This window comes from Corynebacterium sp. 239_CJEI, assembly GCF_001055995.1.
GTDB classification, from domain to species: Bacteria; Actinomycetota; Actinomycetes; order Mycobacteriales; family Mycobacteriaceae; genus Corynebacterium; species Corynebacterium jeikeium_D.
Window position 1 is genome coordinate 1 of sequence record NZ_JVOW01000006.1, and the last position, 57,671, is coordinate 57,671.

A 57,671-nucleotide genomic window follows, 5' to 3' on the forward strand; every position below is an offset into this window, starting at 1 on the left:
AAGCCATACCGGACCAGCGACTATCCCCATTATCGGGGACACTCACAAGGTAACGGGCAGAGGCGATTGTCGACACCTTCATCGGACGTGAATCGGAATCGACAAATCGCCTAGCCCCAAGGGGTCGGATTCTTAGAACAGGCCAGTCGGGTTCTCGTCGTAAGAGACGAGCATGCACTTGGTCTCCTGGTAGTGCTCGAGCATCATCAAGTGATTCTCGCGGCCGATACCGGACTGCTTGTAGCCGCCGAAGGCTGCGTGAGCAGGGTAGCTGTGGTAATTATTCACCCACACGCGGCCAGCCTGGATGCCGCGGGCAGCGCGGTAGGCGTTATTCTGGTTGCGGCTCCACACGCCGGCGCCAAGACCGTAGATAGTGTCGTTGGCAATCTCGAGAGCCTCATCCAGAGTCTTGAAGGTTGTCACGGCCAGGACCGGGCCGAAAATCTCCTCGCGGAAGAAACGCATCGAGTTGTTGCCCCTAAAGATTGTCGGCTCGACGTAGTAGCCTCCCTCCAGCCCTTCGAGCTTGGCGACGTTGCCGCCGGTGAGAACCTCCGCGCCCTCCTTCGGCCCGGACTCCAAGTAGCCGGAGATTTTGTCCAGCTGCTCCTGGGAGGCCTGGGCGCCCATCTGTACCGACGTATCCAGCGGGTTGCCGGTCTTAATCTGCTTAACGCGCTCGACCGCGAGCTTCAGGAACTCATCAGCGATGTCTTCGTGGACCAGGGCTCGCGACGGGCAGGTGCAGACCTCGCCCTGGTTCAACGCGAACATGGCCAGGCCCTCAATGCACTTCTCGCGGAACGCATCGTCGGCGTCCATGACGTCGGGGAAGAAGATGGACGGGGACTTGCCGCCGAGCTCCAGCGTGATCGGAATAATCTTGTCGGACACTGCCTTGTTGATTAGCTGGCCCACGGCAGTCGATCCGGTGAACGCAATTTTGGAGATCCGGTCGCTTGCGGTCAGCGCAGCACCGGCCTCGGTGCCGAGGCCATTGACGATGTTGAGAACGCCGTCCGGAAGCAAATCGGCGATAATCTCGGTGAGCATGAGAATCGACGCGGGGGTCTGCTCTGCTGGCTTGAGCACGATGCAGTTGCCGGCGGCGAGGGCCGGGGCGATCTTCCATGCGGCCATCAGGAGGGGGAAGTTCCACGGGATAATCTGGCCGACGACGCCGAGTGGCTCGTGGAAGTGGTAGGCGACCGTGTTGTCGTCAATCTGTGAGATGCGCCCCTCCTGCGTGCGGGTGGCCCCGGCGAAGTAGCGGAAGTGGTCGATTGCGAGCGGGATGTCAGCGGCGAGGGTCTCGCGAATGGCCTTGCCGTTCTCCCAGGTCTCGGCGACGGCAATCTTCTCAAGGTTTTCCTCCAGACGGTCCGCGATGCGGTGGAGGATCAGCGCCCGCTCGGCCGCAGGAACCGAGGCCCAGGAGTCCTTCGCCTTGTGCGCGGCGTCGAGAGCGAGCTCAATGTCTTTCTCGTTAGACCGCGGAACCCGGCAGAAAACCTCGCCCGTAACCGGGGTGGAGTTGTCCATGTATTGCCCGTCTACTGGAGGTGTCCACTTACCATCGATGAAATTTTCGTACTGCTCCTTGTACGTGAAGATTGCATCGGGGGTGCCGGGGTTGGCGTAAACAGTCATGTAGACACGTCCTTTCTATAGGGAAACAACAAACGTATGAGCCAACTTTAAATTGTGACTCGTGTCATAATCAACACTTATTTTTTCATCGCTTTTGCGAGAGATGCGATTGCTGCCGACCCTAAATCTGCCCCGACGTCGCCGTGAGAAATTCCAAAATTGCCCGCACACGGCGGTTTTCCTCGCCGGGCTCCAGATGCAGCTTCATAAAGATGTTGGACACGTGTTTCGCCACCGCCGCCCCGGAAAGCACGAGGTCATCGGCAATCTGCTTATTGGACTTGCCGCGTGCCATCAGCTCGAGCACTTCGCGTTCGCGCGCCGTTAAACTGGCTAGCCCCGATTTGCCGGACTGCATCAATGCCGTCGCCACATCAGGGTCAATCACCACGCCACCACCTGCGACGACCTCGAGCGAACCCAAGAAGTCCAGCACCTGGCCAACGCGGTCTTTGAGCAGATACCCGGTCCCGCCACTCGAGCTGCTGCCACTTGAGCCGGCCCCAGTACCAACCCCAGCACCTCCCGGCGAGAACAACTCACGCGCATACGCCGGCGCCACATACTGCGACAGCACCATGACATTCAGCTGCGGATAACGCTCGCGCAGTTCCACTGCGGCCCGCAGGCCGTCGTCACTCATCTTCGGAGGCATGCGCACATCGGTAATCACCAGGTCTGGCAGCTCGCCCGAGTCGTCAAACCGGTCATCGATGTCCGCCACCAGACCGTGCGCAGTGTCGACCATCGCAATCACTTCATGTCCGCGCTTTTCGACGAGCCCCGCGACTCCTTCCCGCAGGAGTGCCGAGTCATCCGCAATGACAATTTTCATTATTTCGCCGCACCTTTCTTCTCCACGCTTTCCATATCCATGCCTTCTATTTCTCCAATGCCCGATTCCCAGCGATTTAGCATCAAGGGAATTCTGGCTATTACCTGCGTTGGCCCGCCTTCGGGAGAGTGCATGGTCATCGCACCGTCAAAAGTGGCCAGGCGCTCTTTCATGCCCCGCAATCCGCGCCCCAACTTCGCACCACCGGGGCCTTGGTCGGTAATTGAAATATTCAGTGTTTGATCTGAGGTGAGCAACACAGAAACAGGGGCATTCGGTGCATATTTCGCCGCATTAGTCAGTACTTCTGCACAGAAAAAATATGCCGCGGCGAGCACGCTTTCCTCCAATTCCGGCAGGGGATAGGGAGTGTGCACAACAACGTGAGGGCCATACCCTTCAGCAATTTCCTCAACAGCCGCTTGCAGACCGCGATCGCGCAACACCTGCGGGTGAATTCCGTGGACCGTTCGTCGCAAAGCACGTAATCCATCCTCCAAATGGCCGTGCGTTTCCGCCAAGAGCTGCATTAGTTCCTCATTGCCAGTATTGGATGCCTCTAATTCCGCAAGTCCTAATTTCATTGAAGCCGCAACAATGTATTGCTGAGCTCCGTCGTGGAGGTCATTTTCAATGCGGCGACGTTCAATCTCAAAGGCTTCGGCAATTGTTCGTCGTGAAGCGGTAAGTTCGGCGATGCGGGCGGCGGCGGATTCCTCGTAGCTGCGTTTATGCGCTTTTTCGCGGCGGTTCGCGCCGATATATTTGCGGAAATAATCCTTCAGCTCCATAGTTTCCTATGGTACGAAAGCTCTGTGTGCGGAGGAATTAATTTCCGGCATGGTAGACCTAGCACTACCGCAAAAGGAAAGTGGGCACGGTGTTGAAATCGCCTCCGTGCGAGTGAAATGAGTGTCATGACAGAGAACAACAGCCCAAGAAACGCACGACTTTGTATTCGTGACATCACTAAGTCCTACAATTCCGCTCCCGTTCTCACCGGCATTTCGCTGACCATTGAGCCCGGCGAAACCGTTGCAGTCATGGGACCGTCCGGTTCTGGTAAGTCCACGTTGCTGCACTGCATGTCCGGCGTGTTGCTGCCGGACGACGGCGACGTCATCTTCGGTGACACCAAGATCAATTCGCTTTCCGACGCCGACCGCTCCGCCCTCCGCCTGCACGACTTCGGCTTCGTCTTCCAAGACGGCCAGCTCCTGCCCGAGCTGACTGCCAGGGAAAACGTCGCTTTGCCAATGATTCTGCAGGGCAGGAAGCGCTCAACGTCACTCGCGCTTGCCGACGATGTACTCAGCCGCCTGGGCCTAAAAGACCTCACGCGCCGTCGCCCAGGACAAATGTCCGGCGGTCAAGCGCAACGTGTGGCCATTGCCCGCGCGATGGCCGGTGAGCCAGGTGTCATCTTCGCCGATGAACCGACTGGCGCGCTGGACCAGTCCACAGGCCATGAGGTTATGCAGCAGCTCACCGCGTTGGTGGAGCAGACTGGCACAACGTTGGTGATGGTCACTCACGATGTGAAGGTGGCCAGCTGGTGTCGTCGACGTGTGGAAATCCGTGACGGCCTGATTCACGATGACCGCATGCTGGCAGGAGCGGAGGTTTCGAAGTGAGCACCGTAGCTGAAGCAACGAAACCCCAGAGAATCCCCACCGGTGCACTGGCGGACTTGAGTACGCGGCTGCAGCGCGCCGGGCGCGAGTCTCATTCGGGAAACGGTTGGCTATCTGCACTGTCTGTGGTGGCCATGACTGTGAGTACCTGGTTGGCACTGGTTGTGGTCGGTGGCACGGGGATGTTTTACCGCCGTTGGCAGGCTGAGCCAAAGTTGCCACCGAACCCAACGCCCGAGGATTACATGAATCAAGGTCAGGGCGAGATGTACCTGCAGCTGGCACTCGTGGCCTGTGTTTTTGTGATTCCGGCAATGGTTTCGCTCGTGGCACAGTCGGCGGTGCTTGGCGCTGCAGGACGTGAGCAGCGATTGGCAACTCTGCGCTTGATTGGTCTGTCTAACGGGGCAGTTACGCGCATGGTGATTATCGAAACCCTCGTATTGGCAGCTGTAGGGCTTGTCGTGGGCACGTTGTTGTCGGTGGCCACTGCGCCATTCTGGGCGATAATCAAGTTCGACAATGACTACCTGGATACCTGGGACATGTTGCTGCCCTGGTGGGGCTACCCGCTGGTCTGGGTTGCCGTGGTGCTCCTCGCACTCTTTGCCGCTGTGGTCGGTTTGCGAAGGGTGATGATTTCACCACTCGGCGTTAGCCGCAAGGAAGTGCCCAAGTCGATGAAGGCTTGGCGCATGATTGTGGCCGTTGTTATCGGTGCGATCGTCCTATACGTGATTGCCAACTCCAATATCGCGGGTGGAACCGTCACTGCCACGCTTGGTGTCGCAGCGATGATGTACCTGATGGTCTGGGCAATTGGCCTGGTGGCGCCTTTCTTTATCCAGCTTGTTGCCCGCATCTCCAGCTTCTTCGGTACTTCAAGTGATTTTGTGGCGACGCGACGAGTCGCGACTAACGCTAAGGAATCGTGGCGTCGAGTAAGTTCCATGGCCTTCCTGTCTCTGCTGCTTGGCTACACAATGATGGTGCCTGGCGAAGACAAGATTGAAGAGGTTGCAGATGTCACATTCGCGCACGATATTGCAACCGGTGTGACTATCACTTTCGTAATCGGTTTCATTCTGTTGCTGGTGTCAACGCTTTTGACTCAGGCCTCAGCCGTCTATGAAGAGGCATCGCTGACAAAGGCGCTGGACTTCATCGGGACGCCAATCAGCTTCCACCGCACGGTCACTTTCAAGCAGACATTCTTTCCCATGCTTGCGACCAGCATCTTCGGCTTTGTTATGGGTGCGCTGTTGGGAGCCACCATGTTCGGCCCGATTGCGAACGAAATCACGTTTGGTCAACGCTCACTTGTTGTTGCGCTGGCGTACCTCGTGGGAGTTGTATCAGTTGGCGCTGTGACCTTGGCGGTTGATCCGCTTCGCCACAAGTTGCTGGGTCGCCAAATCCGTCACAACGACTAGTCACCATTGCAACGACTAGTTGCCATTAAAAGGGCAGTGGAGTGGCCGGGCAGTGGTGCTCGGTGCTCGGCCACTTCCTTAGGGTTCAACTTGAGGATTAGAGCCTGTAACCAACTGTGGTTCATCTGATAACCAAGCATTCATCTCACAACCACGTAATTTCTACCTCTGACTTTTAGCCTGAGGGCATGCGTACCTACGTGCTTGATACCTCGGTCCTGCTGTCCGATCCCCACGCCACCAAGAAGTTCGATGAGCACCAAGTTGTGCTTCCGCTGGTCGTGGTGAGTGAGTTGGAGGCCAAGCGCCACCACCCAGAGCTGGGGTGGTTCGCCCGAGAAGCGCTCCGTTTCCTCGAAGAGCTGCGTTACCGCTACGGCCACCTGGACCGGCCTGTGCCCGCCAATGATCTTGGCGGGTTTATGCATATTGAGCTCAACCACTCCGATCCCTCCATCCTTCCCGCAGGCTTCCGCACCGCCGAAAACGATCACCGTATTCTCGCTTGCGCCCTCAATCTTCAGCACGATGGCCATGATGTCGTGCTGGTCACCAAGGACATTCCGCTTCGTGTCAAGGCTGGTGCGGTCGGCTTGCCTGCCGACGATTACCGCGCCCAGGACGTCGTTCTGACTGGGTACTCGGGAATGGTGGAAGTAGACGTCGACCCGGAGGAAATTGATCGTCTCTTCGCCAATGGCTTCCTTGAGCTCGAGCAGATCCAGGATCAGCCGCTGCACTGCGGCGTGCAGCTCAGCGCTGGTAGCCAGTCTGCGCTGGCACGGGTGAGCGCCCCGGGCGTCGTCAAGCTTGTGCGGGGCGATACGGAGGCGTTTGGCCTGAAGGGGCGGTCGGCGGAGCAGCGTGTGGCGCTTGACCTGCTGTTGGATGACTCGGTGGGGATAGTGTCCCTCGGCGGCCGGGCCGGTACGGGTAAGTCGGCGCTTGCGCTGTGCGCGGGTCTGGAGTCGGTGCTGGAGCGCGGACTGCATCGCCGAATCGTGGTGTTTCGTCCGCTCTACGCAGTGGGTGGACAGAACCTTGGCTACTTGCCAGGTAGCGAGGATGAGAAGATGAATCCCTGGGCACAGGCTGTTTACGACACCCTGGAGGGATTGGTTTCAGACAACGTGATGGATGAGATTGCCTCGCGCGACATGCTGGAGGTACTGCCGCTGACTCACATTCGCGGTCGTAGCCTGCATGACAGCTTCGTGATTGTCGATGAGGCACAGTCGCTGGAGCGCAACGTACTGCTGACGGTGTTGTCGCGTCTTGGTAGCAATTCCCGGGTCATCCTTACGCACGACGTGGCGCAGCGTGACAACCTGCGCGTCGGCCGCCATGACGGTGTGCAGGCGGTGATTGAAAAACTCAAGGGCAACGAGCTTTTTGCACACATCACGCTGAAGCGCTCGGAGCGCTCGAAGATTGCGGAGCTCGTGACGGGGCTGCTCGATTAAGAGTAAGCTTGTGAGGCAGATACGTAGGAGCTGTTCCTGCGGTTACTTTCACTCGGATCGTTCGGCACGTACCTGCCGATGAAAGGTTTGTATTCACATGGCTACTGTGACTTTTGCTGATGCCACTCGCATTTACCCCGGTGCGACGAAGCCTTCTGTGGACAAGTTCAACTTGGAAATTGCCGATGGCGAGTTCCTGGTTCTGGTAGGCCCCTCCGGTTGTGGTAAGTCCACAACACTGCGCATGCTTGCCGGTCTGGAAGAGGTCAATGAGGGCAAGATTTTCATTGGTGATCGTGATGTGACCAATGTCTCGCCCAAGGATCGCGATATTGCGATGGTCTTCCAGAACTACGCCCTGTACCCGCATATGACGGTGCGCGAGAACATGGGCTTCGCGCTCAAGATTGCTGGTGTGGACAAGGACGAGATTGACCGTCGTGTCGAAGAAGCTGCGAAGACCCTGGATCTAACTCAGTTCCTGGACCGTAAGCCTAAGGCTCTGTCCGGTGGTCAGCGTCAGCGTGTGGCAATGGGGCGTGCGATTGTGCGCAAGCCGCAGGTGTTCCTGATGGACGAGCCGTTGTCGAACCTGGACGCGAAGCTGCGTGTTCAAACCCGTACTCAGATTGCGGCCATGCAGCGTCGGATGGGTGTGACCACCATGTATGTCACCCACGACCAGACTGAGGCGCTGACCATGGGCGACCGCATCGCGGTCATTAACTTCGGTGTTCTGCAGCAGGTCGGTACCCCGCGCGAACTCTACGAAACCCCGGCAAACGAATTCGTCGCGGGCTTCATTGGCTCGCCTGCGATGAACCTGGGCACGTTCAACGTCTCTAATGGTTACGCCACGTTGGGCGAGGCCAAGATTAAGCTGCCGGAAGCCACACTTGCTGCAATCACGCCGGAGGATCAGAACCAGATTATCGTGGGCTTCCGTCCGGAGGCATTCGACCTGGTCGAGGGTCCGGGCGATGACGTCATTCCGGTGCAGGTTAACTTGGTCGAGGAGTTGGGCTCCGATGCATTCATGTATGGAGACCTCGTCGGTGGCGGAGCACTGAGCTCCGGATCTTCCTCTAACCCGGACGAAGAGGAACACGGTCAGGTGGTTATTCGTACCGCCCCGCGCACCGCGCCGAAGTTGGGCTCGGTAGTTTACGGCAAGATTCGTCCGGGCATGCTGCACCTGTTCTCGAAGTCGACTGGTATGCGCCTTCCGGCCTAAAATCTTTCGTTTAGATGAAATGAGTAGCTGGTAGGGCAGTGGGACAGTAAGACAGTTTTAGGAGCCACCGTGTCGGAAACTATGAAAATAGCCGCGACAACGGTGGCTTCAAAGCTTTTGCGCCTTCCTTGGCATATACCTCTGGAACAGTGGCCAGATGATTTGTTAGCCGCCTTGCCTCAGGGAATTTCGCGACACATTGTTCGATTCGTCAACTTAGATGACCGCGTCATTGCAGTGAAAGAAATTGGTGAGTTCACTGCTCATCATGAGTATCGAATGCTGCGTGACCTGGTCAGGCTCGGTGCTCCATCGGTTCGCCCGCTCGCGGTAATCACCGGCCGGAAGGATCCAGATGGCGAACCGTTAACTGCCGCACTCGTCACAGAACATCTCGAGTATTCGCTGCCGTATCGTGCAGTTTTTTCTCAACAGGTCACCCGCGAAACTGTGGTCCGCCTGATTGACTCGCTGGTAGTCCTGCTAGTTCGGTTACATCTCCTTGGTTTTTACTGGGGCGACGTGTCACTGTCGAACACATTGTTTCGTCGTGACGCAGACGCTTTCTCCGCCTACCTTGTCGACGCGGAAACGGGAGATTTGCAAGGCACACTCTCAGATTCCCGCAGGCTTTACGACGTTGACGTTGCCCATACCAACATCATCGGAGAGCTCATGGATCTGCAGGCCGGCGGATTCCTCGATCCTGAGTTGGACGTAATTGCGGTGGGTAGGCGCATTATTGAGCGTTATGAGGACTTGTGGCAAGAGCTGACGGGGGAAGAATCTATTGGTGTTGAGGAGCCTTGGCTTGTCGATGAGCGGATTCGCAGGCTCAACGACCTCGGTTTCGATGTTGGCGAGCTGAAAGTCACCAGTGATGGTGGCCGTGTTGTGTTCCGACCACGAGTGGTTGACGCAGGGCATCACCATCGGCAGTTAATGCGACTGACGGGGTTGGATGTTCAAGAACGGCAAGCGAGGCGGATGCTCAATAGTATGCAGACCTTTCGGTTGGCGGAAGGTCTTGAAGGGGTTCCGCTAGAGCAGGTTGCGCACCGATGGCTGCGTGAAGTTTTCGAGGCCACAATTCTGGCTGTGCCCGAGGGGCTGCGTGGAAGGCTGCAGGATGCGCAGGTTTTCCACGAGGTCTTGGAGCATCGCTGGTACATGGCAGAAAAACGCCGTGCGGATGTGCCGCTTCAAGAAGCGGTGCAGAGCTACGTGGATCGAGTGTTGCCCGGGCATCGCGACGAGTCCGTATATCTTCCCGCGAGCGATGAGGTCGAGTAGCTCTCTAGAAGCAGACTGTCGAGCGTACGATTATTTCAAAAGTGACAAGTAAACGACCCGCCAGAATATTATAAAAATATACATTCAGGCCAAACAGGGGTGCTTTTGGTGGTCGGGTGGTTGTCGGGTCTGCGTGTGATTGTCGCGGCCAGGTGCTTACTTTGGTGCCGGTAGGCGGCTCTGTTCAGCGAAAACAGCTCGAAAACAGCTCAAATTCTAGGTGTGCTTTCGAGAGCTTTTGCTATTTTTCTCCTTTGCATTTGTTCACAGCTGGCTGAAGGCCAACCTAAATTGGTTTTGGTCAAGTAAGATTTTGGTGAGACCGAATACCCGCGTGGGTGGCGTCGAAGTTCGCATGAAAGGCTACTTCTAGCCGCAGGGCGGGATAATCCAATTAGGCCACGGCTGCTGGCAAATATTCGTCCGAATTGCTCGGAGGATGCCATTGAAGTGGCCTTTCTTCTCAAGGGAGAAAACATAGTGAAGAACTTCAAGCGCCTTTCAGCTCTGTGTGCAGCAGGCCTGATGGCAACCGCTGGTTTGGTTGCGTGCTCGAGTGATGATGCGGTTGCAGATGGTGGTGTCTACTTCCTTAACTTCAAGCCGGAGCAGGATGCCGCATATCAGAAGATTGCGAAGGCATACACTGACAAGACTGGTGTCCAGGTCAAGGTCGTTACTGCAGCTTCGAATTCCTATGAGCAAACTCTGAAGGCCGAGATTGGTAAAAAGGACGCGCCAACACTGTTCCAAGTCAATGGTCCGGCGGGCCTGCGTACTTGGCAGGAATACATGGCAGACATGTCTGACACTGAGATCGCACAAAACCTCAACGAGGGCATCGAGCCGCTGAAGGGCGAGGACGGCAAGGTATACGGCGTCCCGTTTGCAGTCGAGGGGTTTGGCCTGATCTATAACGAAGAGATCATGGACAAGTACTTCGCGCTGCCCGATGCCAAGGCCAAGAGCATCGACGAGATTAAGGCCTTCGGAAAGCTGAAGGAAGTTGCTGAGGACATGCAGGCCAAGAAGGACAAGCTGGGGATTTCCGGCACCTTCGCTTCCACCTCGCTCGCATCCGGTGAGGATTGGCGCTGGCAGACACACTTGGCCAACGGACCGGTTCATTATGAATTCGAGGACCTTGGCACCAAGGAAACCGCTGATGTGAAGTTCAAGTACAACAAGGAGTTCAAGAACCTCTTTGATCTGTACCTGAATAACTCCACTGTCGAAAAGACTCTGGCCCCGTCGAAGGCTGTGTCCGACTCGATGGCGGAATTCGCCCAGGGCAAGGCCGCTATGGTTCAGAATGGCAACTGGGCATGGTCCCAGATCAACGATGTCTCCGGCAACGTGGTCAAGCAGGACAAGATTAAGTTCATGCCTATGTACATGGGCCTGAAGGACGAGGATAAGACCGGCATCTCGGTTGGTACTGAGAACTACCTGACGGTCAACTCCAAGGCTTCGGAGGCTTCCCAAAAGGCAACGAAGGACTTCGTCAATTGGCTGTTCAACACCGATGAGGGCAAGAAGTACGTCGTCGAGGATCTCGGATTCATCGCTCCGTTCCAGAACTTCACTGAAGCCGACACTCCGAATGACCCGCTAGCCAAGGAAGTGGCCGCAGCAATTGAGAACGAGGACCTGACCACCATCCCGTGGGACTTCCAGTACTTCCCGTCGCAGCAGTTCAAGGATGATTTTGGCGCAGCGCTGGCGCAGTACGCTTCCGGAAAGATGCCGTGGGACAAGGTTGTCGAGACTTTCGCCGACAGCTGGAATGCGGAATCTCCGAACAATTAAATACCAGCAAATCAATGGTGATCCATTCCATCGGTGAGTGTGAAGCGAAAGCTTCTCGCGCATGAACAACCGACGGAATGAGTTCATCCAATGGCAAGGCGGAGCTCGGGGCTCGGTGACCTGTTAAACCGGTCTCGAGGCACCAGGCTCCGCCTTTAGCTTTAGGAGCGGTGTTGTAGATGCAAGCAACATTGAAAAAGTATTTCCCAATTTTCGTGCTACCCACGCTGATTGCCTTTGCAATCGCGTTCTTGGTGCCGTTCGTTATCGGTTTCTTCCTATCATTTACTGACTTCACAACCATCACTAATGCGCAGTGGGTTGGTATCGAGAACTACCAGAAGGCCTTTAGTGAGCGCGAGGGCTTCGTCGCTTCCTTCGGATTTACTCTCATGGTGGTTGTTGTTTCCATCATTACTGTGAACTTGTTCGCGTTCTGGATCGCATGGATTCTGACGCGCAAGCTGAAGGGCACGAACTTCTTCCGCACAGTCTTCTTCATGCCGAACCTCATCGGTGGCATCGTGCTCGGTTACACCTGGCAGTCGATGATTAACGCAGTGCTGGCATCGTACGGTACGACAATCGTGTCCGACTGGAAGTTCGGTTACGCCGGTCTGATCATCCTCATCAACTGGCAGCTGGTCGGTTACATGATGATTATCTATATTGCCGGTTTGCAGAATGTCCCGCCGGAGCTCATCGAAGCTGCGGAGATTGATGGCGCTGGACGCTGGGAGATCCTGCGGCACGTTACTATCCCGATGGTCATGCCATCGATTACCATTTGCCTCTTCTTGACCCTGTCGAACACTTTCAAACTCTTCGACCAAAACTTGGCCCTGACCAATGGTGCGCCGGGTTCAGAGACAGAAATGGTTGCTCTGAACATCGTCAACACCATGTTTAACCGAATTGGTGTGGAGGGCGTTGGTCAAGCCAAGGCAGTAATTTTCGTCGTCGTGGTCGTAGCGATCGCGATGCTGCAGCTGCGTGCTACTCGCAGCAAGGAAGTGGAGGCATAAATGTCTGTCGACGCTGCAATGACCACTGAAACGGCCACCAAGCTCCCCAAGGCCAAGCCCGCTAAGCAGGACGAGGCCAAGGTGGGAGGCGTATCTAAGGTCATCATCTACGCGATTCTGGTGTTTTTGACCGTCGTGTTCTTGGGGCCAATCGCGTTCATTATCTTCAACTCGTTCAAGTCCAAGTTCGCAATTTCAGATAACCCCTTCCAGCTGCCACTAGGTGACATGTGGGTCGGGTTCGAAAACTACGCCGTCGGCCTGATGAAGGAGGGCTTCGGCTGGGCGATCGTGTGGTCCTTTGTCATCACGATCCTCTCGGTTATTGCGATTGTGTTCTTCTCTGCGATGACGGCTTACTACATCACGCGAGTGAAGACGTGGTGGACCTCGCTGCTGTATTACCTGTTTGTGTTCTCGATGGTCATCCCGTTCCAGATGGTGATGTTCCCGACCGTCAAGATCGCCGACATGCTGCATTTGAACAACCCAATCGGCATTGTGGTTCTCTACTTGGGCTTTGGCTCTGGCCTGTCGGTCTTCATGTTTGCCGGCTTCATCAAGTCCATCCCGATTGACATCGAGGAAGCCGCGATGATTGATGGCGCATCTCCGATGCAGAACTACTTCCGCATCGTTTTGCCCATGCTCAAGCCGACTGCAGTGACAGTCGCCATTCTGAACGCAATGTGGGTATGGAACGACTACCTGCTGCCGTACCTGGTCATCGGCTTGTCCACTAAGTACAAGACCATCCCGGTCGTCGTGCAGAGCTTCGTTGGTTCCAACGGTAACCGTGACCTTGGCGCGATGATGGCAATGCTGGTGCTCGCAATCATTCCGATTGTGATCTTCTACGTCGCCACCCAGAAGCACATTATCGAGGGTGTTGCTGCGGGTGCCGTTAAGGGATAGCTGCCTAAGCGTTAGCGCATAGGACGCCAAGCACCGCGTTTTACGAAAGCGAAAGCCTCAACCGCGTAGGTTGAGGCTTTCGTCTGTTAATCAGCCTTTATTAGGATATGAACCCGTGGATAGATTTTTCAGCACCGATACAAAGTTCTACGCAGCCTGGTCGCTGTTAGCAGACCTTGTAATCATCAACCTGCTGATGATCGTCGCATCCATCCCGATAGTCACTGCAGGCGCCGCAACTCGCGCTGGGGTAGTGGTCGCTCGCGATATGGTCCGTGACGAAGGCTCAAGGCCCGTACAGCGCTTCTTGCGCGCACTGCTGGACAATTGGCGCACACCAACCGTGTGGTGGCTATTCACCGTGGTTCTCGCCGGAGCCATTGGCTATGAGTTTTACGTTATTTCCCGCGCGGATCTCGGCACTGTCGGCCTAATCTTCGCCGCAGGAGTTACCTCCGGGGCGCTAATACTGCTGGGAATTACCGCCTGGGTCTACTCGCTGTGCTCGCTTTCCGACGGTCAGTCGTCGCTACGCCGAACCCTGGCAACGGCCACCAGCATGACCGTCAAAAACCTGCCGCGGACTGCGCTCGCAGTTTTGGCGCTTCTCATCGTGCCCGCGGCCATATTCTTTTTCCCGGCGAAGATCTACGCGATTGCTACCTATGTCTTCCTCATCGGGTACGCGTTGAGTTGGTATTTGGTGATGCTGGCGCTTGAGCCCGTTCTGCCAGACAATGCTGGGTAGGTTTTCCCACTGGCCCCACTGGCTCCACTGGCCCGACTGGCACTGACTTAATCGGCGCCAGCTCGCGCACCAAGTCGTTGACGACCCTTAGCCCTCGTACTCTTTCACAGAGGGAAAATCCTCCGCCTCGACCATCTCCAGCAGTTTTTCGCGACGTGCAAAAGCGGAGCATGCGCCGACCGCCTGTACAGCTGCTGCGCCTGCTGCGGTGGCCAGGGGGACGGCGTCGTAAAGCGAGGTGCCCTTAGCCAGTTCCGCGGTGAGCGTGCCGACGAACGCATCACCGGAGCCAGTGCCGTCGACAATCTTCTCCTCTGGCAGCTTGAGCGCGGGGTGCTCGTAGATTGTCGGCTCGTCGTCGAGACCGTCGGAGTGCTGTGCGAAGAGACAGCCGTGGTCGCCCCGGAGCATGACGACACTGGGGCAGTACTGCAGAAGCGCCTCGAGCTGTGCGCGGTAGTCGGTAGCGCGGATTCCTTCGGCGATGTCCAGGCGACGGATTGTTTCCCAGGCGCCCTTCATGTTGACGATCAGCGGATCTGCATGGTCAATCAGGGCAGGTGTAACGGTTACGACCGGATTGAGGTTCAGCACCAGTCGCGCGCTGTACATGGATGCGACGGACGCGATGGCCTCAGTTGCTTCCGGAAGGAGCTCGCCCTGCGCGAGCACGACATCCGCTGATGCGAACTCGTCGACGAAATCGGTGGGGTCGGTTAGCGCATCGGCACCGCGCTGGACAAAAATCACCGGGCGACCCTTGCGGTTCGTTGCGACGAAAGCGCTGCCGGTCGGCAAATCCCAGGAAGTCTGAATGGAGTGGACATCTACGCCGTGTGCGTTGAGTTCCTCGACCACGAAATCCGCTGCGCGGTCCTCGCCAACAGTTCCGGCCATGATTGCACGGACACCGTTATAAGCGATAGCAACGGCCTGGTTGGCGCCCTTGCCGCCCAGCATATTCGTGCCGTCATCAACGATGAGCGTGCCACCTTCTGCGGGGACACTATCGACCTGTACCAAGGTATCTAGGTGGATAGATCCACATACAACAACTGTTGGATTCTCATTCAGGTCAGGAATCGGCTGCATAAAAATAAAGGATAGTCGGGAATTCAAATCCGTGTTGGCGGCCCGAGTTTACAGCCGTCAGAGCCCGCGAATCGATGCCCTACAATCGATGGCTATGGCAAAACTGTACTTCCGCTACGGAACCATGAACAGCGGAAAATCCATCGAGGTCCTCCGCGTCGCCCACAACTACCGCGAGCGCGATATGCGGCCGTTGATCGCCAAGCCGGCCGTGGATACTTTGGCTGACGGCGACGTGCACTCCCGCATCGGAATCGCGGAACGCGCGCACCTCATCCACGATGGCGATGACCTCTCCTCGCTTGCCGACGGCTACGATTGTCTAATCATCGATGAGGCACAGTTTCTTACCCCTGACCAGGTCGATCAGTTGCTGGGAATTACCCTTCGCGGTACTCCGGTGCTCTGCTACGGTCTGCGTACCGACTTTCGCACGCATGCCTTCCCAGGCTCCCAGCGCTTGCTCGAAGTTGCCCACACCATTGAGGAAATCAAGACAATTTGCACCTGTGGGCAGAAGGCCATCTTTACTGCACGGTTGAATCCGGACGGCAGCATTATCCTCGACGGCGAAACCGTGGAAATTGAGGCACTCGAAGCGCCGAAGTACATCTCCCTATGCGCCAGCTGCTACAACCGGATGTCGGGTAAATGGGCGTGAGTAGAGCCCAGAGTTTTTAGTGCCCCCACCAGGGCTCGAACCTGGGACAAAAGGATTATGAGTCCTCTGCTCTAACCGACTGAGCTATAGGGGCAAGGATTGGGCATTGTGAAGTGACAATTAAGCACTATGAACCAGTGCCCAAAACCTCATAGCATCATAGCAATCTGCCACCGTGCGGTGATAAAAGCCCTATACCCAGCGGGTTCGGCTGCCATTGCGTGGGTTCAATGAAGCTAAGTGTTTCCGTGTCGACGAAGGTAATCCCCGTTCTCAACGAAGCTGATCTTTCCGCAAAGTTACGACTTTCGGTTGATGAATCAGCCCTAGGACACTTCTAGCATTAATCCTATGAGTACAAAACCTTCCTTGAGCAGCGCCGACGTCTCAGTCGACGCACAAACCGGTGCCACAGCGAAAGCGAAGGGCACCCCCGTCATGGCAATCGCCAACGAGGATCAGATTGCTGAGTTCGGGGCCTCGCCACAGCGGTGGTGGGGGTTGCTCGTGCTCGCGGTTGGCCTCGGCATGATTGTCCTGGACGGCACCATCGTTGGTGTTTCATTGCCGACCATCATTTCGGAGCTGGGCCTTGACATCGTGGGCGCGCAGTGGATTACCACGATCTACTCGGTCGTTTTCGCCGCACTACTCCTGACCTCTGGCCGCGCTGGCGACCGCTTCGGCCGTCGAACGCTTTTTCTCGTCGGTCTGGTCATCTTCACGGTCGGCTCCGTCGTGGCCGCACTTTCCACAGCCTTGGCGCCACTGGTCATTGCCCGCGTCATCCAAGGCATTGGTGGCGCGTGCATTCTGCCATCAACACTGTCCAGCGTGAACGCACTATTCCGTGATAAAGATCGTGCCACCGCATTCGGCATCTGGGGTGCGGTCATGTCTGGTGCTGCAGCAGTCGGCCCACTCCTGGGTGGCGTGCTTACGCAGTTTGCTGGTTGGGAAGCTATCTTCTGGGTCAACGTGCCCATCGCCGTCGTGCTTTTCGTCCTTGCGCTGCGCTGGGTGCCGAACACCGCAGGCGATACCAATGGCGCGGGTCGCTTCGATGTCCTTGGCCTGGTGTTGTCTGGAATTGGCTTTGGTGCCGTGGTCTTCGGCATCATTCAAGGCGCCAAGATAGGGTTTGCTTTTCCCTCCGCACCCGTCGTCACGCTCTTAGTTGGTGCGGTGGTGCTTGTCGCTTTCGTGCTGTGGGAAAACAGTCGTCGGAAGAACGCGGATCCTGCGCTGTTGGACGTGTCGATGTTCTCCTACGCCACGTTCAGCTGGGGGAATACCACGGCGATGCTTGTCGCGGTGGGTGAGTTCGCGCTGGTCTTCGTGCTGCCGCTCTACCTGGTGTCGGCGATTGGCTTATCGACGATCGCAACCGGCCTGGTCCTGGCAGCAATGGCTCTCGGTGCGTTCTTCGCAGGTGCCATGGCGCGTCATCTGGCAGCTCGGATTACCCCGGCCGGTGTGGTGATTGTGGGCCTTGGTCTCGAGGTCTTTGGTTCGCTGCAGTTGGCGGCCGAAGAGCGCGTTGACCTGCCGCTGTGGCTGGTTGTGTTTGCATTGATTGTCTACGGTCTGGGTCTTGGTCTGGCATCGGCGCAGCTGACCTCGTTGGTGCTTGGTGATATTCCGGTGCGGCTGTCGGGGCAGGCATCGGCAACGCAGTCGACGATTCGGCAGATTGGTTCGGCGCTCGGTGCTGCGCTCGGTGGTATGGCGCTGACGATTGGGCTGGATCGTGAGATCGCGAAGCTGTCGCCGGGCCTGGAGCAGATGGGGCAGGGGCTGAAGGATTCCGCCGGCTCGATGCTGATTGGTCTGCGTGCGCAGGGTGCTCCCGACGGTGTGTTGGTGCCGCTGACAAATGCGTTTGCACATGCCACGCAGTTTGCGCTGTATTCCGCTGTCGGCGCGTTGACTATTGGCTTCCTCTGCTCGCTGAAGGTACTGCAGTTGCGCAGGCAGGCTGAGAATGCGCAAGCAAGCTGAGAAATCGAATTAAAGATTCGGAATATTCGGTCGTGAGCTTGTGTTGGAAATTGGTGTCACAACATCAATCGTGGCAGTCTTATCGTTTGTCTCTTAACCGGACTTGCTAGATAGAAATGACCAACATGAAAATGCTCACAAAGCGGCGTTGGCTCGATTACGGCCGAATCTCCACTTCCTCCTGTCGCTAAACACTTCGGGGCTTCCGCCTCGCTGCGCCTGTCTCTTCGAGGCTGAGCTCAGCGGCCTCGGATCCCGTCGCGCGCATTTGTCAGACGGCATAAGGCGCGGCACAAGTGTTTTCAGAGAAATAAAACTCCAGGAGGAAAAGTGAATAAATTTAAATGGGCGACCGGCTTCGGTGCCCAAGTTGTCTATGGCCTGATTATTGGTCTCATTTTGGGCTTCATGGCCCGCAGTACTGGCGATGACTCCTCGCTGCGCACAGCGCTCGACGAGGTCGGCAGTACCTACGTCACGCTGTTGAAGCTGCTCATCCCGCCGCTGGTGGTCACCGCGGTCGTAGTGTCGATTGCCAACCTGCGTCAGGTCGCAGGTGCAGCCAAGCTGGCTGTTTCGACACTGATTTGGTTTGCCATTACGTCCTTTGTATCGGTGGTCATCGCCATCGTGCTGGGCTTGGTCATCAAGCCGGGCGTTAACTCTGGCGTGGATGCTTCGGCAGCGCAAGAGCCGAGTTCCGTGGGCTCCTGGTGGGGATTCCTGCAGAGCATCGTCCCGCAGAACTTCCTCGGCCTTGGCGTGAAGATCAGCGAATCTGACGGTGCTGTATCCGGCTCGCTGAACTTCAACGTCCTGCAGCTGCTGGTGATCGCGATTGTCTTCGGCGTCGCCGCGGTGAAGGTTGGCCCGAAGGCTGAGCCATTCATCGAGTTTTCCGGCTCTCTTTTGACCATCGTGCAGAAGGTCCTGTGGTGGGTCATACGTCTGGCACCGATTGGTACCGCAGCCCTCATCGGCCACGCCGTCGCTGAGTATGGCTGGGAAGCGCTCGGCAGCCTGGGCAAGTTCGCCATTGCTATTTACGTTGGCCTGTTCCTGGTCATTGCAGTCGTGTACCCAGTCGTGCTGAAGATTCATGGCATTAGCCCAATCGACTTCTTCCGTCGCGTCTGGCCAGTGACCTCGCTCGGCTTCTTCACCCGTTCGTCTATGGGCGTCATGCCAGTCACTGAGCGCGTTGTCTCCCGTCGTCTGGCAGTGCCGGATGAGTACGCCTCCTTCGCCGTACCGCTGGGCGCCACCACGAAGATGGATGGTTGCGCCGCCATTTACCCGGCTATCGCGGCTATCTTCGTCTCGCAGTTCTACGGTGTGCCGTTGGACTTCACGGACTACTTGCTCATCATCTTCGTCTCCGTCATCGGTTCGGCTGCAACTGCTGGCACCACCGGCGCTACTGTCATGCTGACCCTGACTCTGTCGACCCTTGGCCTGCCACTCGCCGGTGTCGGCCTCCTGCTGGCTGTCGAGCCGATCGTGGATATGGGCCGCACTGCGGTGAACGTTACCGGTCAGGCCGTGGTCCCGTTGGTCGTCGCAAAGCGTGCGGGAATCTGGGATAAGGACGAGTGGGACGCCAGCGCCAACGCCGACCTGTCGCCAGCCGACGAGTCGGACGACGAGTCTGCGGACGCGCCTGCTGGGAAGTCCACGTCTGCCGCGCTTGCGTAGTCTTGAGGACATGACTTCTTGGAAGCCCTCTGTTCTAGCGCAAGTTGACCAGTGGCCAGTCGACGCGACCGCAGCTGCCGTGCGTGCCGACGATGGCAGTTGGCACACCCACGGTGATAGTGGCCGAGTTTTTGAACTGGCCAGTGTGACCAAGCTGTTGGCGGCCGTGGGAATGCTTGTGGCCGTCGAAGAGGGTGCGCTGGAGCTCAATCAAGAGCTCACGCCACCCGGTCGTGGTGCGACTGTGCGTCACCTACTGGCGCACGCCGGCGGGGTGGGGTTTGCCAGCCGTGAGCTGGAAAAAGAGCCAGGGGAGCGGCGTATTTACTCCTCCGCGGGTTTTGACATCATCGCCGATGTAATCGCCGCGGAGGCAGACATGCCGTTTAGTGAATACCTGCGCCAGGCTGTGTTTGAGCCGCTAGGGATGGCGGATTCCGTGCTGGATGGATCGGCAGGGCATGGCGCGCGTAGCAGCGTCGCTAATCTCATGGCCTTCGTCGATGAGATTCTCGCCCCGACTCTTCTGCATCCCGATACCGTGACTGAGGCGTTGACGGTGCAGTTCCCGGGGCTGAATGGTGTTGTGCCTGGCTATGGTATGCAACGTCCGGCCGATTGGGGCCTGGGCTTTGAAATCTTCGGGCACCCCGATTCCAAGCAGGGGCTGTGGTTTGGTGCCTCGATGCCCAAGGATGTCGCAGGCCATTTTGGGCAAGCGGGCACATTCCTGTGGCTGCATCGTCCAACCGGACGGGCGGCAATCGCGCTGACCGACCGAGATTTCGGCGAGTGGGCAAAGCCTCTATGGGCCGACTTCAACGACGAACTCTGGAGTGAGCTGGAAGAACACGCTGAGGATTAAGGGGATGTGGAGTAAGCCGGCGTCGCTTGCGGCGCCGATTTTTCGTCTCAGCGTTAAATCACATCTGGGGGATTAAGGACAACTTGAGGGTTGCCAGCAGCCGTCTCGGAAATAACAATCATAAACACGTGCAACGTAAACCTCAGAAGTGTTGTTTTACCGCAGTGCTTTTTCTGCAGTGTGGCAAGTGTCGTTGGATGAGTTCGTAGGGGAAGACGAATCTCGTCTTACACCAATTGACCGCAACTTTTCCGAGGACCTTCGTCTATGCGCACCCAACTTTCAGGCGTTCTGTGGATTCACAGCATGCCAGGGCCGCTGCAACCACACATCACGTGGGCGCTGGCCCGACTCAGCATGCCCGATGGCACTAAGCCAGGCCGGGATATTTGGCGTGCGACCGACCAGGATGCCACTTTGTGCGCCGAGGTGCCTTTCACTGCAAGTGCTGACACCATCGCCACACTGGTGGACAACCTGGCTAGGTGGCCGCGCCTCTATTTCGAGCTGGCGCAAGACCCAGCCGTGGATGATGACGGCTACGCCATCGACGGTATGCGCTACTGCCATACCCCGCAGCTGGGGACTTTCGCCGGACAGACCGATGCCGCCGGAAACATCGTGGTCAACGAAGACGCACTGCGTTCCATCATGGCGCGCGGCGGCGATATCAAAGGTGCCCTCGACGCGGCCATCGGTGGGCCGTGGGACCGCGTGTTAGAGCCGATGCGCATGATGACGGCAGGCTACGCCCCCGAAGACTGCTTTACGACGTCCACCCCTGCCGGGACCGACAGTGCCAGCGGCAACTCGACCGCTGGCAACGCAGACCTTGGTGGGGTAGAGGCAGCTAACGTGCTGCAGCTCTACCCGCGCCGGGCGGCGATGTAGTCAACTACATCGCCGAGGGTCTTAAACGAGGAAATGTCCTCGTCCTCAACGCGGGCTCCCAGCTCTTCTTCGCAACGGACGGCCAACTCTACGACGCTTAGGCGGTCAAAACCGTAGTCGGTCAGCGGGGTGGAGAGCTCTAAGGACTCCACCTCGTCGTTAGCCATCTTTTTGACGATTGCCGCGACCTCGCCGTGAAGACCTGCGGGCAGGTCAGCGTCGGCGGAACTCTTCTTCGGGCCCCCGTTCGCTGCATTAGGTGAGGCATCGCCAGCGTCACCGGCGCCGGTGACCTGTGTGCCCAGTAGGGCGCTGAGCTGATCTCCAAGGCTTGAGGTCATTATTCAGCGTCCTGGATGGTTGCAGTTGGGTCGGTAATCTGCAGCTCTTCAGCGGCTTCCTGGGCGACATCCATGTCGAGCTTGCCAGCGCGTGCCAGTGCGGACAGGGCCGCAACAGCGACTGACTCGCCGTCGGAGTTGAAGTAGCGGCGAGCGGCCGGACGGGTATCCGAGAAGCCGTAGCCGTCGGTGCCGAGGACGGTGTAGTCACCCGGAACCCACTTGCGAATCTGCTCCGGGACCGCACGCTGGAAGTCGGTCACTGCGATGAACGGCCCATCGGTGTCGGACAGCTGGCGGGTAACGAAGGCGTCGTCGACCTCTTCAGTCGGGTTGTGTAGACGCTCAGTGTCACGCTCGTGCCCATCGCGGGCCAGCTCATTCCACGATGTCACCGAGTAAATCGAGGAAGCCACGCCGTAGTCTTCCAGGATGTCCGCGGCGCGCAGCGCCTCCTGCATGCCAATGCCGGAAGCCAGCAGGTTGACATGCTTGTCGCCCTCAGCCTTGCGGAAGCGGTAGATACCGCCAAGCAGCCCCTCGACATCGAGGTCTTCCGGGACGGCCGGCTGCGAAGTCGGCTCATTGTAGATAGTCAGGTAGTAGATGATATCTTCGCCGCGCTCTGGCCCGTACATGCGGTCGATACCGTCGCAGACGATGTAGGCAATCTCGTAGGCAAACGCCGGGTCGTAGGAGACCACAGACGGGTTCGTAGCCGCCAGCAGCTGGGAGTGACCGTCCATGTGCTGCAGGCCTTCACCGGTCAGCGTCGTGCGACCAGCTGTAGCGCCGAGCAGGAAGCCACGGGACATCTGGTCACCAGCGGCCCAAATGGAGTCAGCCGTGCGCTGGAAACCGAACATCGAGTAGAAGATGTAGAGCGGAATCATGGCCACGCCATGGGTGGCGTACGCTGAGCCGACAGCGGTAAACGAGCCCACAGAGCCCGCCTCGGAGATGCCCTCGTGCAGAATCTGGCCGTCCTTCGCTTCCTTGTAGGACAGCATCAGCTCATGGTCGACCGGAGTGTAATTCTGGCCGTGCGGGTTGTAAATCTTCAGCGTCGGGAACCAGGAGTCCATGCCGAAAGTACGGGCCTCATCAGGGATGATGGGCACGAAGCGGTCCTTGAGTTCTTTATCGCGCATCAGGTCCCTGAAAACACGCACCGTCGCCATAGTGGTGGCAACCTTCTGCTTACCTGATCCCTTGAGCAGGTTCTTCAGGCTCTCAGGCTTTGGCACTGTCAGAGGCTCGTAGCTAGTGCGGCGCTCCGGCACGAAACCGCCGAGCTCCTTACGCCGCTCCAGCATGTACTGCACTTCCTCGGACTCCGGGCCCGGGTTGTAGTACGGCGGCAGGTAGGGATCCTTCTCCAGCTCCTCGTCGGAGATTGGAATGCGCTGGTTATCGCGGAAAAGCTTCAGGTCGTCGAGTGCTAGCTTCTTCATCTGGTGGGTCGCGTTGCGGCCCTCGAAGTTGTGGCCAAGGCCATAGCCCTTAACCGTGTGCGCCAGGATGACAGTCGGCTGATCCTTGGTCTCCAAGGCCTTCTTGTAGGCAGCGTAAATCTTGCGGTAGTCGTGGCCACCGCGACGGAGGTTCCAAATCTCCTCGTCGGTCATGTCCTCGACCAGCTTGGCAGTGCGCGGGTCACGGCCGAAGAAGTGCTCTCGCACCCAAGCGCCGTTGTTAGCCTTCAGCGTCTGGTAATCGCCATCGCAGAACTTATTCATCAGGTCGACTAGTGCGCCGTCCTTGTCCTTGGCGAAGAGCTCGTCCCATTCGCGGCCCCAAACGACCTTGATGACATTCCAACCAGCGCCGCGGAAGAACGACTCCAACTCTTGGATGATGCTGGTGTTACCGCGCACCGGACCGTCGAGACGTTGCAGGTTGCAGTTAATGACGAATGTCAGGTTGTCCAGGTTGTTCAGCGCCGCATGCTGAATGGCACCACGGGATTCCGGCTCGTCCATTTCGCCGTCACCGAGGAAGGCCCAAACGTGCTGCTGGGAAGTGTCCTTGATGCCGCGGTCGTGGAGATAGCGGTTAAAACGGGCCTGGTAGATAGCGTTAATTGGTCCCAGCCCCATAGACACCGTCGGGAACTCCCAGAACTCCGGCATGCCATGCGGGTGCGGGTAGGAGGGAAGGCCATTGCCCTCACCGAGGGAGACTTCCTGACGGAAACCGTCGAGGTCCTCTTCGGTCAGGCGCCCCTCTAGGAATGCACGGGCGTACATGCCCGGCGAAGCGTGGCCCTGGAAGAAGACGTGGTCACCGCCGCCTGGGTGGTCCTTGCCGCGGAAGAAGTGGTTAAAGCCGACCTCGTAAAGCGGTGCGGCACCCGCATAGGTGGAGATATGTCCGCCCACGCCGATACCTGGACGCTGTGCGCGATGGACCATAATTGCCGCATTCCAGCGGATCCACTTGCGGTAGCGGCGCTCAATGTCCTCATCGCCTGGGAATTCTGGCTCCATCTCAGTCGGGATGGTGTTGACGAGGTCTGTCGAGGTCAGCGGCGGTAGGGCCACGCGCTTTGCCGTGGCACGTTCCAGCAGCCGCAGCATGAGGAAGCGTGCGCGTTCCGGACCTGCCTCTTCCAACAGGCCGTCGAGAGACTCAAGCCACTCCTTGGTCTCTTCAGGATCTGCATCCGTGAGATAGGAGGCGACCCCATCACGGATAAGGGCAAAATTTGACTCATCAGAGTGGGCTTGTGGCGTACCTGACGATGTATCGGACATTGTGAGCTCCTTTCAGTCCCTGAAGGAAAGGCAAAGGTTATTTTTCTCCACTCTACTTCTGAATCGTTTGTTGTGCCCCCAGCCGTTTCTTACACACGCTTTCACTGAATAATCCGCTTGGCTTTACGACGAACATTGCGAAGAACACTGCGAAAACTGCACCTTTTTGGGGAAATTCTTATTTTGCAGCTGTGAAAAATGTATTTGAGCGGTAAAATTCCTGCACATAGTTCGAAAAATCGAGCTGAATAGTTTTTCTAGAGGAGGAAAAGGGAAGTGGTCAACGCCACAGGCGCTGCTCATGAATATGCGAGCAGGCTCGGCATCAAGGAAGGTCAGCTAGTCCAGGAGGTTGGCTGGGATACAGACTGTGACTCAGCAATCAGTGAGTCGGTCGAGAATTTCCTGGATGCAGACCTGCTCGACGAAGACACGGATGAAGTTGTCGACGTCGTATTGCTGTGGTGGCGTGAAGAAGACGGCGACTTGGTCGATGGTCTTGTGGATGCTTCCCGCCCTTTGGAGGATGAAGGTCGCGTTTGGCTACTCACGCCGGGCGCTGGTCAGCCGGGTGCCATTGATCCTGGCGTGATTGACGAGTCCGCACAGCTGGCAGGTTTCTCCAACACCTCGGCGCTCCGGCTGGGGGATTGGCAGGGCAATTGCCTGGTGCAGCGCTCTAGTTAGCCGGCTTTAGCTGTCTCGTTTGAATCGGCTACTAGCTGAGCTGTTGAAACAATCTACATAAACGCTGTTTGTAGTGCGCAATTGGCAATCTATGTTTGCCGTGTGTTAGAGTTTCGCAGCAGCGCGGCGATAGCTCAGCGGTAGAGCTCTGGTTTTACACACCAGCGGTCGGGGGTTCGAAACCCTCTCGCCGCACAGACATAATCCGCCCGGATTCTTGTAATGGAGAATCCGGGCGGATTTTGTTTGTGCTAAACTTCCGGTCTGTGCGTTTTACAAAATCGCTTGCCACCATTGTTTTTGTCGGATCTCTGCTCGCGGGCGCTCCCGCCTACGCAATCGGCGGGGATGGTAAACCGATAATCGATTCGGCCACCTGTAAAGCAATGGTCAAGGCTGCAGATGCGGGAGAGCCGGTGGATAATCCGTCGATTCTCCATCTCTCGGATCAGATGCCTTCCTACATTGCCGACGGCACTTTGGATTACGTTGTTGCCCCGGATTTTCCGTACCGCGCACAGCTAGATGCTGCTACTCAAGAGTGGAATGAAAAGCTCGGTGGCAAGGTAGTGCTTCGGGAAGTGACCAAGGACAAGGCTGATTCGGATACTGTGAACGTTCGCTATGTGCCAAGGCCGGACTCGCGAGTCTTAGCTTCTGCATCGGAAATTAGTAAGGAGATGACGGTTTTCGTTACTTCCACTCTCTATCCCGATGCAATTCGCAGCACTCTTGCCCACGAGTTTGGGCACTTGCTCGGTATCCGGCACACTTGTGATTACACCTTGATGGCTGCATCGCAGCACCGCCATCCGGCAGCGCATGTCACTCCGCTCGATGTCGCAGCCGTTCTGCAGGGACAGTTTGATTAGATTGCGTACACATGCCAGAAGTCGACACCTCTGGCGGCGTGGTGCGGCTATCGCAGTGGGGTATGCACTTGACCGCATTTTCGCAGACCCCACCAATCACCATCCGGTGGCCCTCTACGGGCAGGCCGTCAGCAAACTTGAGCGCCGAATCTACGCCGACTCCAAAGCGCGCGGAGTGGCGTTCACCGCAATCGCCGTGGCCACACCGGTAGCGCTTACCGCCGCAGTCAGCACAGTCGCACCGAGTCTCACGCTGGCTGCCGCCACGTGGGCTTCGCTCGGCGGCACCACTCTCCGCCGTACTGGCGAGCGCATGACTGACCGACTCACCTCCGGCGACATCGATGCCGCCCGCGAACTTGTGCCGTGGTTGTGTTCGCGTGATCCGGAAGCTCTCGACGCTGATGGGATCGCCCGAGCCACCGTCGAATCGCTCGCCGAAAATACCTCCGACGCAGTCACCGGCACACTCATGTGGGGAGCCATTGCAGGAGCTCCTGGTGTGGTTGCTCATCGAGCGGTCAATACCCTTGACGCGATGGTCGGATACCGCAATGACCGCTATCGCCAGTTCGGGTGGGCCAGTGCACGGCTTGACGACGTCGCCGGGTTCCTCCCCGCCAGGCTCACAGCTGTCGCAACTGTGGTTGCGGGCCCGAATCGTCGTCAAGCATTGGCAGCGTGGCAACGAGATGCCAGCAACCATCCAAGTCCAAACGCGGGCGTTGTGGAGGCGAGTGCGGCCGGCGCGCTGGGGCTGCAGCTGGGTGGTAAGACGGTGTATCTCAGCGGTGTGGAGATGCGCCCAGTGCTGGGCGGTGGCCGGGCGCCTGCGGTGGCGGATGTTCGGCGTGCAGCTGAGCTGAGCAAGCGAGTGCAAAATATTGTTGCGCTCAGCTGTGCGGGAGCTGTGGTTGTGGCCGGATGCGTCCGGCACGCGAAGGCGCGAGCTGCGAGCTAGAAGCGTTCGTCGTATCGGTTGTCGCGGTAACCTGCGGCGCGGTGGCCAGTGTTGCCGTAGCGTTGCGCCATGCGCTGGCGGTGCAGCTCGGCGGCGCGATCCTCTTCGGACTTAGCCTGCGGAGGAGTGGGAGTGGTGGCATCGTCCGATTCGGGTGTTGCGTCCTCAGAGTCATCAGCGTCATCTACTGGTTCCGCGGCTTCGGCATCGCGGAGGTTCTTAGCCATCTCCTCTTGCTCCGCGCGGTCTCGTCTGCGCTCGACGATTTCAGCGCGAATGAACCAGACGACGGCCAGCGGCACGAGAGCGCCGAAGAAAATCCACTGAATGCCGTAGGAGAGGTAGGGGCCGGACTCCAGAGTGGGCAGCGGAATGGCCTCGATGACGGCATCGGATTTGTCCGAGAGCTGAAGCCAATCGGGGTTGAGTTCGGTGTCGACTAGCTCGGACACTTCCTTGGTATTGATTCCGTAGACCTGCGGCGGGGTGCCGGGGATTGGGGCGGTCTCGGCGGGAATCTCGTTTCGGCGGGTAAAGGCCGAGATAGTCAAGGTGCCCTTCGGGGCTGGCTCAACATTGGGGGTGCTGGAGTCTGTCGGGCGTACAAAGCCGCGGTTGACCAGGTAGTTTTCGCCATTGTTAGCGACGAAGACATCGAGTACCTGGACGGCGGGGGCTCCATTGACCGGGCGGTTACGCAATAGCACGCGGGTATCCGGTAGGAAGGACCCGGTGGCGGTAACGCGACGCCATTCGTTGCCCTCGACGAACCCTTTGCCCTTGGGCATTAGCTCATTGACATCTACGGGGTCGAGCTCGAATGAGTGCTCAAGCTGCTGATTGCGATGCTGCGTCGCGGTGTTCTTACCCAACTGCCACGGAGCCAGAACAGTAAATGCGAGATAGGAAAACGCAATGGCGACAATGGCAGTGAGAACCCATCCAGGGGTCAGAAACTGGCGCACATTCTTAAACACATTCATTGAGCTTACCCGGTGGTGTGGATGGCACTAGAGCGGCAGGTGATTGGCGGTGCGGAGATTGAGTGAACTTCGGGTAAAGTTATTTGAGCGTATTTGACGGGGAATCTACCCGGGGATAGATGGAAAGAGAGGTGTCGTGGTGGGCACGCAAACAGCGAAATCTTCGCCTTCACGCCGCTTCAGCACAGTCTCGCGCCAGTTCATCAAGTTCGGCCTGGTCGGCGGCACAGGTGTGGTTGTCAACCTGATTGTCGTGATTATTGCCCGCAAGTTGGGCCTCAGTCTGGGCACCAATGAGCACGACGTGTTTATGAACTTGTTCGGAACGCGGTGGAATATCCGTTACTCCCACGTCTATGCAACTCTGGCGTTTGTCGTGGCTAACATCTGGAACTTCCAGCTCAACCGGTCCTGGACCTTCCGAACTGACAATCGCCCGAACTGGTTTAGACAGTTCTTCCCGTTTTTATTTGCAGGTATCTCAGCACTGATTGTGAACCTGGTTGTCATCACGCTGCTGACTAACCCCACCTCGCCACTGGCACTGCCGGTGGATATTTTCGACGACTCCACCGGCTTTAGAAACCGCCTCTACTGGGCAAACCTCATCGGCGTCATCTTGGGTACGCCCGCTAACTTCATCTTGAATAAGATTTGGGCGTTTCGAAACCGGGGCAATGCCAGCAAAACAAAAGAAAAGGTTGTTTTGAAACCTTAACGCTCAGAGGCCAGCGCCAGAGTCTCACGCAACCATGCGATGATTCCCGGCGTCGCGGCCTCAATTTCGTTTCGAGTGCGGACGAATCCCTCCGGACCTCCGTAGTAAGGATCAGCCACGACGGCCCCCTTCGGGGATGCCGGGTCGAAGGAACGCATCAGGCGAATCTTCTCTTTTGGCACGCCAGCGTGGAGTAGACCATTGATGTGCGATTCATCCATGGCGATGAAAAGCGTTGCATCCATGTGCTCATCGCCCAGCTGTGCCGCGGTGTGGTTCGGATCGTAGCCAGCATTTTCCAGCTCGGCTTGTGCTCGCTCGTCGGCGGGTTCGCCGACATGCCAGCCGCCGATTCCGCAGGAGGCGAGCAGGACATCGTCGGCAAGCGCATTGGCTTCAACCGCGTCACGGACGATGATTTCAGCCATGGGGGAGCGGCAGATATTTCCGGAGCAGACAAACACGACGTACACGGACTCAGTACGATGCGACGAGTTCATAAGCATAATAGGCAAAACCAAACTTCTCGGAAAATAAAAATAGGATTGTCACTAATCGTTGACGAGTCTTAAAGATACAACATTTCCCGCACAACACGATTCAGGTCCTCAGGCGAGGACGCCACCGCCGCTGCCGATGCCCACTCAGATTCCGAGCCGTAGCCCCATTTAACAGCGATGGCGGGGATGCCGAACTGTGCGGCGCCCTCAAAATCATGGATGCGATCGCCAACCATTACGACCGAACCGTGCGGACGCACTGCTTCATCGGTTTCAATGCCCAACTCCTTGAGCGTGTACTCAATGACCTCAGTCTTAGTCTGTCGTGAGCCGTCGTCGCTGGCGGCGCCGATGAAGTCAAAGGCGTCGAGAAGCCCGAAATTGTCCAGGGTCTTGCGGGCGAAGTAGTCGCCCTTGGACGTCGCAGTGGCTAGTTGGACACCAGCTGCCCGCCAATCGCGCAGGAGCTCCGGCCAGCCGGGGAACATCTCGGCACGCTGCCAAGCACCGGCGTGTTGATGCTCCATGTACACAGCGAAGGCTCGGTCGACTTGTTCGTCGGAAAGTCCGAGGGATGCGAGTGTCTCCACCATTGGCGGGCCGGGGATCGTGTTGATAAAGCTCTCGGGCGGAAGTGGGTGGTCAATTGCCTTCAATGCAAGGCGGAACCCATGTGCGATTGCGGGGAGAGAATCGGCGATGGTGCCGTCGACATCAATAAGGACAGTGGGGCGATGGCCAGTGGACATATTGTTCATCCTAAAAGGTCATTAGGCTGGATGGCATGTTAGACGACCCGCTGCGCTATCACGGCGATCAGGCCGCCCATGGCGCTGACCTGGACTTTGCCGTCAATGTTCACGGCACCACACCGCAGTGGCTGCAGGACTCGCTGGCCACGTCCCTCGGAGAACTTGCCGCGTATCCGTCTGCGCAGCTCGATGCCGACGTCCGCGCTGCCATTGCCACCAACCACAATCGCAGCGCCGACGAGGTACTGCTTCTCCACGGCGTCGCCGAGGGCTTTTCGCTCTTGCCGCACCTGGGCTTGCCCGCCACCATCGTCCAGCCGCAGTTCACCGAACCTGAAGCCGCGTTCCGCGCCGCGGGAGTCGGGGTGGATTCGCTGGTACTACCGTCGCCGTACACGCTCACGCCTACGCTTGCCGACGTCCACGAGAACGCCTCCTCCCCGCATTCCCAGCAGCTTGACGGTCGGATGGTCATCATCGGCAATCCGACTAACCCCACCGGTGTTGCTCATTCAGCGGATGACCTGCGGGGGCTCGCCAGCCGTTGTGGGATCTTGGTCGTGGATGAGGCATTTATGGACGTCGCCGATGGTGAGATTATTCGGCGGTGCTCACTAGCTGATTGCAGGCCGGGGGAAGCGAACAGTATCCCCGATAATGTCATCGTTTTCCGCAGCATGACTAAGACCTGGGCAATCGCAGGCCTGCGCTGTGGTTACGCACTGGGAACCCCTGAGCTCCTGGCGAAGTTGGGGCGACTGCGTCCGCACTGGCCACTGGGCACGCTGCAACTTACCGCTATGGCGGCAATCGCGTGTCGCGAGGCAGAGCTGTTGCCACAAATCCGCGCTGAGATTGGTCAGCAGCGCGAGGCTATGACACAGCTGTTAGTAGCCGCCGGCTGGCAGGTGTTGGATTCCAAGGCTCCCTTTGTGCTGGCGCGCCCGGGGGTTGCCCTGAGCACGCATGATGGTCCGGACGCTGCGGAGGTTGACGTCGTCAAGCACGAGCGCCTGAGACAGCGGCTCGCTGCGCGCGGAGTAGCCGTGCGGCGTTGCGACACCTTCGCCGGTTTGGACGGTTCGTGGTGGCGGCTGGCTGTGCGAGACGAGACCAGTGTGCGGCGGCTCATTGCGGAAGTAGCGGATTTGCTGTCGCAGAACTGATGGGTCGGGGCAGAGTTCACTACGCTGGAAGAGAAGCTGGAGAGAAATGCATGTTGAAGGGATGGATGTATGACGGACTCTGCGCAGACCCGTGCCGAGGGCAATAACGCAGTGGTGACCGTTGCCGACGTGCGTGCGGCGATGGACGCGGCCTACCCGCCGGCACTGGCGGAGAACTGGGATAAAGTTGGCCTGATCTGCGGTGACCCGCAGGATGAGGTGCGTCGCATCGCGTTGGCGCTGGACTGCACTGACGAGGTTGCAGATCGCGCGATTGCCTCCGGTGCTCAGATGCTCGTTGTGCACCATCCGCTGCTTCTGCGTGGTGTGAATTCCGTGGCGGCGGATACACCGAAGGGTCGGATTATTCATAAGCTGATTCGGGCAGGTGTAGCTCTTTTTGCAGCGCACACCAACGCTGACAGCGCCCGACCGGGTGTCAACGACCAGTTGGCCACGGTGCTCGGAGTTGAACCGGGTGCGCCGCTAGCTCCGCAGCCGGCTCCCGGCTTGGATACCTGGACAGTGAAGGTTCCGGCAGATCACGTCGATAAGGTCGCGCAAGCCATGTTTGAGGCGGGCGCGGGCACTATCGGCGACTACGACAGCTGTGCGTTTCGCATTAACGGCCGCGGCCAGTTCCGCCCGCTGAGCGGGGCGAATCCCTTCATCGGTGCCGAGGGGCAGATTGAGTATGTCGAGGAAGTACGCCTGGAGATGGTCGCGCCACGGTCCGTGCGCGCGGCGATTGTCAAGGCTCTCGTTGCAGCGCATCCGTATGAGGAGCCTGCCTTCGACATCGTGGACAATCAGGCCACCGGCTTGGATCCGCAGCAGGCTGTGGGCATTGGGCGAGTGGGCACGCTGGATACGCCGATGCCATTTAAGGAATTCGTCGCCCGTGTGGCTGAGCGCCTGCCCGCAACGGCATGGGGCGTGCGAGGCGCAGGCGATCCGGAGCGGATGATTCGCACGGTTGCCGTCGCATCTGGTTCAGGTGACTCTTTCCTGGACACTGTGGCAAAGATGGGCGTCGATGCGTTCGTTACCTCTGACCTGCGGCATCATCCTGTCGATGAGACACTGCGAACCGCGGACTTCTGCGTGGTGGACACGGCTCACTGGGCCAGCGAGTTCCCCTGGTGCTACCAGGCCGCAGAGATCCTGGCCGAGAGGCTCGGGGTCGCGACCGAGGTCCTTGAGGTGCGCACCGATCCCTGGACAGTGGCAGAATCGTCGACACAGGCAAGGAAGTGAAGACCATGAGGCTTAGTCCACAAATCCAAGTTGCGATGTTGGAAAAGGCGGAAAACCAAACTCTGTTGGATGGGCTCACCGCCCGCCAGAACGTTCTGCCCGAGCGTGCCGAGTTGCAGGAGCTGCGCAAAAAGCACAGCCGTCAGGCCAGTGAGGCAGCGCGCTCCAAGCTCAGCGCCTCCGATATCGGCCGCGATATTGCCAAGCTGGAATCGGACATCAACAAGCTGAAAGCCCGCGAAAAGGCTGATCGTCTGTCGCTCGGTGCCGCAGAAGACGCATCCACGCGCCGTGACCTCGAGCATGACCTGCGCTCCACCAAGCGCCGCCGCGAACGCGCTGAACAGGAACTCCAGCAGTACGAGCGCATGCAGGAGGCCTATCAGGTCGACGCTGAGCACGAATACGACGCCGACGAGGCGCACGATGACATCGTCGCCGCCAAGCAAAGGCTTAACGACGCCGAGGTTGACCTCATTGCGCGCATTTCCATCGCAGAGACCCGAATCGAAGAGGCTGACAAACTCATTGATGGTTCGGCAGCCAAGCTTTACCGTCGTCTAGCGCTTGCTAATGGGATCCCCGTTGCCCGCTTAAACGGACGCACCTGCGGTTCCTGCTTCATGGAGCTCGATGTAGGAACCGTGCATGAATTCACCACGCTTGCGCCGGAAGAAGTGACGTTTTGTCCTGAATGTGGCGCGATGATTGTGCGTGCGGAAACGCTGGGAGCGGTGAAAGGCGCGTAAATGAGCCAGGCTGCAGACAAGCGCGATAGCGCGCCGGGCTGGACGGGTGTGACTACGGATCCCACGCGGTTGGTGCTGCTGCGCCATGGGCAGTCGCCAATGTCGATTCGCCGGGAGTACTCGGGAAGTCGTTCGAACCCCGACCTGACAGAGGTGGGCAGACAGCAAGCGGAAGCGGCAGCACGTCACCTGGCGACGTTGGTCGATAGCGGCAACATGAGTTTCTCGGCGATTGTGGCCTCTCCACAGCGTCGTGCACAGCAGACAGCAGAGGCGGCAGCCAAAGCGCTCGGGCTGGACATCCACGTTGAAGAGGATCTGCGCGAGACCGACTTTGGGCAGTGGGAGGGCATGACTTTCTCCGAGGCTCACAACGCCACCCCTGAGCTGCACAGTTCCTGGCTTGCGGATCCGGCCGTGGCGCCACCGGAGGGGGAGGATTTCCGCACGGTCGATAGCCGAGTGAGCGCCGCGCGTGAGCGCATCGCTCAACAATTCGGTGCCTCGGATGTGCTGGTAGTCAGCCATGTCACACCAATCAAGTCGCTGCTGCGCCAGGGGCTCGGCTGCGGCTTTGAAATCTTCACTCGCCTGCACTTGGACCTGGCCAGCCTCTCCATCGCGGAGTTCTACGCAGATGGGCCGACATCAGTGCGGCTGATTAACGACACCAGCTACCTGCGTGGTTAGCAGCCGAGCACGGCGGGTTATTTGAATTGCGGTTGTGGCGGGTACACTAACCATTCGAGCGAGCCGGCCGGGTGATCGCGGCAGTTAACGGAACCGGACGCCTCTTTTACAGAGTGTGTCCAGGCCGCTGTCGAGGAAAGTCCGGACTCCACTGGGCATGGTGGTTGCTAACAGCAACCCAGGGTGACCTGCGGGAATAGTGCCACAGAAAATAGACCGCCGGGCGCACAGCCGATGTCTTTGACGTAAAGCTGTGGAGATCCGGTGAGGGTGAAAAGGTGCGGTAAGAGCGCACCAGCGGGGCAAGTGATTGCACCGGCTAGGTAAACCCCACCAGGAGCAAGGCAAAATCGCGCATGCTTCGTCGTGCGCGTGCGCGAGTGTTTGAGGGCTGCCCGTCCGATACTCGCGGGTGTGCTGCTTCAGGCTGTCAGCAATGGCAGACCGAGATGGATGATCGCCACCCGGCGCTTTCCGAAAGGAGCGCCGAGGGACAGAATCCGGCTCATAGGCCGACTCGTTCACACAAGCTTTTTACTCGACCACCGCGCCGGCCGCAGTGTTCTCCACACGGATGGTCTCGGAACCGCCGTCGTTAAGCGCGGAGGCAATCCGATCGGCATCGTCGACGTGGGACCACATCACCAGCGACGCACCCGGGCACGGCGCACAACGGGCAATCTTCTCGCAGTCAATGGTGTCGGTCAGCTCGGCAATCTGCCCCAGCACAGAGCTTGCCGACGGCGCGGAGCCACGCTCACTGACATCGCGCGAAACCCCTGCGATGGCTGCTTGAATATCGCTGTGACGGATGTGGCCGATGACTGCGCGGGCACGGTCAGAGGATGCGTCGGCTTCGTCAAGCCACTGAATGGCACGGCCGATGGTGGGGATGTCTTCGTCGTCCGGGTGCACCTCGTGACGAGCACGCACCCAGTCCGCGACCCGCTCCTGTGAGTCGGGGAGGCTAGCGAGAGTCGGCACGCCAAAAGCGGCGCAGGCTTGCTGGAAGAACTCGTAGCGCTCCTCGTCGGGCGAACCGCCGGTGACATCGGGGGAGTAAGCGACAGTCAGCGCCAACGACTGCGGGAACGCCGTCTGCGTGACTGCCTCATCGGAGTGGTTGATGCACAGTAGGCTGTCCGGGCGGCTGCGCAGCGCCGTGGTGTAGGGGTACAGCGGCCACGACTGTCCCTTAATCTGCACCATGGTCTCGTGGATAGCGGTGGCAATACGCGTGCGGGTGGGCACATCATCGCGGTCGCCAAAACGCGCATTGAGAGCCAGCGCGAGAGCACACTGAATTGCCGGAATCTCTCCAAAACCGCGACCTGGCGCGATAGTGGAGGCAATGGTGACCTTCAGGCCGTTGCTGTTGCGCGGAACGAGATGCAGCGAGTGCTGCAATGCGACGATGGCAGCCGCGACAGCGGTCGGCACCTGAGAAAAAGCGGCGGGGACGCTATCCGGGAAATCCATCTTGGTAGTTTCGCGCTTGTACACGACAACGAGCTGCTGCTCGTCGATTTCCTCGATACCGACCGCAGCATAGGCAGGAATGGCGGTGGCTAGGAGCATGCCGCCGGAGGACGCGCAGTCCTCACCCAACAGGTTGATGGAACCCGGGGCGTATGCAACTGAAGCATTAGAACCGACGGCATCGAAGACGTCGTTTACGACAGCGGGTGCGGCGGGCATGGGTGAAACCTCTCCAGAGATCGGACTCATAGTGCTGGTGTGCAGTGTTCGCGTTCAACGCTTGTGTTCTAAGGTGAACAATTCCGTCGATAATACCCGGGTCGGGGGACAGTGACAAACCTATATACTGGGATTTTATGTCGCCGCAGCGCACATGGCAGGCAAATGGTTGCCTCTCTGCAAGTTTGCTTATGTGTGGAGTTGGCGGTGGCAGAACCGCTTGATAACTCGACATGTTCTCGATGTGGAAGAGGAGAAAAATCGTGAGCGACAACAGCAGTAAGTGGTACTACCAGCCGTCGACGGGCACGGTGTTTCAGGGGAAGAAAACCGGTTGGGACGACCGAATGGGCCCCTACGATTCCGAAGAGGAAGCCCGCGCTGCCATGGAAAAAGTCGCCGAGCGCAACAAGGCGGCCGACGACTGGGATGAAGAAGATGACGACTGGGGCGTAGCTGAGAAATAAGGCTCTACGCCTTTAGGCCTTCTTGCCCTTCTTAATCTTCTTTTCCATCTTGCGGAAGGCCTTGAAAACCTTTGCCACGGCATCGTCGTACTCAGTCAGGGCCTTCAGACCGTCGTAGTACTCCATCTGGTAAAGCACGCCGTAGCCGAAGGTGTCCCTGCCCGCACGGGAGGCACGCTTCGCGCGAGCCAGCACGAAGTCGCGCGCAGTACAGGTGTCCTGGAAGTCACCGAGTACCGACTGCAGGTTCTTGCAGGCAGCATAGAGCTTCTCGGTCGGCAGGTCCGCGTTCTGAGCAGCTTCCGCACTGTAGCGGAGCTTCTTCGCAGCCTTGCGGACATCGTGGTAACGCTCGTCCAAATCTGCCTCTGGCAGGTCAGCATCCTCGCGGCCATCGAGTACCAGGTTGTGGCGACGACGGAACTTCGAAAACGCGCTGCGCAGGTGATCGAGCAGCACCGCAGTGGTGTCGAGTTCCTTCGGTGCCGCTACCTTCTCCGGTGCGGCCTTGTCTGAGGTCGTGGAAACTGCTGCATCGGCGGCTGCAGTATCAGCCTCAGCCGCGACCTCGGAACCAGCTGCCGACGTATCCTCGGAGTCTGCGGCTGCGTTCTCCGCGCCGTCGACAAGCGAATCATCCTTCTTCTTAGGCTTCTTTTCCCCAGCCTCGGCCTCGTCCGCATTTGCGGCAATTGGCGGATTGGCGAGGAACTCATCGAGATCGTCGAGAAGTTGCAGGTACTCGCCGGAATTCAGCGCGAGAATAACGCGGTGATGGGCGCGCTCGTAGTCCTTCTGGACATCTTCGACGAGATTCGCACGCAGCTCCTCGCCCAAAGCGGCGCTTTCGCGATTGGCCAGCAGTTCTTCCCAGCGCATAGCGACGACCTCAGCGTCACGAGCCACGCCGAGAACACCCGCCAGCTGCTTGAGGTTGCTCTCCAGCTCAGCGACCTTATCGCCCACAACAATGCCGTGGAAGGTCTGCATGTGACTGCGTAGCTCACGAGTGGCGACGCGCATCTGATGCACCGAGTCGAACTCATCGCGGCGTACCTTCGGGTCGTACTCGACCATCTTGGCCACGTTCGCGGCCAGCGCATCGACCACAGTGCGCCCCGGAGTGCCCTTCGGCAGCTTCGCTGGAACCGGCGGCAGGGGAGCGGAGTCGATGGAGTCACCCAACGCCGTCGCCAACTTCGATGGGCTTTCCGACGGCACTGCGCCAGCCACCTCAGCGACCTTGGACATCGCTGCCATTACGGCCTTGCCGTCCGGGTGATTTGCCCAATCCCCGAGCAGCTCAATCTCCCACTCACGCCAGGTAGTGGTTTCGCCGCCGTCGAGGAAGGAAGTCGCCGTGACGTGATCATCCGCAAACTCCGCCATGGGTGTGCCATCGAGGGCAAACACCGTGGTGACGTGGCGCTCATTGTCTACCTGCGCGATTGGTTGCAGCGGGTGATTGCGCACAATTGCGCGGACGGGGGCAAGCAACTCAGTAGGCACGATGTAGTCAGCATCGCGGCCTTCACCGTTAACAGAGCCCTCTTCCAGGCCAACGCCGTATTCGAGGCGACCGCCGGTACCCGGCGCCTTCAGATGCCAACCCTCATCGGGGCCGCCAGTGCGGCGACGCAGAGTGTGCTTGGACCGGGTCAGACGCAGGTCCGCCGTGTCCAGGTAAATCGCGGAGAGATTTCGCACCTCAGTGGTGGTGGAGCCAACCTGTGGAACGAAATCGAACGATGGGGCTACCACTTCTGGGGTAGCTGAGAACTTAGATTCCACCTCCAACGCCGCAGTTGGAGTTTTGGACTTAGAACCAGACTTAGATGCCATAACCACTAATTCTACCCCCGAATCGAAGAGCTAACCCGAGAAGTTCTGCGCCTCAGTAGGGAACTCGCGGGAGTGCACCTGGTCGACATACTGCTTCGCTCCCTTGGTCAGCATCTCGCCGACCTCTTCGAACACCGAACTAAACGACGGCCTGCGGCCATCGGCCGGAACTGCAAAGGCATCCTGCCAGACGAGAACCTGGCCGTCGCACTGATTACCAGCGCCAATGCCACAGGTTGGGATGGATAGCTCGCGGGTGATCTCGGTGGCCAGATCCGCAGGCACCATCTCAAGGACCACGGCCGCGGCACCAGCATCGGCTACCGCGTGGGCGTCGGCACGCAGCTGTTCCGCCCCCGCACCGCGTCCCTGTACCTTGAATCCGGACAGCGCGTTGACGGACTGCGGGGTGAAACCGATGTGCGCCATGACGGGAATGCCGGCGTTGACCAGCGCACGGATGCGCGGGGCGATACGCACGCCACCTTCGATCTTGATCATGTGTGCGCCGGTTTCGCGCATCATCTTCGCGGCGGACAGCACGGCCTGCTCATCGGAGGCCTCGTAAGTGCCGAAGGGTAGATCGGCAACCACAAGTGCGTTGCCAGCGCCCCGGACGACACCGCGAGCAAGCGGGATCATTTCTTCCAGCGAGATCTCGGTGGTGGTGTCGTAGCCGTAGACAACGTTTGCTGCAGAGTCGCCGACCAACAGTAGCTCGACACCGGCGGCGGAAAAAGCGCGCGCGGTGGAGTAGTCGTAGCAAGTCAGCATTGCCCAGGGGCGAGACTCAGCCTTCCATTCGGCCAGATTATTCAGACGAATCTTTTTTCCGCTCATGTCAATAGAGCATGCCATAGTCACCCGCAATTCGAGGCCACGAGGGCAGCGGTTATGGCACGGGTGCGGCAGTTGGCTAGCCACGCCGGATGGTCAAAATGTGTACCGCGAATCCGGGCACCTGGGTAACGTTGGAAAGTATGAACAGTCAGCAGGAATTCGTCCTCCGCGCAATCGAAGAGCAAGATATCCGTTATATCCGTCTGTGGTTTACCGACATTTTGGGGTATCTGAAGTCCGTTGCCGTCGCACCGGCTGAGCTCGAGGGCTCCTTTGAAGAGGGCATTGGTTTCGATGGCTCCGCGGTGGAGGGCTTTTCCCGCGTCTCCGAGGCTGACACCATTGCGCAGCCGGATCCCTCGACGTTCCAGGTCATGCCGCGCCTACATAAAGAAGACACAATCACGTCCGCGCGCATGTTCTGCGACATTGTCATGCCCGACGGGCAGCCGTCGTGGGCAGATCCACGCCAGGTGCTGCGCCGCCAGATTAAGGCGCTTGCCGACGAGGGCTTCCACGCGTTCATCCACCCGGAGATTGAGTTTTTCCTCGTAGAGAGTCTGGCTACTGATGGAAAGCCGCCGGTGCCAACGGACAATGGCGGTTACTTTGACCAGGCGGTCTACGACCGCGCACCCCGCTTTCGCCAAGAAGCGATCACGGTGTTGGAAGACATGGGAATCCCTGTGGAGTTCTCCCATCACGAAAATGCGCCGGGTCAGCAGGAAATCGATCTGCGCTACGCCGATCCGCTGACTATGGCGGATAACGTGATGTCTTTCCGCTACATCATTAAGCAGATCGCAATGAAAAACGGTGTGCAGGCGACATTCATGCCGAAACCTTTCCAGGATTTGCCGGGCAATGGCATGCACACTCATATTTCCCTCTTTGAAGGGGACACTAATGCATTCCACGACCCGGATGATGAAAACCAGCTCTCCGACACCGCAAAGGGTTTCATTGCCGGCATTCTGACTCACGCCAGCGAAATTTCCGCTGTGACCAATCAGTGGGTCAACTCCTACAAGCGCACGGCATTTGGCGATGAGGCTCCGACGTCCGCGACATGGGGCATGGCCAACCGCTCGGCTCTCGTGCGTGTGCCCATGTACTCACCGGGTAAGGCACATTCGCGCCGGGTGGAAATTCGTTCCTTGGACTCGGCCTGTAACCCGTATCTTGCTTACTCGGTGATTTTGGCCGCCGGTTTGAAGGGAATTAAGGAGGGTTACCAGCTTCCGGAGCAGGCAGAGGACAACATCTCCGAGTTGACCAAGCGGGAACGACGTGCGATGGGCTACCGCGATTTGCCGACATCCCTGGAGGTGGCGCTGCAGGAGATGGAACGCTCCGATCTGGTGGCCGATGCTCTCGGTGACCATGTCTACGAGTTCTTCCTGCTCAATAAGTGGCGCGAGTGGCGCGAGTTCCAGCGTCAGGTGACGCAGTGGGAGCTGCGCACAACTCTGGATTACTAGTTTCCCCGTACCGCCCCCTTCCTTTTTCGTCTTTAATTTGTTTTTTGGGTGACCAGTTTCAATGGTGATGAATCGACCTCGCACATCTCGCCAATCAGTGCCGCGGCCCGCAGCGCTGGGCTTGCGTAACGACGATCGGACGCGGGCTGACCTGGAAGATTTGGGGTGGTACAACGAGGAGTCCCTACATCTGTTGTGGGGTCTTGCCGGAGCCAGCGACCCCAAGCTGGCGCTTATGGCGCTAGTGCGGCTGAAAGGCGCTCTCGACGAGCTGGAGCAGCAGGGAAAGCTGGAGAACTGGGCCACCTGGTCCGGTCTCGATGAAGCCATGCGCGAGCAGGTGCCGCTACGTACGCGTATGTTTGCGCTGCTCGGCGGCTCGAGTGCACTGGGCGATCACCTGGTTGCACACCCAGAAAAGTGGGTTCTGCTCCAAGCTGAGTTTCCAACTGAGGCAGACATGTTCCGCGAGATGCTCTCCAGCGTCGGGGCTGTGCCCGAGGTCATCGAACTCACTGATGAGGCCAGTCTGGAAAAGCAGGAGGATCCCGAGTATCGCAACCCCGTCGTTGCGCCCGCCACGCTTGAAGGCCCCGGTTTGTACCGTGCGAAGCTAACCGGCCGTGAGGCCGAAGTTGCGATGCAGTGCGCCTACCGCGACTTGATCATGCGTATTGCGTGCTACGACTTGGCTGGCACGTATCCACGGGGTCCTCGCCGTCCGGGACAGCCACAAGTCCCATTCCGTCAGGTCTCGGAGGCACTCAGTGATCTGGCTGATGCGGCGTTGACGGCTGCACTCTCTGTCGCGGTGCAACAGGTCTTTCCTTCGTCGCCGGTCTCAACACGCCTGGCCGTAATCGCCATGGGCAAGTGCGGTGCGGAAGAGCTGAACTACATCTCCGATGTGGATGTCATATTCGTCGCAGAGCCGGCGGATGCCCGAGCCACCCGTTTGGCCAGCGAATTTATCCGGATTTCTTGCCACTGCTTCTTTGAGGTCGACGCGAATCTCCGACCGGAGGGTAAGTCGGGTGCACTCGTACGCACCGTGGATTCCCACGTCGCCTACTACAAGCGTTGGGCCGAAACCTGGGAGTTCCAGGCGTTACTGAAGGCGCGGCCGATGACAGGCGATATCGAGCTGGGCCGCGAATACATCGATGCTCTAGCTCCGATGGTGTGGACCGCCTCTCAGCGGGAATCCTTCGTCGATGATGTTCAACGCATGCGCGCCCGTGTGGTCCAAAACGTCCCCGAAGAGCTTCGCTACCGAGAGCTCAAGCTCGGTCGCGGTGGTCTGCGTGATGTCGAGTTCGCGGTGCAGCTGCTGCAGCTGGTCCATGGTCGCTATGACGATAGCCTCCGCGTGCTGCCAACTGTGATGGCACTCGACGCACTTGTCGAGGCTGGCTATATCGGTCGCGAAGACGGTGCCGCGCTGATTAACGCCTACGAGTTCGTCCGTCTGCTGGAGCACCGCCTGCAGCTGCAAAAGATGCGGCGGACGCATTTGTTGCCTGCCGACGACGACACCGAAGCTCTTCAGTGGCTCGGTCGCGCCTCTGGCATCGTCGGTGAGGGCGGCACTGATGCCAGCAAACCGCTGGCCAAGCAGGTTCGACTGGCCAGCTCACAGATCCGCTCCCTGCACAACAAGCTTTTCTACCGTCCACTGCTGAACTCCGTGGTGGAGCAGGACATTGGAACCCTGCAGCTTTCGGCCGATGCGGCAAAGCGCCAGCTGGCCGCGCTGGGCTATCAGTACCCGGATCGCGCCTACGAGCATCTTTCTGCGCTGGCGGCGGGCACCTCGCGCAAGTCGCGTATTCAGGCGATGCTGCTACCGACGCTGATGGAGTGGCTATCGTCGACGCCAGACCCCGACGCGGGTCTGCTCAATTATCGCAAGCTCTCTGAGAAGCTCCACGACGAAACGTGGTTCCTGCGTACGCTGCGCGATGAGGGCGTCGTCGGCCAGCGGTTGATGCGGGTGCTCGGTTCTTCGCCGTACGCGTCTGATCTGATTATGAGTGCGCCGGACGTAATTAAACGGTTCGGCGACGGCGCGTCCGGGCCGAAGCTTCTGAATACCGACTCCGATGCAGTCGGACGTGCGCTGGTCGCAGCGGCTGCTCGTCACAACAGTCCAGCTAAGGCCATTGGTGTGGCACGTGCGTTGCGCCGTGCAGAGCTCGCGCGCATTGCCTCCGCGGATCTCTTCGGACTGATGGATGTGCAAGAGGTCTGTCATTCTCTGTCGATGGTGTGGGACAACGTACTCGAAGCTGCCCTCGCCGCCGAAATCCGTGCGTGGTCGCTGGAGCATCCTGACTCGGAGGTCCCGGGCGTTATCTCCGTGATTGGTATGGGGCGACTCGGCGGTGCTGAACTGGGCTACGGCTCTGATGCCGACGTGATGTTCATCTGTGAACCCCGCAAGGACGCCGATGGAGCGCCGCTTGTCGACGATTCCGAGGCGGTCAAGTGGGCAACCAGGATTTGTGACTCGTTGCGTCGTCGGCTGGCAAAGCCAAGCCAGGACCCGCCATTGGAGGTCGACGTGGACCTGCGCCCAGAAGGACGCTCGGGCCCGATTGTCAGGACCCTGGATTCCTATGTGACCTACTACGAGCGCTGGGGTGAAACCTGGGAGATTCAGGCACTGCTACGTGCTACCTGGATTGCCGGCGATAAAGACCTGGGCACCCGCTTCCTTAAGGCCATCGATCCGCTGAGGTACCCACAGGGCGGAGCTGATGCCAAGATGGTCCGCGATGTCCGTCGTATGAAGGCGCGTGTTGATTCCGAGCGGCTGCCTCGCGGAGCTGATCGGCGTACCCACACCAAACTCGGTTCCGGTGCACTGACCGATATTGAATGGACTGTGCAGCTGCTAACCATGCTGCATGCCCACGAGGTGCCGGAGTTGCACAACACTTCGACGTTGGAGTGTCTGGAAGTGCTGAAAGACCGCGGAATTCTAGATGCGGAGGATACCGACGCACTTCGGGATGCCTGGCTGATGGCGACGAATGCTCGTAACGCGCTGGTGCTCACCCGTGGTAAGCGCACGGATCAGCTGCCCCAGCCGGGGCGTCAGCTGACTCAGGTCGCCGGTGCGGCGGGGTGGGAGGCATCGGATTCCAACGGTTTTATTGAGCACTATTTGCGTCTAACTCGTCACTCCAGCCGTGTCGTCAATCGTGTGTTTTGGGGTGAGGAGAACCCCGACCACGAGTAGACCGGGCAGAGGTCTGCCGAACCTCGCTGCGAGGCTGATTATGTGGCAGTGGGGTGCAGCCTTTGTCTTAGCACGGCGACCGGGCATAATGGTGGGCTATGGAACGCAACGTCGATTACTCGGTACGCCCTAGGTATGAGGATTTCATTCTCAACCTCGATGGCACCGACCTGCGTTTTTTATTGAGCCGCACGTGCCCAGCCGCTGATACCTCAGCTGCTGGGCAAGAGGCGGTGGAATTGCTGATGTCACAGGATTCAGCGCATACAGCGCTGTCTTTTTGTGATCCCGATGTTCTCGATGTGGCCCACTTAGTTCATATTCTGGAGGATTCCGCATCGCTGGATACCCTCACAGAAGTGGCTTATTGGGCATCGGATGCGGACGTGATGGCGCACGATACGCCGAAGGGTGTTGACCGCAAGCGTCGTCGCGTCGGCAAGCAGCAGCTTGAGCATGTGCTACGCCGTGGCCAGCGCCAGGGGCTCGTGTGGGAGGAACCGGCGGGCGTGTGGCATGTGCCGCCACATGTTTCGGAGGTGTTCCCGGCGGAACCGAGCCTCAGCTTCCGCGTCGCCGACTTGGTGGCGAATATGCCAGCGGATGTGCTGAGTCGCCGTATGGAGCGCATGGGGCTGGAGCCGGATAACGCGCCGGGAGAGGGCACATCGCGAGCTCTGAACGCCAGCGATTTAACGGTGCGGAATGTGCAGGCTCGCCAGGTGGAGCACATTGCAGGCTTCCTCTGCGATCCGGTGAAGGTGCGGGCTCTGGTGATGACAGCTCCGGTGGATATTCGCAATGAGCTGCGCTGGATGGCAACCGACGAGAAGTACTTGCCCTCCTATATGTGGTCTGAACTACGTGCCGACGCGGTGCGCTGGGCCGAAGAGCGTCTGCTGCTGACTGTGCTAGAAGAACCGGCGATGCCGACATTTGAGCAAGAATCGGAAGCACGCAACGAATCGACAGTGGTTGCCCGCCTGGTGGGCGCAGTCGCGTTGGCGCTCAAGGGCGACATGTGGTCGATTCGTAAGCCGCATCCGACGGAGTCTTTCCCGGCAACGCTGGAGTCAAAGGAATTGACCGAAGCTTCGGTGGCTGCGGTGGCGTTTGCTTCGGCGTTTATGGATGCTGCGGGCAGCGGCGACGGGCGCCTGAAGGATCCGTTGCACATGTATGAGGAATCGAGCCTGCTGTGGATTCAGGACTTCGCAGCGTCAATAGGGGCGAGTGCTTTCGCAGCACCCTGGATTGTGGAGATGCTGGTCAACGCGGGATTGATTCACGCTGACAGCGGGCATCCGACGCCGCGCGCACTGCAGTACTGGTACAACGCCGATGCTTCGACCCGATGGGCGTATCTCGCGGCGGGCTTCCTCGTTGGTCGCGGTCCGTGGCACGGCGAGTTTCCGTGGGTGACCATGGGGGTCGATGATCTGTCGCATGCCACCCTTGCCTACGGCTACCCGTATGCCGCGCGTGAAGTAGTGTCACTGGCCGCGCAGCTGGAGGAAGATCAGAAGTTCTATGGCTGCTGCGTCGAAGGGCATATGGCTTGGAATGTCGACAACCTCTGCGCTCGCAATGGCGCCGATGGGGAAGCGATGGTCGGTTGGCTGCTGGAGCAGGCCGGCATCTTGGGCATTCTCTATCATGGGCACGCCTCCTGGCAAGCCATGGCCATCATGTATGCCTTGCACGACATCTGGCTGACTGATCAGCACGTCGGTGCTCAGCGCATGGCCGAACTCATCGCTGAGTATGCCGCTGGCCAGGTGCCGACGGCGGAGGCAGTCCAGATTGCCCGCCTGTTCAAGGATGCCGCACCTAACGAGCGCCTGGCTGCCACATTGGATGGCGTCGCCAGCAACCAGGTTGCCCTCGCGTTGGACTTCATCGGCGACCGCGAAACCTGCGCGGAAACTTCTCGCTGGATTATTTCCGAGGAGAGCCTGCGTCGCGCTTGCCTCGCGGTTGACGGCGACGTCGATGTCCTGTTTTCCCAGCTGGGGCCACTGGTCAATAGTTCTATGAAGCTGGTCATCTACGCCGAGCTAGTCCGCATTACCAAGACCGAGAAGCTGCAGGAAATGTATGAGCGTGAGGCCGTAGCATCAACGCCTTCGCTTGACGACGTCCCGGAGAACGCAGCCTCCGAAACTGACACCGGTGAGCGCGCTTCCCATGGTGCTCAGACCGATGGCAGCGAACGCACGGCGGATAGCGGCCGCGCAGACTCCTCTGGGCGATCGGAGGACTCGGATGACTCGGAGGGACTGGAAGGGCCAGAGCAGCTTTCGCTGTTCTAGCCGCTCCGTCTTTCGGCTTCCTGTAGTTCCTACTCCGTAGGTTCCAGCTCAAAACGGCTTTGCTGGGCGACAAAGCGTGCTGCCGCACGCTTTGCCACCAGCAGGCCAACGAAACCGATCACCCACACACCGACGACAGCCAACCAGCCAATGCGGAAGGTCTCCCAGGTGTAGTTTCCATCGGGAGCTGCAATATCCAGCAGGAAGCCGACACCTTGTGCAGCGAGCATGGTGGCCACAAAACCGCCCATATTCGCCAACCCAGTGCCGGTGGCGAGTACCTTGCGATCGACCTCTTCGCGCACTGAGTCAAAGCCGAAGTTGGACATTGCACCAAGACCGGCCATTAGGATGTTGACTACAATAATTGCCCAGTACGCTGGTGGGTTGCTCGGTGCCAGGAACACAATCCAGACGGCCATGTTGATAAACGCGATTGCGACAACAACCTTGATACGGTCGCGGCCGGTGCGTGCCGAGACCATGCCCATCAACGGCCCGGCGATAATTACTGACAGCGTGTTAACGACCAGCACCACACTGGCCTCGGAGGGCTTAAGACCCATACCTAGCATCATCAGAGGCATGCCCCACAGCAATGTGAAGATGCACTGATGCATCAAACCAGTCCAGTGAGTGAAGAAACCCTGCCAGCACACCGGGTGAGTGGTCACAATCTTCAGAGTCTGGCCGATAGTTAGTTTCTCATCGGCTGCGGCAGAGGCTCCGCCATTGGCAGCCGTCTTCGCGGCCTTCTTGGCGGCGCGGCGTTTACGAAGTGACATCTTGGCTGTGGAGGAGTTCTCCGGGACGTCGGCAAGCGCGATCATGCCTACGATAGCGATGAGAAGACCCGCGGTGCTCAGCGACAAGAACGCGGGCACCCACCCCGCGGCGTGCAGAATCGCGAGGAACGGGACCGCAGAGATGAACTGGCCGAGCTGGCCAAGACCAGCCGTGAGCTGCGTGAACAGCGGAGTGACGCGCAGTGGGAACCACGCGGGAAGCAGTCGCATCGCACCGAGGAATGCGGTGGCATCGCCGGCGCCGATGAACACACGAGCGATGACAGCCAGCGGATACGATGTCGTAAACGCGATGATGACCTGGCCTAGCGCCATGATCAGTGCGCCCACGACCATCGTTTTCTTGGCGCCGACGCGGTCAATGATGATGCCCGTCGGAATCTGCGCCAGGGCGTAGACGCCAACCTGCACGGCGGTGAACAGCGCGAGTTGGGAGGCGTTGATATGGAAGCGATCGAGCGCCTCGACGCCAGCGACACCCATGGAGGTGCGGCCGACGATGGCAACGATGTAGGTAATCAGCGCCGCCAGCCAGACGGCAATCGCGCGGCCAGTGACGTGCTCGCGCGGGTCCTTTGCCACCGCTGTGGCGGGCTGATCTGTTGATGAAATTTGATCTTTACCGTTACGCTGCTTTACCACTCGCCACATTGTAGACCCCATCAACCAACCGGCCTGAAGTTGGGTCGCACCGGGGTTCTAGGCAGCCCGATTATGCCTGCGGCAAACTACCTTTGTGCCTTAGCCAGAACTTCCTTCACGAAGTCCGCGACCACCAGCCGTGAGACCTTGAAATCAATTACGGCAACGGAAGCCTCATCGGAGTTGGAAACGTCATGGAAGTAGGCGTCGAGTTGGGCAAAGTCCTCAGGTTCGCCGACACTGAAACCGTGAGCGCCATAGGCACGTCCGACTGCGGCGAAGTCGTAGTCGGCAATCTCCATGGACGAGGTGTCCAACCCGACATCGCCAAACTGGTGCAGCTCCGCGCCATAGGCAGCATCGTTAATGAACACCACGCAACCGCCACGACCACGCCGCAGCTGCTCAATCGCCGCAGGTAAATCCGCAATACCCATCGTGCCGCCACCGTCACCGGCGACTAGCACGCAATAGTCCTTGGGGCGTGCCGCCGCGAGGCCGACAAGTGACCCCATGCCCAAACCAATTGACTGAATCGCCGTGCCCACAATCACTTGCTGCTGCGGACCAGGCACATCAAGATATTTCGGAACCCACCCCAGGAAATGGCCACCGTCAGTACACACAGCGCGCTGATTGGGCAGGATACGATTCAGATACTGCAGGCACGCCCGCGGATCCAACCGGCCATCCGCGCACGTCAGCGACTCGACCTCCGCTGTCGTCGGCAGTGTCTTCAACTCCGCACGCCATGTGCTTGACGACGACCCCCGGGACTTCTCCAGCTGCTCTGCCAGTACGGGCAGAAGTTCCTCCAACTTAGCCAATAGCGGTGTCACCGACGGCTGAGCAGCGGGATGGGGCTCGTCGACAACCTGGATAATCTTCGCGTCCGGTGCAAACATGTTGCCGCCACGGTTTTGGAAAGCGTTGAAGCTTGCTCCCAGGAACAGCACCACATCGGCCTGTCGAGCTAGCTCCACCTGCCACGCGTGCGCAAAACCGCCCACGGTGCCAATCTGCCACGGACTGGAAAGCACATGACGAGCCATCGCTGAGTGCATAAACAGTGCCCCCGCACCGTCCCCGATGCGGCGAACTAGATCTGCGGTACCAGAGAGCAACACACCTCTACCAGCAATAATGAGTGGGCGACGGGCAGTTTGCAGTTCCTCGGCCAGCGACGCGACAGTTGACTCCAACCATTCTGGTCGGCCGGTGTGCAGATGCTCCTGATTAGTCGACTGTGTTTCAGACGCAGATGCCGTAATCGGTGCTTCTTGGATGTCATAGGGGAGCAGCAGCACGACAGGCTGCCGAGAACTCAGTGCGTGCTGGACCGCAAAGTTTGCGTCGTCAAGCGCGGACTCGGGAGTAACGGTGCGATGACAGACGTCGAGGGCGTCGAGGAGCGCCGCCTGATTAAGGTCAAAGGGACGTGGGCGTTCCGGGTGCGTGCCGACGACAAAAATCAGCGGAATACGGGCTACCCGAGCCTCGGCCAGAGTGGTTAGCGCATTGGTGAATCCTGCGCCGCAAGTGGCGGTCGCGATGGCTAGCCCTCCGCCTGCGCGGTGGAAGGCATCGGCGGCCCCGACAGCAGCCGATTCGTGTCGGACGGAGGAGTAGCCGAATCCCGATTCAGTAAGGGCTGACGTGAAGTGGGAGTTCGCGTTGCCGATGAGACCGAAGCAGTGGTCGCAGTGCTGGGCCAGTGTGTCGGCCAGCGCCCGCGAGACCGTGGTGGTCTTTTGGGAACCTTCCTGCGGGGAGGAAGCGGGCGCGTGGGGCATAGGACGGCTATTAACTCGAGTGAAACTCATGTGAACAATTGTGAGGTAATCACGGGGGTAATAACAGCCCTATAGCCCAAGATAATGCCGTTTGCCCTTAAAAAAGAGGGCACTCTTCCACATTGCCACTGCGCGGATGGGGGTGGCGTTGAGTTATGTCCGGTTTTAAGCCACGTTGTCGTCGATGAACTTCTTCACCACATCGACATCATTCGGCAGCTCGGTAACGCGGCGCGGGGCATTCATGATGTTCGCGAAACGCTCCGGGCAGTCCGGCTCGCGTCCGGTGGCCTCCAGGATGGTCTCGGAGAACTTTACCGGCAGAGCGGTCTCCAGGCAGACAATTGGGGTGGATACCTGGTCTACCAGGCCGCGGGCGACGTGGATACCGTCAGCGGTGTGCGGATCGACCATGACCTCTAGGCGCTCCCAGCAGTCCTTGATGGTCTCGACGCGGTCAGCGTGAGTCGAGCGACCGGAGAGGAAACCGTACTGGGCAGAAGCCTCTGGGAAGAGCGGATCAGCAGTAAGAGAGAAGCCGCCCTCCTTGACCTTGACACCAAAGAGGTCTGCAGTGCGCTCAGCATCGCGCCCCAGCAGATCGAAGATGAAACGCTCGAAGTTAGACGCGCGGGAGATATCCATCGATGGGGAAGAGGTAGCCTGCGTCTCCGCAGCGCTGCGCACGCGGTAGGCACCCGTGCGGAAGAACTCATCCAAGACATCGTTTTCATTGGTAGCCACAATTAGGCGGTCAATTGGCACACCCATCTGGCGCGCAATATGGCCGGCGCAAATATCACCGAAGTTGCCGGTCGGCACACTGAAGCTGACCTTCTGCGCGTTGTTCGCCTCAGCACCGTTGCCGCCAGTGACACGAATCCACGAGGAGACGTAGTACACGATCTGAGCCATCAGGCGAGCCCAGTTAATCGAGTTGACTGCACCAATGTGGCGGCTGGCCTTGTACTCCAAGTCACCGGAGACCGCCTTAACGATGTCCTGGCAATCGTCGAAGACACCGTCGAGGGCGACGTTGTGAATGTTGGCATCCTGCAGACCAAACATCTGAGCCTGCTGGAAAGCGGTCATTCGACCAGCCGGAGTTAGCATGAACACGCTGATTCCCTCACGGCCGCGCATTGCATACTCGGCCGAGGAACCCGTGTCACCAGAGGTGGCGCCGAGGATGTTCAGGGTCTCGCCACGACGAGCCAGCTCATACTCGAAGAACTCACCGAGCAGCTGCATCGCCATATCCTTGAATGCCGCTGTGGGGCCCATGGACAAGTGACCGATGTAGAGCTGATCTTCCAGCTTCGTCACCGGCACAATATCCGGATCGGAGAACTTCGGGTAGGTGTACGCCCGTGCACAGATACCGCGCAAATCCTCCAGTGGAATGTCGTCCACAAAAAGGCTGACGACCTCTGCAGCCAAGGCTGCGTAACCGTCGTCGACAAGCACGGAGCGCCAACGCATCAAAGTGGCATCGTCAACCTGTGGGTACTCGACCGGCAGGTAGAGGCCACCGTCGTTAGCGAGACCTCCCAGGAGAATGTCTGAGAACTTGTGCGGCGTGCGCTCTGGGTCGCGAGTCGAAATGAAGTCCAAGGCGGGCCCCTTACATGTATGCCAACACCCGCCGCATCGGCCCATAAGAAGGCCTTTTGAAAGATTGCGACGGGGTTGACCGGTGGATGTTTTCTTTAATTTTTACATATGCACCGAAGCCAGTTAGGCCTCGGTTGTGGAAGATGCGGAATTGGCCTCTTCAGCGTCGAAGCTGAGCTCTTCGGAACGGTCGATGACATCATCCTTGGCAAAGCGGTTAACAATCATGGCAATTGCACCGTCACCAGTGACATTACATGCGGTACCGAAGGAGTCGATGGCGATGTAGGCGGCAATCATCAAAGCGACCTGCTCCTGATTGAAGCCCAGCATGGACTGCAGCACTCCGACCGCGGCCATAATTGCGCCACCCGGAACGCCCGGAGCCGCAATCATGGTGATACCCAAAGTGAGAATGAAGCCGATGGCCATGCCCGGCGAAAGCGGCTTGTCCGCCATGAACATCACCGCAAATGCGAACAGCGTGATTTTCATCATCGAACCGGCCAGGTGGATGGTTGCGCACAGTGGCACGGTAAAGCCAGCGACCTTCTCCGAGACACCATTCTTCAGCGCGGCCTTGTAAGTCACCGGAATGGTAGCGGCCGAGGAGGAGGTACCGAGTGCGGTGGCGTAAGCCGGCAGCATGTTCTTCAGGGACGTCCACGGGCTGCGGCCAGCGATGGCGCCAGCGATGGAGAACTGGATTGCCAACAGGAGCACGGTGCCGATGACTGCCAGCAGCAGCACCTTGAAGAACATCGACAGCGTCGTGGTCAGGTTGCCGTTCATGCCCATAGACAGGAACATGCCGAAGATGTAAATCGGCAGCAGTGGGATGATAAATGCCGAGATGATCTTCATAATCACGTCGCGCAGCTGCGTCGCACCGCGGTAGAGCGAGTCCGACTTCACGGTGGTCATCGCCACACCGACCGTGAAAGCCAGCAGCAGGGCGGTCATGACGTCAAACGGTGGTGGCATCTCTACATTGAAGAAGCTCTCCAGCGCGCCCTCATCAATATCCACCGATGTGCCGGCCTGATCAGCGCCGAGCAGCCAAGGGTAGAGCCCCTGGGTGGCGGCGTAGGCCAATAGACCCGAAAACACCGTCGAGCCGTAGGCGATAGCAGTGGTAATACCCAGCCACTTTCCGGCGCCGCGGCCCAGGCTAGCAATCGCCGGCGTGATGAGGGCAAAAATCAGCACCGGGATAAAGAAGCCCAGGAAGTTACCAAAGAGGCCATTGAAAGTGACAAAAATTCGAGCCAGCCAGTCCGGGAAGAAAAAGCTGCAGACAATGCCCAGAATAATCGCGACAATAACGCGGAAAAGGAGCGTTTGCGTAAAACGCATTCGGGTACTCATAGTCAATCCTTGTTCGGATGGAATTTACTTCTCTAGCGTGCGGTATTTACGTTATGCAACGCAAATAACCGGGTGTGGTTTTACGCCTTTTCGGCTACCTCTTCTGCAACGGTCTCGTCGGCAAGCACACTCGCCGGGCGATTTGCGCGCTGCTTTCGCGTGACGACGTCAATTGCGTATCCGATCACCGTCGCTGCCAGAGTCGGCAGGAACCATCCGAACTCGATGGTCTGACCAGGTACGAGACTGAGGAAGTCCGCCAAAGCAGAACCACCGACACCCAAACCGGAGAGCACCGAGATACCCGACCAGATGGTGGCAACCCAGACGCCCAGGCGGTAGGTGTAATGCAGCTTGAAGGAGTAGGAAATGACCGGGTCGAGAAGAGTCAGTGCAATCAGAGTGATAGCCGGCGGGTAAATAAAGGTGATGATCGGCGCGGCAATCGCCAGTACCTGAGACAGCCCCTGTGTTGCCATTACGAAGGACATGACCGTGAAGATAATGGCCCAGGCCTTGTAACTGATGCCCGGAAGCAGCAGGTTGAAGAACTCACTGGTGGCGGCAATTAGGCCGACAGCCGTGGTCATACATGCGAGCAGAACGATGAGGCCGAAGACAATCTGTCCGACCTGGCCCATGGCCAGCTTGGAAGCCTCTGCGAGAATGCCCGAGCCGTTATCGAAGGAGGCGGCATTCGGCAGCACCTGGCCGACATAGCCCAGACCCAAGTAGATGATGGCGAGCAAAATGCCGGCGAACAGTCCTGCGGTCATTGTGCCGCGAACCATGCGCTTGCCTTCTGGGACACCGCTGACGCGCAGGGCGGAAATCACAATAATGCCGAATGCCAGGCCGGCGATGGAGTCCATGGTGAGGTAGCCCTCGACCAGGCCGGAGGCAAATGGGGTAGAGGAGTACTTCTCAATTGGCGCAGCCGGAGCGGCATCGAATTTGAATGCCGACATTCCAACCAATACAACCAAGAGAATCAGCAAAGCCGGGGTGAGAATCTTGCCCAGTTTGGACACAATTTCATTCGGATTCCACGCAAGTGCTAAGGCGATACCGAAGAAAACAAAGTAGAAGGCCGCAGCGACGGCCAGTGAATCACTGCCGAAAATCGGCTGGACACCGGTTTCGTACGACACGGCACCGGTACGCGGCAGAGCGTAGAAAGCACCGATGGAAAGGTATGCGATTACCGGGAAGCCCAAGGAAAAGATGCGGCCCGCGCGGAACGCTAGGTCACGCAGGTTGTTGCCTGAAATGGCGATGGCGATGATGGCCAGAACTGGCAACGCCACACCGGTGAGCAGGAAGCCGGTGATTGAGGGGCCAAAATTGGTACCGGAATCCACTCCGAGCTTCGGCGGGAAGATGAGGTTGCCCGCGCCGAAGAACATCGAAAACAGCATGAGAGCTGTAACAACGATAATGGAAGCGAAAGACTTCGGGGACTCCACTCCGCTCGACTTGGTCATGAGAATTGTGTTCTTTCTAAATTAGTGTCGCCCGTAAGGTCAAGGGCGATGCTGCAAGCTGCTGTGGCGATGCCATTGTTGCCGGTGCTGCGGTGGCGCAAACGCCCGTTACAGCAGCGCAATTGCAGTTCGTGTGCCCATGTAGATGAAAGGCCACGATGTCGAAAACTGACACTCTTAATGTGAAATTGTGAATTTTCACGGGCTGGGTGGAGCCTGATGCGTGAATTAAGTTGCGGCTTGTATGATCCGTCTTTATTTGAATTATTAAGGGGCTTCGACGGCGTTGGTGGTGCCGACGAAGGCACTCTATTTATCCTAATGGGGCGTTCGAGAGAGGGAAAATCAAGAAATTTCCCAGAAAATTTGCTGCCTGTGATGGGGCAGCGAACATAAGAGAAAGAGCCTGGCGCACACGTTTACGCTGACAGCGTGTGTACGCCAGGCTTAGTGCTAATTCCGTCGCTCTACAGCAGATCCTTCACCTTCGGATCCACCAGCGCGGTCACTGCGGCCTTCGCATCGGCCGCAGTTTCGGCATCGACAGCGTATGCGGCCATCTGCTGGCAGGTAGCGCGGTCGTGGAGGCGGAGAGCGGCGCGGACGGCCGGCACCTTCTTGGAAGCCATGGACAGCGAGCTCACGCCGAGGCCCACCAGGACCAGTGCCAGCAGCGGGTCACCGCCGGCTTCACCGCAGACACTAATGGGCTTGCCGGTAGCATTGCCGCCCTTGCATGCGGACTTAATCATTTGCAGCACAGCCGGCTGCCATGGAGATAGGAAATCCGCCAGAGCCCCCTGCATACGGTCGGCCGCCATAGTGTACTGCGACAAGTCGTTAGTACCAATGGAGGCAAAGTCCACAATGGACAGCAGCTGCTTCGCACGAATCGCTGCTGCGGGGACCTCAATCATGATGCCGACCTTCGGCAGGCCACGCTCACGCGCTTTGTCCGCAAACCACTTTGTTTCTTCGACCGTTGCGATCATCGGAGCCATAACCCGTAGGTCAGCCTTGCGCCCGGTGGCGTCAAACGCAGCGGCGAGTGCATCCAGCTGCGTATCCAGCAAATCTTCCCGAGCCTGCGACAGGCGCAGTCCGCGGCGACCCAGCGCCGGGTTTTCTTCCTCGCCTAGGTCGGCAAAGCTCAGCGGCTTATCCGCACCCGCATCCAGCGTGCGCACAACCACGCGTCGCTCACCGAATGCCTTCAGCACACGAGTGTAGGTTTCCGTTTGTTCTTCCAAACTCGGAGCCTTGTCGCGGTCGAGGAAAAGGAACTCAGTACGGAACAGGCCGGTGCCCTCATTATCCTGCGCTGCCGCAGACTCACCATCTTCCGCGGTACCAATGTTGGCCAGCAGATTCACCGGGTAACCATCAGCGGTCTTGCCTGCGCCCACAGACTGCGCTAGGGCTGCTTCCCGGCGTCGAGCGCGCTCTTCCAACGCGGCGACCTCATCGGCGGTCGGATTCGCAATCACCTCACCGGCGCCGCCGTCAATGGCGACGAAGGTTCCGGCCTCGAGTTCCATGACGCCCTTCGCCTTAACGACGGCTGGAATGCCCAGCTGTGCTGCGAGGATAGCCGTGTGACTGGTCGGCCCGCCACCAGCGGTGGCAATGCCTACGACCAACTCGGGGTCAAGACCCACGGTTTCGGCGGGCGCGAGATCGTCGGCAAGCAGAATAGTTGGGGTGGAGACATCCGGGACGCCCGGTTTTGGCAGGCCACGCAGCTCGCAAATTGTGCGGTCGCGAACATCGTAGAGGTCGGTGACACGTTCAGCCATGTAGCCACCGAGACTGGTTAGGAGCTGCGCGTAGTCCTCAACGGCATCGTGAACGGCCTGGGTGACGCCGGAACCCGCCTTGAGTTTCTTCACCACGGCCTTGGCGAGCGCCCTATCGGAAGCCAGTTGCGCAGTGGCCTCCAGAATCGGACGTGCCTGTGGGCTGGAGTGCTCAGCCTGCTTCTTCAGCGACTCTGCGACGTTGGCCATCGCCGCGCGGACGCGCTCACCATCGGCGACGGGATCGGTCGACGACGGCTCTTGAGTATCAACTCCCGGGGCGGGGAGTACCTTTACTACTTCAGCGCTGGCCGTACCGGTCGAGACACCGATGCCATAGATGACAGTGTGCTGCTCGTTCATTGCTTCCGATCTCCTTTTCGGGACCTCTGCGGGGATACTCGTCGGTCGTGGTGTGCCGTGGTGTTATCCAGGAGTGTTTTAGCTGGGCTTACTCGGCATCCAGGTCGCGCTCGAGCATGGCTGCAAGCTCGTCCAGAGCTGCAGCTGCGGAGTCGTCCTCGCAGCTCAGCGTGACTTCGTCGCCGTGCTTAGCGCCGAGGGTCATGACCTCCAGGATCGAGGCGGCATCGGCCTCTTCGTCGTCAAGGGAAATGACAATGTCGTAGTCGTACTCAGCAGCAGCCTGAGTGAACAGGGAAGCCGGGCGAGCGTGCAGGCCTACGGAGGAACCGATGGTAGCGGTACGAGTAATCATGGTTGAATCCTTTCGGGTCGAATATGTGAAATTTTCTGACTCAGGCACAGTGCCTGTACACCCCACCGCTGGTGCTTGCTTAGCATCAACGTCGCGCACGCTCCGGGAAACCCTGGAGGCGGTGGGAGATACAGCCGCTGCCTGCACAATGCGTGCAATGTGCAGGGTGAGGTAGGAAACTTCGTCTTCCGTCAGCCCCGACCCCAGACGCAGTTCAATGACTGCGGAGATACGCTGTGCGCAGCGAAACGCCTCTGGGGCGGAGTCACGGATGGCCTGGCCAATAGCGGAGGAGTGATCTTTCAACTGCTCATGCTTGGCAATCCGGACGAACAAGTAGCGCAGGTGCGTGATGAAGCGCCCTACATTGACAGTCTCTGGCTCCAGCGTGATACCAAAATCACTTTCAATGATTGTGAGCAGCTGCTGCAGCACGCCCGTCATGGTGTAGGTGAAGCTCAAATCACCCGTAGAAAAACCAGCATTGACCAGGTGTAACGTAATCGCCACCGCTTCTGAGCGGGGCAATGGCGCTATACGACGGTCATTGAGGGCGCGATTGATATGCGACAAAATCGCCTGCGCCTGCGCGTATTCTTCACTATAAAGTTGGCTGACCTCCGCGAGCAGCGGGTAATCGGCTCGCTGCCCGTTAGCTGCCCTCATGATGGCGAAACCAATGTGATCGGCCAACGCCACAAGGAGGGAAGCGTTCTTCGTCATTGATTCCGGCAGGCCGGCTGCGGTTACCGCATCGGTCACAAGAGTCATGTGAGCCAGCGGAATTTCTGTGAGCATCGTGGCAATATGGTCCGGATCGCGGCCTTCTGCCGGGACGAAGATTCGGACTACTTTGCTCGAATCAACCGGCTGTCCCGGGCGAGCCTTGAACCCAATGCCGCGGCCGGTGATGATTTTTTCACCGGTCGCGTCCTTGGCCAGGACCACGTTGTTATTGAATACTCTCAGGATTTCCATGTCGGTAACCGTGAACTCCTCCATAAGTTGAGGGATTTCAGGCCGGTATGCCTTCTAGAAATCAATTATGGCTGAACTTCGATGACCATGTCGCCGGCTTGGACAGAGATGCCGGTGACCGGGGAAACCTTGGTTAGCTTCTTGGTATTGGTGATGGTCATCAGTGTCGTGGTTGGGTAACCAGCTTCCTTGACCTTGTCGAAATCGACCTCGGCAAGTACATCGCCGGCCTCGACGTGCTGCTTCTTGGAAACCTGGACATCGAAGCCTTCACCGGCCATCTTGACTGTGTCGATACCGACGTGGACGAGTACCTCTACACCGTCATCGGTCTTAATACCGAAGGCGTGACCGGTCTTTGCCACAGTCATCAACGTGCCCGATACGGGTGCGACCACGGTAGAACTGGTTGGCTTGATACCGACACCGTCACCGAGAGCACCGGAGGCAAAGACCGCGTCGCCGGCCTCGGCAAGGCTGACAACCTCACCGGCAACCGGGGCCTGCACCTGTACAGGCTTGGTATCAACGGCAGTTGCGACACCACCGGCGCCAGCTGCCGCAGCAGCCGGTGCGGCAGCCTCGGCGTTGGTACCAGCGTCACCGGAAGCCTCAGCTGGAGCCGAATCGGAGCCACTGGTGGCAGCGTGTGGGGTGGCGTCGCTGGGTTCGTCGTCAAGCTCTGCGGCGCGTGCGGCCTCGGCCTCAGCCTTCTCTTCCGGCGTGCGGTAGTCGGTGAGAATGATGGCGAACATGGCGACGAAGAATGCCACGGCGACGGAAATCAGGTAGACCCACATCGGTTTGAACACGACAGTGGTGATGAGGGAGGTGAAGACGAAGGCGTTGGTTGTCACACCACCGAACGGAGCCGACAGGATGGCGATAGTCAGACCGCCGGCGAAACAG

General features: G+C 58.7%; 45 protein-coding genes, 2 tRNA genes, 1 other RNA gene and 2 pseudogenes (1 of these 50 running past the window's edge). 28 read left to right on the forward strand and 22 right to left on the reverse strand.

The genetic code is table 11. From position 1 onward, the window contains the following. Positions 1–132: 132 nt before the first annotated feature. The 3 genes from ADB08_RS01125 to ADB08_RS01135 all read right to left on the reverse strand — a co-directional run bounded on the left by ADB08_RS01125 (position 133) and on the right by ADB08_RS01135 (position 3,279). On the reverse strand, positions 133–1,653 hold the full coding sequence (locus tag ADB08_RS01125; protein WP_049170136.1) for an aldehyde dehydrogenase family protein: 1,521 nt from the start codon (positions 1,651–1,653) through the stop codon (positions 133–135). 121 nt (positions 1,654–1,774) lie between these two features. Then, positions 1,775–2,488: a LuxR C-terminal-related transcriptional regulator gene (locus tag ADB08_RS01130; protein ID WP_049170138.1), complete on the reverse strand. Its 714-nt coding sequence runs from the start codon at positions 2,486–2,488 to the stop codon at positions 1,775–1,777. Further along, positions 2,488–3,279, reverse strand: a complete 792-nt coding sequence (locus ADB08_RS01135; RefSeq protein WP_080971453.1) for a sensor histidine kinase — start codon at positions 3,277–3,279, stop codon at positions 2,488–2,490. Before ADB08_RS01135 ends, ADB08_RS01130 begins: the two co-directional genes overlap by 1 nt. Positions 3,280–3,405: 126 nt before the next feature. On the opposite strand from ADB08_RS01135, the gene ADB08_RS01140 reads away from it, so the two are divergent. The 9 genes from ADB08_RS01140 to ADB08_RS01180 all read left to right on the forward strand — a co-directional run bounded on the left by ADB08_RS01140 (position 3,406) and on the right by ADB08_RS01180 (position 14,042). Continuing rightward, positions 3,406–4,122 carry an ABC transporter ATP-binding protein gene (locus ADB08_RS01140; protein ID WP_152682200.1) on the forward strand — a complete coding sequence of 239 codons (717 nt, stop codon included), beginning with the start codon at positions 3,406–3,408 and terminating at the stop codon, positions 4,120–4,122. Continuing rightward, the gene (locus ADB08_RS01145) at positions 4,119–5,555 is read left to right on the forward strand and encodes an FtsX-like permease family protein (RefSeq protein WP_049170141.1); all 1,437 of its coding nucleotides are present in this window, start codon (positions 4,119–4,121) and stop codon (positions 5,553–5,555) included. The genes ADB08_RS01140 and ADB08_RS01145 overlap by 4 nt, the downstream gene beginning before the upstream one ends. A 188-nt stretch (positions 5,556–5,743) precedes the next feature. Continuing rightward, a complete protein-coding gene (locus tag ADB08_RS01150; RefSeq protein WP_042388806.1) occupies positions 5,744–7,018 on the forward strand; it encodes a PhoH family protein in 1,275 nt (424 codons plus the stop codon). A 97-nt stretch (positions 7,019–7,115) separates the two neighbouring features. After that, a complete protein-coding gene (locus ADB08_RS01155) occupies positions 7,116–8,252 on the forward strand; it encodes an ABC transporter ATP-binding protein (RefSeq protein ID WP_016423093.1) in 1,137 nt (378 codons plus the stop codon). An 81-nt stretch (positions 8,253–8,333) separates the two neighbouring features. After that, positions 8,334–9,545, forward strand: coding sequence for a DUF4032 domain-containing protein (locus ADB08_RS01160; protein WP_172620277.1), 1,212 nt, complete (start codon positions 8,334–8,336; stop codon positions 9,543–9,545). Between the two features lie 525 nt (positions 9,546–10,070). Then, complete coding sequence (locus ADB08_RS01165) at positions 10,071–11,354, forward strand: ABC transporter substrate-binding protein (protein WP_088611979.1); 1,284 nt, start codon at positions 10,071–10,073, stop codon at positions 11,352–11,354. Between the two features lie 179 nt (positions 11,355–11,533). Further along, positions 11,534–12,379, forward strand: coding sequence for a carbohydrate ABC transporter permease (locus ADB08_RS01170; RefSeq protein ID WP_016423090.1), 846 nt, complete (start codon positions 11,534–11,536; stop codon positions 12,377–12,379). A gap of 18 nt (positions 12,380–12,397) precedes the next feature. Further along, the gene (locus ADB08_RS01175) at positions 12,398–13,294 is read left to right on the forward strand and encodes a carbohydrate ABC transporter permease (protein ID WP_042389412.1); all 897 of its coding nucleotides are present in this window, start codon (positions 12,398–12,400) and stop codon (positions 13,292–13,294) included. A gap of 115 nt (positions 13,295–13,409) precedes the next feature. After that, the gene (locus ADB08_RS01180) at positions 13,410–14,042 is read left to right on the forward strand and encodes a DUF624 domain-containing protein (protein WP_016423088.1); all 633 of its coding nucleotides are present in this window, start codon (positions 13,410–13,412) and stop codon (positions 14,040–14,042) included. An 87-nt stretch (positions 14,043–14,129) separates the two neighbouring features. Here ADB08_RS01180 and ADB08_RS01185 read toward each other — a convergent pair whose 3' ends face one another. Next, positions 14,130–15,134 (reverse strand): PfkB family carbohydrate kinase, encoded by a 1,005-nt coding sequence (locus ADB08_RS01185; protein ID WP_049170144.1) that lies wholly within the window; start codon positions 15,132–15,134, stop codon positions 14,130–14,132. 94 nt (positions 15,135–15,228) lie between these two features. Here ADB08_RS01185 and ADB08_RS01190 point away from each other — a divergent pair, with 94 nt between their 5' ends. After that, complete coding sequence (locus ADB08_RS01190) at positions 15,229–15,795, forward strand: thymidine kinase (RefSeq protein WP_048732776.1); 567 nt, start codon at positions 15,229–15,231, stop codon at positions 15,793–15,795. A gap of 20 nt (positions 15,796–15,815) precedes the next feature. Here ADB08_RS01190 and ADB08_RS01195 read toward each other — a convergent pair. Further along, positions 15,816–15,889 (reverse strand) — tRNA-Ile (locus tag ADB08_RS01195). Between the two features lie 257 nt (positions 15,890–16,146). On the opposite strand from ADB08_RS01195, the gene ADB08_RS01200 reads away from it, so the two are divergent. The 4 genes from ADB08_RS01200 to ADB08_RS01215 all read left to right on the forward strand — a co-directional run bounded on the left by ADB08_RS01200 (position 16,147) and on the right by ADB08_RS01215 (position 21,247). Next, entirely contained in the window at positions 16,147–17,796 is a 1,650-nt protein-coding gene (locus ADB08_RS01200) for a DHA2 family efflux MFS transporter permease subunit (RefSeq protein ID WP_080971454.1), read from the forward strand. Between the two features lie 330 nt (positions 17,797–18,126). Continuing rightward, positions 18,127–19,491, forward strand: a complete 1,365-nt coding sequence (locus ADB08_RS01205; RefSeq protein ID WP_049170147.1) for a dicarboxylate/amino acid:cation symporter — start codon at positions 18,127–18,129, stop codon at positions 19,489–19,491. A 10-nt stretch (positions 19,492–19,501) separates the two neighbouring features. Continuing rightward, positions 19,502–20,356: a serine hydrolase domain-containing protein gene (locus ADB08_RS01210; RefSeq protein ID WP_049170149.1), complete on the forward strand. Its 855-nt coding sequence runs from the start codon at positions 19,502–19,504 to the stop codon at positions 20,354–20,356. A 267-nt stretch (positions 20,357–20,623) separates the two neighbouring features. Further along, complete coding sequence (locus ADB08_RS01215) at positions 20,624–21,247, forward strand: DUF3145 family protein (RefSeq protein WP_049170151.1); 624 nt, start codon at positions 20,624–20,626, stop codon at positions 21,245–21,247. On the opposite strand, the gene ADB08_RS11255 is transcribed toward ADB08_RS01215, so the two are convergent. After that, positions 21,223–21,588, reverse strand: a complete 366-nt coding sequence (locus tag ADB08_RS11255; protein WP_049170153.1) for an acyl carrier protein — start codon at positions 21,586–21,588, stop codon at positions 21,223–21,225. The genes ADB08_RS01215 and ADB08_RS11255 overlap by 25 nt on opposite strands. After that, positions 21,588–24,344 (reverse strand): pyruvate dehydrogenase (acetyl-transferring), homodimeric type, encoded by a 2,757-nt coding sequence (aceE, locus tag ADB08_RS01225; RefSeq protein ID WP_049170155.1) that lies wholly within the window; start codon positions 24,342–24,344, stop codon positions 21,588–21,590. Before aceE ends, ADB08_RS11255 begins: the two co-directional genes overlap by 1 nt. Before the next feature lie 276 nt (positions 24,345–24,620). On the opposite strand from aceE, the gene ADB08_RS01230 reads away from it, so the two are divergent. The 4 genes from ADB08_RS01230 (at position 24,621) to ADB08_RS01245 (ending at position 26,864) form a co-directional block, all read left to right on the forward strand. Beyond that, positions 24,621–25,031 (forward strand): DUF3052 domain-containing protein, encoded by a 411-nt coding sequence (locus tag ADB08_RS01230; protein ID WP_005511050.1) that lies wholly within the window; start codon positions 24,621–24,623, stop codon positions 25,029–25,031. 123 nt (positions 25,032–25,154) lie between these two features. Beyond that, positions 25,155–25,226, forward strand: a tRNA-Val gene (locus ADB08_RS01235). Positions 25,227–25,297: 71 nt separating this feature from the next. Beyond that, entirely contained in the window at positions 25,298–25,903 is a 606-nt protein-coding gene (locus ADB08_RS01240; protein WP_126108112.1) for a hypothetical protein, read from the forward strand. Continuing rightward, the gene (locus ADB08_RS01245; RefSeq protein WP_255351579.1) at positions 25,869–26,864 is read left to right on the forward strand and encodes a cobalamin biosynthesis protein; all 996 of its coding nucleotides are present in this window, start codon (positions 25,869–25,871) and stop codon (positions 26,862–26,864) included. Before ADB08_RS01240 ends, ADB08_RS01245 begins: the two co-directional genes overlap by 35 nt. On the opposite strand, the gene ADB08_RS01250 is transcribed toward ADB08_RS01245, so the two are convergent. Beyond that, entirely contained in the window at positions 26,861–27,847 is a 987-nt protein-coding gene (locus tag ADB08_RS01250; RefSeq protein ID WP_049170162.1) for an SURF1 family protein, read from the reverse strand. The two genes, ADB08_RS01245 and ADB08_RS01250, sit on opposite strands and share 4 nt — an antisense overlap. Before the next feature lie 136 nt (positions 27,848–27,983). Here ADB08_RS01250 and ADB08_RS01255 point away from each other — a divergent pair, with 136 nt between their 5' ends. Continuing rightward, positions 27,984–28,565 carry a GtrA family protein gene (locus tag ADB08_RS01255; RefSeq protein WP_042388795.1) on the forward strand — a complete coding sequence of 194 codons (582 nt, stop codon included), beginning with the start codon at positions 27,984–27,986 and terminating at the stop codon, positions 28,563–28,565. On the opposite strand, the gene ADB08_RS01260 is transcribed toward ADB08_RS01255, so the two are convergent. Continuing rightward, the gene (locus ADB08_RS01260) at positions 28,562–29,065 is read right to left on the reverse strand and encodes a low molecular weight protein-tyrosine-phosphatase (protein WP_369707166.1); all 504 of its coding nucleotides are present in this window, start codon (positions 29,063–29,065) and stop codon (positions 28,562–28,564) included. The two genes, ADB08_RS01255 and ADB08_RS01260, sit on opposite strands and share 4 nt — an antisense overlap. Before the next feature lie 68 nt (positions 29,066–29,133). Then, a complete protein-coding gene (locus ADB08_RS01265; protein WP_049170165.1) occupies positions 29,134–29,814 on the reverse strand; it encodes an HAD hydrolase-like protein in 681 nt (226 codons plus the stop codon). A gap of 35 nt (positions 29,815–29,849) precedes the next feature. On the opposite strand from ADB08_RS01265, the gene cobC reads away from it, so the two are divergent. From cobC to rnpB, 5 genes and pseudogenes are all read left to right on the forward strand, one after another. Then, positions 29,850–30,983 carry an Rv2231c family pyridoxal phosphate-dependent protein CobC gene (gene cobC, locus ADB08_RS01270; protein WP_049170167.1) on the forward strand — a complete coding sequence of 378 codons (1,134 nt, stop codon included), beginning with the start codon at positions 29,850–29,852 and terminating at the stop codon, positions 30,981–30,983. Positions 30,984–31,052: 69 nt separating this feature from the next. Then, positions 31,053–32,240 carry a Nif3-like dinuclear metal center hexameric protein gene (locus tag ADB08_RS01275; protein WP_049170169.1) on the forward strand — a complete coding sequence of 396 codons (1,188 nt, stop codon included), beginning with the start codon at positions 31,053–31,055 and terminating at the stop codon, positions 32,238–32,240. 5 nt (positions 32,241–32,245) lie between these two features. Further along, the gene (locus tag ADB08_RS01280) at positions 32,246–32,989 is read left to right on the forward strand and encodes a zinc ribbon domain-containing protein (RefSeq protein WP_016423071.1); all 744 of its coding nucleotides are present in this window, start codon (positions 32,246–32,248) and stop codon (positions 32,987–32,989) included. A 24-nt stretch (positions 32,990–33,013) separates the two neighbouring features. Then, a pseudogene (locus tag ADB08_RS01285) lies at positions 33,014–33,679 on the forward strand (histidine phosphatase family protein); the annotation flags it as partial. 59 nt (positions 33,680–33,738) lie between these two features. Beyond that, an RNA gene (rnpB, locus tag ADB08_RS11125) (RNase P RNA component class A) lies at positions 33,739–34,203 on the forward strand. 10 nt (positions 34,204–34,213) lie between these two features. On the opposite strand, the gene ADB08_RS01290 is transcribed toward rnpB, so the two are convergent. Further along, entirely contained in the window at positions 34,214–35,407 is a 1,194-nt protein-coding gene (locus tag ADB08_RS01290; protein ID WP_239659998.1) for a galactokinase family protein, read from the reverse strand. Between the two features lie 233 nt (positions 35,408–35,640). On the opposite strand from ADB08_RS01290, the gene ADB08_RS01295 reads away from it, so the two are divergent. Further along, positions 35,641–35,844: an SPOR domain-containing protein gene (locus ADB08_RS01295; RefSeq protein ID WP_016423068.1), complete on the forward strand. Its 204-nt coding sequence runs from the start codon at positions 35,641–35,643 to the stop codon at positions 35,842–35,844. 12 nt (positions 35,845–35,856) lie between these two features. Here ADB08_RS01295 and ADB08_RS01300 read toward each other — a convergent pair whose 3' ends face one another. Then, on the reverse strand, positions 35,857–37,686 hold the full coding sequence (locus tag ADB08_RS01300; RefSeq protein WP_049170174.1) for a CYTH and CHAD domain-containing protein: 1,830 nt from the start codon (positions 37,684–37,686) through the stop codon (positions 35,857–35,859). A gap of 30 nt (positions 37,687–37,716) precedes the next feature. Continuing rightward, positions 37,717–38,526: a 3-methyl-2-oxobutanoate hydroxymethyltransferase gene (panB, locus tag ADB08_RS01305; RefSeq protein ID WP_101687482.1), complete on the reverse strand. Its 810-nt coding sequence runs from the start codon at positions 38,524–38,526 to the stop codon at positions 37,717–37,719. 140 nt (positions 38,527–38,666) lie between these two features. Between panB and ADB08_RS01310 the strand changes: the two genes are divergently transcribed. The 3 genes from ADB08_RS01310 to ADB08_RS01320 all read left to right on the forward strand — a co-directional run bounded on the left by ADB08_RS01310 (position 38,667) and on the right by ADB08_RS01320 (position 45,563). After that, positions 38,667–40,007 (forward strand): glutamine synthetase family protein, encoded by a 1,341-nt coding sequence (locus ADB08_RS01310; RefSeq protein ID WP_005511085.1) that lies wholly within the window; start codon positions 38,667–38,669, stop codon positions 40,005–40,007. A 61-nt stretch (positions 40,008–40,068) separates the two neighbouring features. Continuing rightward, a complete protein-coding gene (locus ADB08_RS01315) occupies positions 40,069–43,251 on the forward strand; it encodes a bifunctional [glutamine synthetase] adenylyltransferase/[glutamine synthetase]-adenylyl-L-tyrosine phosphorylase (RefSeq protein ID WP_049170177.1) in 3,183 nt (1,060 codons plus the stop codon). A gap of 98 nt (positions 43,252–43,349) precedes the next feature. After that, positions 43,350–45,563: a hypothetical protein gene (locus ADB08_RS01320; RefSeq protein ID WP_049170178.1), complete on the forward strand. Its 2,214-nt coding sequence runs from the start codon at positions 43,350–43,352 to the stop codon at positions 45,561–45,563. A 29-nt stretch (positions 45,564–45,592) separates the two neighbouring features. Here the strand turns inward: ADB08_RS01320 and ADB08_RS01325 are convergent, their stop codons facing one another. The 9 genes and pseudogenes from ADB08_RS01325 to ADB08_RS01360 form a co-directional block, all read right to left on the reverse strand. Further along, positions 45,593–47,020, reverse strand: coding sequence for an MFS transporter (locus ADB08_RS01325; protein WP_049170181.1), 1,428 nt, complete (start codon positions 47,018–47,020; stop codon positions 45,593–45,595). Between the two features lie 77 nt (positions 47,021–47,097). After that, positions 47,098–48,834, reverse strand: coding sequence for a thiamine pyrophosphate-binding protein (locus ADB08_RS01330; protein ID WP_224783788.1), 1,737 nt, complete (start codon positions 48,832–48,834; stop codon positions 47,098–47,100). A 135-nt stretch (positions 48,835–48,969) separates the two neighbouring features. After that, the gene (thrC, locus tag ADB08_RS01335) at positions 48,970–50,418 is read right to left on the reverse strand and encodes a threonine synthase (protein WP_049170184.1); all 1,449 of its coding nucleotides are present in this window, start codon (positions 50,416–50,418) and stop codon (positions 48,970–48,972) included. A 123-nt stretch (positions 50,419–50,541) separates the two neighbouring features. Beyond that, on the reverse strand, positions 50,542–51,786 hold the full coding sequence (locus ADB08_RS01340) for a dicarboxylate/amino acid:cation symporter (RefSeq protein WP_049170186.1): 1,245 nt from the start codon (positions 51,784–51,786) through the stop codon (positions 50,542–50,544). Positions 51,787–51,866: 80 nt separating this feature from the next. Further along, complete coding sequence (gene brnQ, locus ADB08_RS01345; protein WP_049170188.1) at positions 51,867–53,270, reverse strand: branched-chain amino acid transport system II carrier protein; 1,404 nt, start codon at positions 53,268–53,270, stop codon at positions 51,867–51,869. 467 nt (positions 53,271–53,737) lie between these two features. Then, positions 53,738–55,429, reverse strand: a complete 1,692-nt coding sequence (ptsP, locus tag ADB08_RS01350; protein ID WP_049170190.1) for a phosphoenolpyruvate--protein phosphotransferase — start codon at positions 55,427–55,429, stop codon at positions 53,738–53,740. 88 nt (positions 55,430–55,517) lie between these two features. Then, complete coding sequence (locus ADB08_RS11720; protein WP_224433282.1) at positions 55,518–55,784, reverse strand: HPr family phosphocarrier protein; 267 nt, start codon at positions 55,782–55,784, stop codon at positions 55,518–55,520. Positions 55,785–55,946: 162 nt separating this feature from the next. Next, a pseudogene (locus tag ADB08_RS11725) lies at positions 55,947–56,786 on the reverse strand (PRD domain-containing protein); the annotation flags it as partial. Positions 56,787–56,827: 41 nt separating this feature from the next. Then, positions 56,828–57,671, reverse strand: partial view of a glucose PTS transporter subunit IIA gene (locus tag ADB08_RS01360; RefSeq protein WP_016423055.1) — the 3' end only. It continues 1,277 nt past the right edge of the window; the window shows 844 of its 2,121 coding nt (coding positions 1,278–2,121); its start codon lies off the right edge, out of view; it ends in the stop codon at positions 56,828–56,830.

Coding starts and splice junctions, on each gene's coding strand:
- ADB08_RS01125 (WP_049170136.1), bottom strand. CDS start 1,653: ATGACTGTTTACGCCAACCCCGGCACCCCCGATGCAATCTTCACGTAC.
- ADB08_RS01130 (WP_049170138.1), bottom strand. CDS start 2,488: ATGAAAATTGTCATTGCGGATGACTCGGCACTCCTGCGGGAAGGAGTC.
- ADB08_RS01135 (WP_080971453.1), bottom strand. CDS start 3,279: ATGGAGCTGAAGGATTATTTCCGCAAATATATCGGCGCGAACCGCCGC.
- ADB08_RS01140 (WP_152682200.1), top strand. CDS start 3,406: ATGACAGAGAACAACAGCCCAAGAAACGCACGACTTTGTATTCGTGAC.
- ADB08_RS01150 (WP_042388806.1), top strand. CDS start 5,744: ATGCGTACCTACGTGCTTGATACCTCGGTCCTGCTGTCCGATCCCCAC.
- ADB08_RS01155 (WP_016423093.1), top strand. CDS start 7,116: ATGGCTACTGTGACTTTTGCTGATGCCACTCGCATTTACCCCGGTGCG.
- ADB08_RS01160 (WP_172620277.1), top strand. CDS start 8,334: ATGAAAATAGCCGCGACAACGGTGGCTTCAAAGCTTTTGCGCCTTCCT.
- ADB08_RS01165 (WP_088611979.1), top strand. CDS start 10,071: ATGGCAACCGCTGGTTTGGTTGCGTGCTCGAGTGATGATGCGGTTGCA.
- ADB08_RS01170 (WP_016423090.1), top strand. CDS start 11,534: ATGCAAGCAACATTGAAAAAGTATTTCCCAATTTTCGTGCTACCCACG.
- ADB08_RS01175 (WP_042389412.1), top strand. CDS start 12,398: ATGACCACTGAAACGGCCACCAAGCTCCCCAAGGCCAAGCCCGCTAAG.
- ADB08_RS01185 (WP_049170144.1), bottom strand. CDS start 15,134: ATGCAGCCGATTCCTGACCTGAATGAGAATCCAACAGTTGTTGTATGT.
- ADB08_RS01190 (WP_048732776.1), top strand. CDS start 15,229: ATGGCAAAACTGTACTTCCGCTACGGAACCATGAACAGCGGAAAATCC.
- ADB08_RS01200 (WP_080971454.1), top strand. CDS start 16,147: ATGAGTACAAAACCTTCCTTGAGCAGCGCCGACGTCTCAGTCGACGCA.
- ADB08_RS01210 (WP_049170149.1), top strand. CDS start 19,502: ATGACTTCTTGGAAGCCCTCTGTTCTAGCGCAAGTTGACCAGTGGCCA.
- ADB08_RS01215 (WP_049170151.1), top strand. CDS start 20,624: ATGCGCACCCAACTTTCAGGCGTTCTGTGGATTCACAGCATGCCAGGG.
- ADB08_RS11255 (WP_049170153.1), bottom strand. CDS start 21,588: ATGACCTCAAGCCTTGGAGATCAGCTCAGCGCCCTACTGGGCACACAG.
- aceE (WP_049170155.1), bottom strand. CDS start 24,344: ATGTCCGATACATCGTCAGGTACGCCACAAGCCCACTCTGATGAGTCA.
- ADB08_RS01245 (WP_255351579.1), top strand. CDS start 25,869: ATGTCGCAGCCGTTCTGCAGGGACAGTTTGATTAGATTGCGTACACAT.
- ADB08_RS01250 (WP_049170162.1), bottom strand. CDS start 27,847: ATGAATGTGTTTAAGAATGTGCGCCAGTTTCTGACCCCTGGATGGGTT.
- ADB08_RS01260 (WP_369707166.1), bottom strand. CDS start 29,065: ATGAACTCGTCGCATCGTACTGAGTCCGTGTACGTCGTGTTTGTCTGC.
- ADB08_RS01265 (WP_049170165.1), bottom strand. CDS start 29,814: ATGTCCACTGGCCATCGCCCCACTGTCCTTATTGATGTCGACGGCACC.
- cobC (WP_049170167.1), top strand. CDS start 29,850: ATGTTAGACGACCCGCTGCGCTATCACGGCGATCAGGCCGCCCATGGC.
- ADB08_RS01275 (WP_049170169.1), top strand. CDS start 31,053: ATGACGGACTCTGCGCAGACCCGTGCCGAGGGCAATAACGCAGTGGTG.
- ADB08_RS01280 (WP_016423071.1), top strand. CDS start 32,246: ATGAGGCTTAGTCCACAAATCCAAGTTGCGATGTTGGAAAAGGCGGAA.
- ADB08_RS01290 (WP_239659998.1), bottom strand. CDS start 35,407: ATGAGTCCGATCTCTGGAGAGGTTTCACCCATGCCCGCCGCACCCGCT.
- ADB08_RS01300 (WP_049170174.1), bottom strand. CDS start 37,686: ATGGCATCTAAGTCTGGTTCTAAGTCCAAAACTCCAACTGCGGCGTTG.
- panB (WP_101687482.1), bottom strand. CDS start 38,526: ATGAGCGGAAAAAAGATTCGTCTGAATAATCTGGCCGAATGGAAGGCT.
- ADB08_RS01310 (WP_005511085.1), top strand. CDS start 38,667: ATGAACAGTCAGCAGGAATTCGTCCTCCGCGCAATCGAAGAGCAAGAT.
- ADB08_RS01315 (WP_049170177.1), top strand. CDS start 40,069: ATGGTGATGAATCGACCTCGCACATCTCGCCAATCAGTGCCGCGGCCC.
- ADB08_RS01320 (WP_049170178.1), top strand. CDS start 43,350: ATGGAACGCAACGTCGATTACTCGGTACGCCCTAGGTATGAGGATTTC.
- ADB08_RS01325 (WP_049170181.1), bottom strand. CDS start 47,020: ATGTGGCGAGTGGTAAAGCAGCGTAACGGTAAAGATCAAATTTCATCA.
- ADB08_RS01330 (WP_224783788.1), bottom strand. CDS start 48,834: ATGAGTTTCACTCGAGTTAATAGCCGTCCTATGCCCCACGCGCCCGCT.
- ADB08_RS01340 (WP_049170186.1), bottom strand. CDS start 51,786: ATGAGTACCCGAATGCGTTTTACGCAAACGCTCCTTTTCCGCGTTATT.
- brnQ (WP_049170188.1), bottom strand. CDS start 53,270: ATGACCAAGTCGAGCGGAGTGGAGTCCCCGAAGTCTTTCGCTTCCATT.
- ptsP (WP_049170190.1), bottom strand. CDS start 55,429: ATGAACGAGCAGCACACTGTCATCTATGGCATCGGTGTCTCGACCGGT.
- ADB08_RS11720 (WP_224433282.1), bottom strand. CDS start 55,784: ATGATTACTCGTACCGCTACCATCGGTTCCTCCGTAGGCCTGCACGCT.